This is a genomic window from Ekhidna sp., assembly GCF_965227465.1.
Classification (GTDB): domain Bacteria; phylum Bacteroidota; class Bacteroidia; order Cytophagales; family Cyclobacteriaceae; genus Ekhidna.
Genome location: NZ_OZ245746.1, coordinates 1,691,101 through 1,748,771, shown reverse-complemented (window position 1 = coordinate 1,748,771; position 57,671 = coordinate 1,691,101). Strand labels below are relative to the sequence as shown.

Genomic DNA, 57,671 nt, shown 5'->3' with positions numbered 1-57,671 from the left:
AATTCGAGCGCTTTATCAAAGGCTTTAATGGCCTCTTCCATAGCTCCAGGTTCACTATTTGCCGTATCAAGTGTTGCATATATCTGTCCTCTGTAAAACCAAGTCTTAGGGTCATCTTTGGTTTTTTCATGAACAATTGCTTCATCAATGATTGACTTTGCTTCAGCTAATTCGCCACTCTCCATGGCAGAAATTGCCTTGTTTATTTTCGGCTTTTTCTGCGCGTATCCTACTACACAAATAGCCGCTAACATAAGGGTCAAAAATGTTCTCATTATTCGTTTTTTAGTTTATTCGTTATCCTTTTGGTTTTCAGTATTTTCCGTTCCAGGTTCTTCTCCTCCCTCTATTTCCTCATCACCTCCAATATTAGAGATTTTTTCAACAGCGGAGATTTCATCGTCATCGTTAAGTTTTATCAGACGAACGCCTTGAGTTGCTCTTCCCATCACTCTTAGGTTGTCTACAGACATCCTAATAGCAATTCCGGATTTATTGATAATCATCAATTCATCCCCGTCAATCACATCTTTAATGGCGACAAGCTCTCCGGTTTTATCTGTTACATTGAGTGTTTTTACTCCCTTACCACCTCTTTTGGTGATACGGTAGTCTTCCAGGTCGGATCTTTTGCCGTATCCTTTTTCAGAAACGACTAAAAGATTAGGTGGATTTTTGTAGTCTACACAAACCATACCAACTACGAATTCCTTATCCGTAATATTCATTCCACGTACTCCGGAAGCCATTCTTCCCATGGATCTTACATCAGACTCACGAAAGTTAATCGCTCTCCCTGAATTACAAGCAATCACAATGTGATTATCACCATCGGTCAACGCCACATTAAGTAACTTATCATTTTCACGAATTGTGATGGCATTGATTCCGTTTCTTCTAGGTCTGCTATAAGCCTCAAGTGATGTTTTCTTGATCACCCCACGCTTGGTACACATTACCAGGAAGTTGTTGTTGATGTAGTCAGGGTCTTCCAGGGTTTTTACGTTGATTACCGATCGAACCTTGTCATCGGATTCAATATTAACCACGTTCTGTATCGGCCTGCCCTTTGATGTTTTGCTTCCTTCTGGTAGCTCCCAAACCTTAATCCAAAACACCTTACCAAACTCCGTGAAAATCAATAGATAATTGTGTGCAGAGGCAATAAACAGATGTTCGGTAAAATCATCGTCCTTGGATTTTGCTGCACGGCTTCCTACGCCACCTCTGCCTTGGGTTCTGTATTCAACAAGCGGTGTTCGTTTAATATATCCTTGATGAGAAATGGTGATCACCATGTCTTCATCCGGAATCATATCTTCAGCAGTAAATTCATCCGCACTGTGTTCGATATCAGATCTGCGCTCATCCCCATAACGCTCTTTCATCTCCAGTAGCTCATCTTTGATGATCTGCATTCGTCGACTTTCATCGCCTAAGATGTCTTTCAATTCTTTAATTAGCGCCTGAATCTCTTCGTATTCTTTCTGGATCTTATCTCTTTCAAGACCGGTAAGTCGCTGCAGACGCATGTCCAGGATGGCTTTTGCTTGAATTTCTGAAAGACTAAATTTTTCAATCAGACCAATGCGTGCTTCATCAGGATCTTTGGATGACCTGATCAAATTAATGACCTCATCTAAATTGTCAAGGGCGATTAAGTATCCCTCTAAAATGTGTGCTCTTCGCTCCGCTTCGTCTAATTCGTATTGCGTTCTCCGGACGACTACCTCATGACGGTGTTCAACGAAAAACTTTATTAAGTCTTTGAGGTTAAGGGTTTTAGGTCTCCCTTTTACAAGTGCTACATTATTCACACTAAATGAAGACTGTAGCGCTGTTTGTTTATATAGGTTATTTAAAACAATGTTAGGAATGGCATCTTTTTTCAGGTCATAAACCACTCGCATTCCGGCCTTATCCGATTCATCTCTGATATCAGCTATGCCTTCAATTTTTTTATCGTTTATTAAGGCAGCTGTCTTTTCGATCATGTTTGCCTTATTGACCTGATAAGGGATTTCTGTAACGATGATCTGCTCTCTTCCGGTGCTCGTTGTATCAAATTCGGCTTTAGCTCGAAGAACCACTCTTCCTCTACCTGTTTCAAAAGCTGCACGTACACCCTGGTAACCATAAATGGTAGCACCTGTAGGAAAATCAGGAGCAGTTACATGCTGCATCAGCTCCTCAATGGTGATGTCATTATTGTCGATGTAGGCGACAGTTCCATCAACAACCTCTGTTAGGTTGTGTGGTGCCATATTGGTTGCCATTCCCACGGCAATACCACTAGCTCCATTTACTAAGAGATTGGGGAACTTCGCTGGTAATACGCTTGGTTCCTCTGTACTGTCATCATAGTTGGGAACATAGTCAACAGTATTTTTTCGGATATCTGCCAGCAGCTCTTCGGAAATCCTCCTTAGACGTGCTTCTGTGTAACGCATTGCAGCAGGTGAATCACCGTCTACGGAACCAAAGTTTCCTTGTCCGTCTACCAGTGGATAACGCATCGACCAATCCTGAGCCATACGTACCATCGTATCGTAAACCGCAGTGTCTCCATGTGGGTGATACTTACCCAGCACATCCCCGACAATTCTCGCACACTTTTTATAGGACTTGTTGTAGTTTACACCTAGTTCGTCCATCCCATAAAGGATTCTCCGATGAACAGGTTTTAAACCATCCCTAACGTCTGGTAATGCTCTTGAAATGATGACGCTCATCGAGTAATCGATGTACGCTCCACGCATTTCTTCTTCAATATTTATAGGGATTATATTCTCTTCGGATGAGGATAGGTTATCGATATCTCCGTCTGCCATTTATGCTTATTAGGGTTAGCTCAAAATCAACCCGCAATTTAGCATAATTCTAGCTGAAATCATTGCGTTTGAGCGAATTGAATTTGGCTGTAAAATCTTTATGAATGTTAATTTTTTGTAGGGTTCAGTTTTCGCTTATTCTTTCGCTTATAACGCCATAATTTTCGATGATTCTCCCCTACTTTCGGGTTCTGACGCTTGTGAATAGGTTGCCCTCTAACTTCCATTCTTTTACCCGTTACAGGATTGGTATAGACATGCTTTAACTGGACATGATCGCTTTTCATTGGAGAGCGAGGAATTTCAGGGATGTTGATACTTATACCCGCCTGAATGAAGAAAGTAGGATACTTGTAGGAAACCGTGCTACCATCCGGGATACTGATGCTATAAGACTTGAAATCCACGCTCGGACGTATAATAACACGGAAGTATTCTGACCAGTTATTTTCAATGCTTATTCCAAAATTGGTATATAATCCTCTTGAGATCGCTCCAGAGTTAAACTGCTTGCCGGATCGAATCCGACCGACCTGCAATTCTGCTACAAAATCATAACTCCAAAATTGGTAAAACTTGTACCCCACCATTCCATAAAGCCTGGAATACCTTGTGCGTTTAATATTCGGCTGATAGTTTCGCACCTGATCTCCATAGGCAGTTGGAGCCATTTCTCGTAAGTAGTGAAGCTCATACGAGTAACCTGCCCCTATCCGGAAGTCTTCAAATTCATAGTGAACCATCAGATTGATGGGGACACCTCTTGAAACCCCTTTAAAGCCGAAATTGGTAGTGTCCGTATCAATTAAAAATGTCTGATCACCTAGCTGTGGATTGCCAACCGGATTACCCAGATAACCAAAAGGCACATCAAATGGATCCTCCAATGAGGTTTCAAATCCCAATTGGGGATCATTGAGCCAGTCCGTGTACCCTGAAAAAGAACTTCCCAGGTTTTCTATTGTATTGGAGAAAATAAACTGATTTTGTGCATTTTGATAAAAATAGACCCCTTCCAATTGATGAGAGTACTGAGTGAATGTCATTCCCGTAGTGGCTGTAATGCTGAATTTATTCAGAAGTACACGCAGAGGGTTACGATAGATATCGTATTTCTGATAGATATCCTGAGTTAGTCCTTGCATACTTATCAGTATCAAGGCAGCACAAATTCCATATCGTTTGATAGAGGCGAGCAATTCATCTCAAAATTAACGCATTAATCAACACGGGTGATTTCAAATAAAAGAGTTTGATACGGAGGCACACGGGTTACATAATCAGGGATGATTGCATCTTCGACCAAATCAGAGTCAATGAAGTCAGGAATTACCAGCGCACTTTCCCGATATCCTTCATTTGACGGGACCAGAAATAATGCTCGTTCACCTGTTTGCATTTGTGACACTCCAAATTCAAATCCAGACAGTAGTTCACGTGGTTCGTTTGAGCCAAATATCCATCGGAAGCCCTCAGAAGTATCAAAATTGGTATCATCAATGAATCTTCCGCTATAATCTACCTCGACCGTATCACCGGCAACTGGCACATTACCTGTTCCAATACTTCTTCGTTTATACGCTATGTTATTAGGGAAGAATACCGTAAAATCCGTAGGATTAAGATTTAAACTGTCTAGCAAATTATCATCTATGTATTGCTGAATATCCACAATCTCCTGAGCAAAGAGGTCTGCTTCATTATGAACTGCAACCAATTGAATTTGTAAAAGTGCAATTAGATCCTGATCAATTGCTCCTGAAGTAAGTTCTGCATACCCCTGGCTTGGAGGTAGAATGAAATTATAAATTTCTCCCACTCTCATTAGGCTGACTCCAAAATCAGCGCCCAACGGGTAAACTGCTGATGCACCAACTTTGAATAGCAGAGAATCACCATTCGTTCTTTGGTGAGAGGCAATCACATTCCCATCAAGGTCTGAAAGTGTGTAGTAAATAGCTGCTATACCTCCGGGGCTGGCTTGAGTTCCTGAAGCATTTACTGAGTCAGCATAATAATAAATGCCAGTAGCATCATCTCGTGTAGCGACTGTTCCTGTAGTATCCAGCCAAGCTTGAATTTCATTATCCGCCGTTGTTGCCACAAAATCATCATTGCTGCATGAGAGCAAAATTGCTCCAACGAGAAGTATCCCTGTATACTTTAACCGACTCATTACCACCAACAACGTATGTAGAGAAATAAGATTATTTAAATGTCTTACAAAACATTTGAAAAACAGGAATCCGATTTAATTCAAGCTTTTCTCCGATAAGTATCATCCGCTGATATTCTTCCTTACCGATTTTATGGTTTTGATTGATTATGTCCTCATCGTTTTCCAGGAAAAAGCTAGCAATGAAGCGAATCAACAGGTAAGGTGAGTGAAGAACTGCTTCCCTATACTCTTTATAATCGATATCTCCATCTGTTACTTTTGCATCCTGATCTACATTTTCAATATTACAGGTTGCTTTAATCGTTTCTTTCAGTACATCCATGAACTTGTCTGACCAATTGTAGTAGTTCTTAATCAGGTACTTCATTGCATATACAACCGGATCTTTTTTCATGAAATAGCCTCCTTTTGAAAGTTTTCTTGCCTTTTTATTCAATGCCATTTCTTCAAACAGGCTGATTTTTCCGTCAGCCATTGCAATACCAATTGTTGGAGACATCACTATCAATGAAAAGAAATCTTCATCGCTTATCTCTAAGTAAGGAGCTTCAGTTTTAAGGAAATCCTTTTTCAAAGCAACTGTAGCTTCTTTTACTTCAGGATATTCTATCATTGATTCTATTTCGTACTCGGTGAACATGGAGGTTTCGGTTATTTATTAGACCTCAAAATAAAGCCTTTTAACTAAATAGAGAAAAGTCCTGCGCTAATTATTCAAAGTTCTATTTTAGCGAAAAAAAGTAACATGACGGACAAAGACATTCAACTTGGGATACAGGTGGTGCCCCTCACAAGAGACGACAAGGTGTATGATAAAATTGATGCCGCTATAGAAGTCATTCAAAACTCAGGAGTAAAGCATGTTATCACTCCGATGGAGACCGTTATGCAAGGCCCTTATGAAGTACTTCAGCAGGTTGCGAAGGAAGCCCAGCAAGCCGTGGTTGATGCCGGTTGCAACGAGTTCCTTGTCAACATTAAGATGCATATCCGCTTGGATGGGGATGTCACCATGGAGGAGAAACGACTAGATCGTTAAAAAGCCACCGTACTTTCCAATGATTGATAGGTTTGAAATTGGGTCTTTCCCTTTTTGCCGACGTAATTAAAAGGTTTGGTGTTTTCACCTCTCGGTCCTTCGGTGTGTAGTATAATTTCGTTTTCACCTGCAGATAATGGAACCCTGGTATAGTGAATGCTATGAGGAATGGTTTGCCAGTTTCGTGTATCAGCTTGCTCTGAGGCAAAATTCATAACACCAACTAAAAAGCCGAGTGTTTCATCTTCTTTTCGAACTTGTTTTTCCACAGTTTTCTTAAGTGCTACCCGTAACAAGCCCTTTCCAAGTTCTTCTAACATCCTTTCGTTCAATGTTTTAAATGCTATTGCATTGATATCTTCCGCTTTTTCAAGCGGGTAGTAGTAGTTATTTATTTCTAAGCTGGCCTGTTTGAAGAAAGGCTCCCGTTCAACGTATTTTGGGAAAGCTACTCTGGTTCCTGTCAGATCCGTAATGCTGGCATTTCCATCATCGCCAGCATTGTAGTAAAAAGGAAAGTTTAATCCGTATTCGTCATTCTGGAAAAACACCTGGCCGCCCGCGCCTTTGATTGCAACAAAATTTATTGACCATTCGTCTTTGACAGGCGCTAATCCATTATGCCAAAAGAAAACGAGCTCTCCTCCTTCTGAAACTGGTAGCTCATTATACTCCATTCCAAACTCTTCACTGAACTTATCCCGTTCTTCAGGGAAGCCAGCAAGCGTTGCTGTTCTTAGCAGATCTTTTTTGAGCTGATCAGGTGCGGATAAAGCGAACATTTCGGCAAATTCATTCTTATAGATTTCGTAAGAATTTCTGTAAGCGATGAATGCATTGTTATAATCGCCCGAAGCATCATAGATAATCCCCATCAGGTTATGAACAAATGCATCTTTCTGGTACTTATTTTCAGATAAGTATTTATCCCCGAGTTCAAACAACCGTTGATTGAGTCTTCTACATTCTACTAATGCAGACTCATAATCCTCCATCTTAAGGAAATTAAGGGCTTTGTAATACAGGAGCATCAGGTGCTCGTGATCCTCGCCCGGATATACAATTAGGTTGGGGTTTAAGAAGTAGGAAGCAGCGAAATTCAAATAGTTTTTATGATAGTCCTCACCAAAAAGATACGCCTGCTCTAGCCAGTTATTACTTTCTTCATAATTGCCAAGTAGATGTTCTACAACGCCTTGGTTCGCATAGTACAAGAACCGAGTTTTACTCCTTGCTGCTTTTTTATTCTGATCCAGAATATTAGCTGCTTCCTCAATATTTCCTTCTTCGAAATTCTTATTGAATTCGTAATTAAGTTGATAGAAAGATGCGCAACCTGAAAGCAGAATCAGGATAGGAATAATACGTATGGTCTTGCTTGAAACCATTGGAAAGTGGTGATAAAGTTGAATGATAAAGAAAGGCTGCAAGTCCCGAATGGACCTGCAGTCCGTATAGACTAGTTCTTAATGTACTTCTTGATTTCTTTGTCTCCTAACCAAACTTTTTCGTTAGTTTCGACATCAACCAACTCAAGATTTACTTTATAGCTAACCACTTTTTCTTTCTTATACGAATCGGTTACAGCTGTAATGATTCCAAACATCATGAAATCGGCACCAAGCTCTCTACCCCATTTTGCCTGAGTTTCAGGTGAAGCAAATTCATTTTGATCTGCTCGTTCTTCACGTAGCTTTTCTCTAAACTCTGCATTTGAAACCACTCTGACGAACCCGGAATTGATAAATTCTTTTTCTATGTCCTTGATGAAAGTTTCGGATTCAATGTGCTCCGAACTCTTATTCTTGATGTAACCCACAATGATTACTGGCTTTCTATTATTTCCTTCTCTGAAATTATTATGCCATGGACGACCTGTGACGTCCTGAATCATTTCTTCAGCAACAAGTTTCGAATCTGTGTCATTCCATCTGCCACTGAGGTCTACCTGTTGATCAGGGTTGATTCGTGTTACTTGTCTATTGCATGATGCCAGTGCTATTACCGCTAGCACAATCATGGATAATTGAGTGATTTTTTTCATTTTCAATTGATATTATGGTGAAACAAAGATAGGTGAAACAATCACCTAAAAGTCCGCTGAGATTCTGAAATTCAAAAACCTTGCCGATAATGAATTAGGAATGGCCAATTGAGCCCCGGTTACATCCTGAATCCATGAATAAGAGAGGGTGTTATCGGCACCTAAGACGTTTAATACTTCTGCCCTTAACCAAAAGGTTTTCAGGTATTTATGATTCTTTAATTCAAATGATTTGGATAGTCCCATATCTACCCGATAATATTCATCACCGGAAAAAATATTTCTTGCATTTATTTCATTTGGAGGTCCGAGTGGATACCCTGAACCAAACACAGTATTCACATAAACTCTCATGGTGGGATCAGTTGCCAGGTGATCTTCGAAGTAAAATGCCAAATTAATTCGCTGATCTGTTGGTCTTCTGATATAATCTTTATCATCCTCAGCAATGTCTTCTTTGGTATTCAAAATCCCCAGGCTAAACCAGGATTGGGTGCCCGGTATAAACTCTCCATTGATTCTAAAATCAAATCCGTAGGCATAGGCTTCTGCGTCATTATTCGCAAAGTATCTCAGTCTTACATTGTCAATATCGTAAGGGATTACATTTTTCATTGACTTGTAATACGTTTCTGTCGTAAACAGGAATGGTCTATTCCACCAGGTGAAAATCCGTTCCATAGCTGCAATGATATGAATGGATTGTTGTGCTTTGACATTATCCTGAATATCTCCTGCCAAGTTTCTTAACTCCCGGTAAAAGGGTGGCTGGCTGTATTTTCCAATGGATATTCGAAATGAGGTCTCTTTTTCCCAGTCTGGTTTCAGTCGATAAATCAATCGCGGACTAAAAAGCGTTTCGTTGTTATAATCTAAATGATTAACTCTTGCTCCAATATTTAATGCGTGCATAGAGTCCTTTGAGAATATGGTTGCTTGAGCATATCCTGTCAATGTGGTAGTCTCAAGATCAAGCTGATTAAAAGTGCTTTCATTCAAATTGACAAAACCGGCTGAATCTAAAAATGCATATTCATTTAACTCATCATTGATAATGTTCTTATTATATCCCAAACCCGCTTCAAGTACAGACCAGTCCGATAAGAGATATTCATTTCTCCATTCCGCGTTATAAATCTGGGCCTCAAGCTTGTTTCTACCATAATCAAAGTTTCTGCCTACTCCCCTGACTACCACACATTCATTAAAACTGTTAGACCCGGGATTATTATCTACATCGCAAATTCGATAAGCACCTTCTACGTTATAGTTTTCTCGTTCAGAGGTGTATACACCAGAGACGATCCATCGACTCAAGAACTTATTTGACCACCTATGCGATAGATTAATACCGCTTTGATAGGTATCATAATCAAGCATTTCACGTCCTTCAAAAGCGGTTTGAATTCGTAGGTTTTGAGACACAGATCCAAACTCAGTCACTTGAGAGGCTGGAAGAGTTAAATATCTATTACGCCCATATGAGAGTAACCAATTGAGCTTGGTTCTATTATATTGTTCGCTATTTTTTCCAGTCAGATCAAAGGTGAAAAATCCCTGAACATCGGTATATGAAGGCAAGTATTGTCCGTCTGTTTCCAAGGTGTTTAACAGGTACCTGGAGTCTCTGTGTCTGGCTCCAAAAAGGTATTGCGTGTTGTTACTAAAACGGTCCCCGATGTAGGCAGAACCTCCCAATAGTCCAAAATTGATGCTGCCCTCCAATGATTCCGGTTCTTTGTAATCGATATTTAAGGATGAGGATAGCTTATCTCCATATCTTGCCTCCCAACCTCCTGCATAGAAGTTGATATCCCCGACCAGGTCAGAATTCACGAAACTCAACCCCTCCTGCCTTCCTGCATTGGCAAGAAAAGGTCTGTATACTGGAATATCGTTTACATAAACCAGATTTTCATCAAAATTTCCACCTCTGACATTGTATGCAGATGAGAGCTCATTATTTCCCGCGACACCTGGAAGTGTTAGGAGGACTTTATTAAAATCACCAAAAGCGGAAGGTAAGTTCTGTGCAGACTTTGCATCGATTTTGGCAGCAGGATCAATTGCATCACGTTCTCTTTGACCTTCAACCTCTACATCGTCAAGTTGAGTGGCTTCAGGTTTAAGTGTTACAATGAAATCACTAATTCCGGTGGGAATGTTTGGGAGTTCGTGCCTACCATATTGAACATGCGAGAAGATGATATCGTAAGTCCCGGAATCCAGTTCCAATAAAAAATAGCCATCTATGTTTGAAATAGTGCCTATGGATCTATCTGACTTAATGGAAATATTTACTGCTGGAATTGGCAGGTTATCCTGGTCAACAATCTGACCTTCAATGATTGCTTTTTGAGCAAAAACGAGATGAACTAATAAAATGAAACCTGAGAAGATTAGGGCTCTCAATGGATCAGGTTTTTTTAAGGTTTGAGATGGTTTGGGCAGGATCATCTGATTTAAAAACGAAACTTCCGGCCACAAGCATATCTGCACCAGCTTCAAAAAGTTTAGCGGCATTTTGATCGTTTACTCCTCCATCAATTTCAATAATGATTTCTGGATTTACCTGATCAACCATCTTTTTGAGTTTTTTTACTTTATCAAATGTAGTCTCAATGAATTTTTGGCCACCGAATCCGGGATTGACCGACATTAAAAGCACTAAATCTACATAGGGCAAAATCTCTTCCAATGAGCTGACTGGGGTATGAGGATTAATTACAACTCCAGCTTTAGCCCCAAGTCTTCTGATTTCTGTCACCGTTCTGTGTAGATGTCTACAGGCTTCCTGATGCACAGTGATAATCTCTGCTCCTGCTTTCATACAATCTTCCAAATACGGATCTGCATGTTCTATCATTAGGTGATAATCCATGGGTTTTTTTGCATGCTTATAAATAGCCTGACACACCGGAAAACCGAATGAGATATTTGGAACGAAAACACCATCCATGATATCAATGTGGATGTAATCTGCTTCTGAGTTGTTTAACATTTCTACCTCTTGCTGGACATTCGCAAAGTCAGCTGCAAGAAATGAGGGAGCGATTAGTTTTTGAGACATTAGAAATTGATGAGTTTGACGACCTTTTGATTATTTCCTATTTGCAAGAATAAGAAATAAACTCCTTGTTGGCTACTATCTAAATTCAATTCCATATTCTCCTTAATCTGTTTTCGCTTGAATTCTTTGTTGTAGATAAGACTTCCTTTTGGATCAAGTACACGTATTATCATTCCTTTTTCAAACTTACCTTCTGTTGTGAGGTATAAGGTATCTCCATTGAACGGATTAGGATAGATGGTCACTTTTTCTTCTAAAATATCAGTAACATTCAAGGCAGTTTCTCCGGAAACGGCATATGCATAATTAGGCACACCCCAACCTCGAAGTGAATCTGGCTGACTGTTTAGATGGCCGGAATTTTTGATTGCTGCAATAACTTCAGCACTTGTCCAATCCGGATTAGCCTGCCAAATACCAGCTGCAAATCCTGCAATTAATGGAGATGCAAAACTTGTCCCGCTCCCTCTTTGAATGTTTCCTGAACCCCTAACCACTGCAGAGGCACCACCAAAGGCAGCAACATCCGGCTTGATTCTACCGTCGGCTGTATTTCCTTTTGAACTAAATGATGAGTAGGAAAAATCAGCATCCACACTTCCGACAGTTAACACTCCTTTAGCGTCTGCTGGTGGTGTAATTCGTCCCCAGGTCTTGTTTCCTTCGTTACCGGCGCTTAGAGCTACAATCATGCCTTTAGTGGCTGCCAGTGTAGCCGCTTTTGATACAATGGTGGTTTCACCATCCATGTCTTCAAAATTGTAATTGTGTTCACCAATATCAAACAAACGGTAACCAAGCGATCCATTAATCACATCAGCCCCAAGGCTATCGGCAAACTCTGCTCCCAGAAGAAAGTTGTATTCTTCTACTCGATCTTCACTTCCCCCTTCCTCAGTTACGCAAAGAATAAAATGAGCCTCCGGAGCTGTTCCAATCAGATTTCCATTCTCAGATTCATAATTTGAAGCGATCAATGAAAAGACCGAAGTTCCATGATCTCCAAATTGAAAAACATTGCCCGAGTTTGATACAAAATCCTTAGTGGCGATTATTTTATCGTTCTCCCAAATGTGTTGAAAAGGGCTGTGTCTATCAACCCCGGTAAATCCATTGTCCAGAACAGCGATAATCATCCCCTGACCTTTAATATCATCTGCGTGCATATGATCTGCCCCCAACATGATTAATTGAATGTCAGAATCACCATTTACAGACCCTGGTTCTTCAAAAGTTGTAGGCTCTTCTGGAATGGTTTGATCAGAACTTAATCTCGTAGACTCAGCAATCCATGCCACACTATCCACGTACGTAAGCATCTGTAAATCATCGAGTAATGTTGTGTCAGCCTGTATCAACGCACCGTTCATCCATCTGGATGAAAAATAGACTTCAACGCCAACATCCTTCAGTCCCTGCATATATGAGGGATCAACAGGTAGATCGGATTCATCTATTTGAATATTTTGCTTTTCTCTTCTATCGATAGCTCTTTGCGTAAGAAAATCGGAAGGAGTGGCAATCGAAAACGGGTAGGTGTCACCTGCTTTATCGGAGAAGTAAACAAAATACCTGTTGACTGCTTCCTGACTATAAGTCTTCGTTTGAGTTAAGCCGATAATGAAGATAATGAGTAGCTTAATTTTCATTTCCTATTTCAATTAAGGTCTGTTTTAATGAACGTCCAGCAATAACTTCTCCCAAATCAGCTCCGCAATCACTTGAAGTACATTTCTTTTGTGTCAAATAATCTTTTTCAACCAATCCGACTCCTCTCGCATAGATTTCACTTCTCAAATCTATCCCGGTAATATTTTCTCCAATGTCTTCTATGATAACTTGTGTGTGATCCTCTGTTGCAATTGAATCTATGATAGCATTTTCGATGGGTTGATAGTAATACGTTAATTCGTTTCTACTATTTAAACTATTGCCATCCCATGCTCTACCTTGAATTACAGGAAAGGTCAATTTCATAAACGGAATGTTGTTTTCAGTGATGGCCAGATAGTTCGCTGTGCTGGTTACCGTCCAGACAGAATCACTTTCCCAGTCATCTAATTCAGAGGCGCGAATATCCCTCCTTAACAAATAGGTAATCTGGTCATTTGAGGGAATAGAATCGAATATGATTTCTCTGAGCTGATAAATTGTTGTATCAAATCCTGTAATCAGGTAATTGATTTCTTCTACATCATAGATTCGATATTCACCCAGATTTAAGGGATAGTAATCATACCCCAGGGTGGCAGGATCAACCTCTTTCGTTTCATTACATGAACTGAGAATGAAGATAGCAGGTATCAGAACCCATGCTATCCACTTTTTTATTAAGATAAATGCGCTAACGAAATGTGCTATTTTCAATTTTGTCTATTCTGGTGAAAACTTGAAGTTATCCATCCACCACCAATTACATCATCCCCTTCGTAAAAAACGGCAGCTTGGCCAGGAGCAATGGCGCTAACCCCATTGCCAAAATACACTTTCATGGTGTCTCCGACCTGCTCAATAACGGCAGGGTTACCCTTATCATTGTATCGTACTTTTGTGATGGTGTCTTTTCGCTCCCCTTCAATGCTGGCATATTTTTGCATATTGAGTTGCTTGACGTACATCCCATCTCTGCTTAACTCATCGAAAGTTCCTAGTACTACTCGGTTTGTATCTTTCTGAATTTCAGTTACATATACAGGGTAACCTAAAGCAATACCAAGTCCCTTACGCTGGCCAACCGTGTAAAATGGATATCCCTCATGTTTGCCGATCACTTCACCAGATTCAAGAACAAATTCACCTCCGGCTACCTGCTCTTCGATTCCCTCTACTCTCCTTTTAAGAAAGCCGCGGTAGTCGTTATCCGGAACAAAACAGATCTCGTAAGATTCTGATTTGGTGACCAGCTCGTAGAATTGACGATCTCTTGCCATGTCATAGATCTCTGATTTTTTCAGATGCCCTAACGGATACTTCGTTCTGCTTAAACTTTCCTGGGAGATACCCCACAATGCGTATGATTGATCTTTATATCCATCCACACCTCTCGATACTACGTGTCGATCATTTTCTTTACGAATATTGGCATAATGACCAGTAGCGATGTATTCGCAATCTAATTTATCTGCTCTGCGCAGTAAAGCGTCCCATTTGATATGTGTATTACACATCACACAAGGATTTGGCGTCCTTCCGGCCATATATTCATCGGTGAAATAGTCGATGACAGCATCTCCAAACTCATTTCGAATATCTATAATGTAATGTGGGAATCCGAGGCTTACGGCTATGTTTCGTGCATCATTGATTGAATCAAGACTACAACAACCTGTCTCTTTGCTACTTCCTCCTGAGGTCTGATAGTCCCATGTTTTCATGGTCATTCCTATTACCTCATATCCTTCTTCGTGTAGCATCACCGCAGCAAGTGAGCTATCAATGCCGCCACTCATGGCAACTAAAATTCGTCCTTTTTTACTCATTGTTTCGTACTTCTGCCGGGTTCACAGCCACGGTTTATACATTCAGGCGCAAAGGTAGAATTAAAAGGACTAAATCCACTAACTTTAATATCATGATGACAAGGATTCATAGAATATTTGTCCATCTGATGCTGGGTAGCGCAATCTGCTACTCAGTTGAAACTGTAGGGCAAGATTTTGAGATTTCTGCGGGGATAGGTTTTCCGGACGTACCAAATGTGGGTCTCAAGATCCTTAATGAAACGGTAAGCTTTGGTTTTGCTTATGGTTTTGTTCCTAATAACGATATACGGACAATCAACCTGGATTTAGGGTTTTTCTATGGCAAGCAGGCTAAAAATGCGGAAGCCAGAAAAAGTGTTTTCAGGACCGTATTTACTCACTACCGAGAAGAGACCGAAAGGCGCATTTTTAATCACTCCTATTTGACATTTCGTGCAGGTAGGAATTATTTTTTTACCAGTCAAGTTGGGTTGAACCTGGAAGGTGGGATTGCAGTAGAAGTAGGAGAAAACATCATCAGTAAAGATGGAACTGTTCCAACCAATTTTAATTTCGTTTATGACAATGTTTTCCCCAGTCTTTCAATTCGATTTTTTTATCGCATCTAGCAACATCCTCCTCCATCATAGAAGAAGGTACTTTCACTCACATAGATATCGTTGCTGTTAGTAGCCGCTAGATTACCTGCAGTTTTATCACACACGGATAAGGGCTGATTATACATCAATACGTGTCCAGCATGATCATCGAAGTACTCTTTATCTCCTGTGTAGATCGCTGTTTTACCTGTAAAAACACAGGGTCCATCACTGGGCATAGGATCTTTGATGGCGCAAACCTCCACACTTTCAATGTGAATGGGTTGATTGGTGTCGTAGTGCTTTGTGTCAAGTATTCTGTAAGGCCTCTTTGCCCTAATCTCAACTGTCCCAAAGCCTACATCAGTAATCATCTTGATATAATCTTTTAATGGTAATGCACCGCTTAAACACAACCCTCTTAGTTCCGGATCATTTTTTAGATTCTCAGGCATCAGGTCCTCACTTATCGGATCAGAAAGCACTAATCGTCCATGAGGTTTCAGCACCCGGTACATTTCCTGTAACGCTTTCTTTAAATCCTCTTCATGAAAAATATTGAATAAGCAATTCTGTGCTGCTACATCGATAGTTTCATCCTCTACCGGCAAGTTTAGGGCATCCCCTTTTCTCAGACTTACGAAATCGGAATGAAACCAATCGTTTGAAGCTTCTGCTTCTTTAAAGTTCTTTTCACAGGCCTCCAGCATCTCATCCACGACATCTACACCTACAACTCCCTCTTTTTGCCTGCTGAAATAAGAAAACTGAAGCAGTTCCATTCCACCTCCAACTCCTACATAAAGGATTTTAGGATCATTGATTAAATCTCTAGGATGAACCGTGCTCCCACAACCATAATTCATCTGCTGCATGATTTTAGGGATATCCAATCCAGGGAAGGCCCATATGGGAGTGGTCGTACAACATAGCCCGACATCCGGTGTTTCTGCTGCTCTTTTGTAAATGTCTTTTGTTGTATCTAAGTAAGTTTCCATTTGAAATAATTGAAGTTGTGAATCTATGCTATTTTTCGATGAATCAACCAAGTAATAATCCATCAGGAGCGTGCCAAACAGAGCTAACTGACTGAAAGTTTATTGGTTGGTTAAATTACGTTGTTAACCTTACGTAAAAACCAACATTAAGGGATTTTGAAAACTAAATTTTATTGAATGTCGCGCGCTCGTCAATTCATTCAATTTTTATCTTAAAGGCCGTACTCCCTTTCTTACCGTCAAGGTGAAGCATGTAAAACCCATTTATTAGTCCTGATACATCAATGATTGGAATACTTTGTTGCGTGCCGCTTTTTATCTTTCTTCCATTTAGATCTACCAATTGATAATCAAAAGGGATGTCCACGTTTCTAAGCTGAAGGTAATCTGAGGATGGATTGGGGAACACCCCTATCTCATCAATAGAATCGATTCCTAATGTAAGATTTCCGGGCCGGAATATGCGCACTTGGTTAGGAGCAAGTCTCACTTCAAAGCTGGAAATACCTGAAACATCTATTCGAGTAGTCGCATCCATGTAATCAACCCATGCCAGTCCTTCGTCCAGACCTACCAGATCTGATGTAAGGACGGTTTCTATTGCTTCTGTTTCTCCATAGTTAATCAGGATCAAAAGCTGTTCACCTTCATGTATTCTTTGGAAACCAAAAACTGATTCATTTTGAGTACTAAATTCCTGATAGTCTCCTTTTTGTAACGCTATCTCTTCACTTCTTAGTTGGATCAAACGACGATACCAATTAAAAAGTGAATTATCATCTACCCTGCCAACTTCAACGTTATGAGTGGAATAGTTGCTTGATGCCGAATTCCATGGAGTGCTTGCAGAAAAGCCAGCGTGTGATGAGTTACTCCATGCCATTGGTCTTCTGATATTTTCATCTGGTTTTTGGCCCATCATTCCCACTTCTTCCCCATAGTAGATAAAGGGAATACCTGGTAAGGTTAAGTAAGTAGCTGCTATAAGCTTTACTTTTTCCTCGTCCGAGTTGAGTTCATCCATGATCCTGTTTTGATCATGATTAGTGGCAAATGTTCCAAACTGATAGTAAGGATAGCTGTTGATCACCTTATTGATTTGATTTCGTATGTGAATTGCATCACCGGTTTTGACACTGCTAAGCATTGCCGAACCAAGGTCAAACTCGAAACAAAAATCCAGTCCCTCATTTACTACATACGGTACCACTTTTTCAGTGCTGGTCCATGCCTCTCCTACTGATAATGCTTCGGGGTTTGAGGCTTTTGTGACGGCTACCCATTCTCTCCAAAAATCATGAGTTGACGGTAAATCCTCAAGTTCACTCCCATCCTCATAAATGTATTTTACAGCATCCAGCCTGAATCCATCTATCCCTATGTCTTCCAGCCAGAACCTGGTAACATCAAACATCTCACTTTTTAATTCCGGTTCTTCATAATTGAGGTCCGGCATTCCTCCCCAAAAAAGACCATAGTAATAGGGACTATTGCCATGCCATACGGATTGTCCCCATGGCCCGGAATATGAAGGTTTAGTGTCGCTCCAACGATACCAGTTTCTCTTACTCGAGTTTGTGGATGATTGAGCTTCCTTGAACCAGCTAATCTCAGTAGAGCTGTGATTTAGTACCAGGTCGATAATGACTTTGATTCCTCTATTGTGTGCTTCTTGCAGGAAGTTTTTAAAGTCATCCATTGTACCATAATCAGGGTTAATGGATCGATAATCATTTACATCATAGCCGTGATAGCTTGGGGAATCATGGATAGGCATCAGCCAAATTCCTTCAATCCCGAGATCGGAAGTCGTGTTTGGATCGCCATCATTCAGGTAATCAAGTTTTTCAGTAATACCGTTAAAATCTCCTATCCCATCACCGTCACTGTCATAAAAGCTTCTGACGAATATTTCATAAAAGGTCGATTCATTCCACCATGCAAGATCTTCTGTTGTCCGCTCTTCTACAGTGATATAGTCTTTTAGTATCTGTTCATCCTGAGAAAAGCTATTAGAGACTCTAAGTGTGACATCATATGTGCCAGGATTTTCATAGGTTACTGAAACACTAGCATCAGATGAAGTTGCAGGATCTCCTCCTTCAAAAACCCACTCAATATTTTCAATCAGACCACTGGAGTTATCTGTAAAGACAATCGAACCTAATGTATAAGTGAAATTCGAAGACGATTTGATCTTAGCTACTGCAGGTCCGGTTGGAGGTTCTTCGTCGTTGTACCAGAAAGCAAGTGTCTCCTCTCCTGAACTTACCGTATGGGTTCTGTTATTACCAGCTCCCGGGAATTCCTCTCTATCATCCCACTCTCCATTATATCTGAATTTAAATTCAATATTTTGGCCACTAGTGAATACATTAAGTGTTGTGGACCAGATACTATCTCCGTCAGCATCCGTAAGTTTGTTTAAGGTGGATCCCCAGCTATTAAATGTCCCCGCTATATCAACAAATTCGTTTTCCGGATCAAACTTTCCTTGTTGGATTTGATACGACATATTCACTTCAAAAGTGATGGGAATGCCTTGGGCAAACACTGAGACCGTAAATAAAAGAGATACGACTAAAAGGGGTATACGCATCTTTCAAAGTTAATTAAGTGAGCTTTTGATATACTCCAATCGATAGATTTTCAACGCAAACGATTCCGATCAGGAAATCGAATTTCGAACTCGCCCGGTATACTCTCTTAATGCAGTTTTGAAGTCAACGCTATTGTCTTCCATGGATTGAATCACTTGAATGGCAGCATACGCGTGAGTCAGCTGTTCTCCTTCATCATCCCCGGGAATATCAATCGCAGGCTTTTGCTCTTCAGCGATCGCGGCTTCAGCAGCTTCTAATTCTTCTTTTGAATACTTTTCAACAAGTTGTTTTATAACTGGTATTTTCATAACTCATTTATCATTTCTACTACGGCATCTTCTTTACTGGTTGCGACACCATTAACTAATTCTCCGCTTTTAAAGGTTGCGAAAAATGGTAGGTTTGTTACCCCTGCCAACTTTCTGGCTTCTGGGCTTTTTTCTGCATTTACGTCTAGAAAAGTGACATTACTAAATCGTTCGTCATTAGAAAGTCTTCTGAACTTTGGTGCGAACAGTCGGCAGCTTCCGCACCAATCAGCGTAATACTTTACAACTACTTTTTCGTTTTCAGTTATTGTCGTTTTGAAGTCTTCGTCAGTCTTTAATTCTACGGCCATTTTTGAATGTTTTTTGAGCAAAACAGCAAATTAATTCAAAATGTTTCGTTCTCTTGACTTTCTTTGTCAGATAAATTTTTAATTGATGGCACTTAAAACTTTTGTAAAAATCAGTAACATTAATAACCTGTCAGACGCGAGGTATTGCGCCGGGATGATGGTCGATGTTTTAGGCTTTAATATTGACTCTTCATCTGACACTTTCGTTAGCGAGAGTGACTTTGCAGAGATTACGAATTGGGTAGCAGGGGTGAAATTTGCAGGTGAGTTTCATGGTGCAAGCTTAGGTGACATAAAAAGTGCCATAAAGCAATATCAGGTTAACTACATAGAGATTGATGATTTAAGTATTGTTGAGCAAGTTGGTCTGCTGGGAAAACCCTTGATCATTCGTTTAGCGATTAACTCGGAAGAGGACTTATCCAAGTTGAAATCAAACCTGAGTTACCTTGATGAACTAGCCAAGATTGTAATCATAAAGTCTTCTAATGAATCGTTATTCAGTCAAATTGACGCGGAGCTTGGCTATTACAATGGCAATCTGCGTTTGCTGAAAGGATACGGCATTGTAAAAGATACCAACCTGGGTAACTATCCAGGCATAGAGCTTGAAGCCACAGAAGAGGACCGTCCCGGATTTAAAGACTATGGTCAGATTATGGATATCCTAGAGCTAATTGAGGAGGACTGATAATTTAATTGCTATGAAACTTATTCCATTCCCGATATTTCTCTCGATTGTTTTCTTAACCGCGTGTGGTAGTGATAATGCGGATCCATTACCCCTGGATGAATCTGATGATGAGACACCTTTTGAAGGGAATTTTGTTGATTCGTTCGACGGGTCCGGTGACTTAATTGATTATGTAACAAACAATGCTGAGGCTTTGCCAACTGTTGGTAGGGCGAATGGTAGATATCGAGCCGAGTTAACTGATAACACGGACAATGTCACGCTTCATTTTAATGATCAACAAGGACGTCTTGATGCCAAATTAGTTTCGTTTCCTTTTGAATTTATCGCAAGAAATATTGGCATTGGAACGCTTACTGATTCTCAGACCGCTCCTCAACACCAAAATGACTCATACAATTTTGCAGGGGTTCAGGTACATGCACTAGACTTGAACTCACCCAACTCTTCCCATGTAGTTGTTGGCCATAGAGGACCAACAGGATTCACCATTGAAGGCAAGAATACACTGGATGGAAACTCTTCAGTCAATGATGCTGGGGCAAATATTGTTCCGGAGGGAAGAGCTGATATTCGAATTGTAGGTAATATGGAAAACACCATTACCGTTTACTGGCAAACGCCCAATTTGACTGGTGAAGATTCTCAGGATGATTGGGTTCTTTATAATGGAAGTGGAGAACTTCCGGGGCAAGCCCCAACTTTTGAGAGTGAGGTGTATGTGGGTTTGATCACTTATGCCTTTTACAGCACTGGCGTACCATTTGTTGGGACATGTGATGAAATTGAAATAAAATAAGATCAGGCTTTTCTTAAATGAATATGAAAGGTAGTTCCTTTACCTAATTCAGTATCATAGGATACCTTCCCTCCCATTCTTTCAGTGAAATTTTTTACTATGGATAACCCCAACCCGATGGATGCTTCACCTTTCGTTGGCTTTGCGCTTAATTGCTGATACTTTTTGAACAGTTTTTTCTCATCCCCCTTTGTGAGTCCAGGCCCTTCATCCTGAACGGATATCTGTACCATTCCATCTGCTTCTTTAACACGAATCTCAACTTCTGTTCCTACTTCACTATACTTAATGGCATTTGAAACAAGATTATCAATCACCTGAGCAGTATAAATATTGTCAGCGAGTACAGCTTTGCTTCTTTTTGAATTGAACTTTAATGTGATAGATTTTTGTTTCGCCTTTTCTTCATTGTCCTTAACAACCTGCCTGATTACATCATTTATTTTAAAACGCTCTAAGTTGATATTGTGCTGGCCAGCTTCAATGGAATCTGCGTCAAGTATTTTATCAATGAGCGAACTCATTTTCTCGGATGACTGAAGAATGAATCCTAAAATGGTTTTTCCCTGATCACTCAACTTTTCTCCTGACTCTATAATCTGAGCTCCGTTCAAAATATTTGATAGTGGTGAACGCAAGTCATGCGCTAACACTTTAATCAGGTTATTTTTGTCCTCATTCAGAGCTCTTAATCGAATATTCGCATCTTCTACGAGCCGCTGCTGCTCTAATAACCTATCGTTATTCTTTGACTTAAAGAAATACAACGCATAGAGCAATGAAAGAATGACAAGTACCACAACGATAATAGAAATGAGCATGATGGTTAAGCGTTCTGAATCCTGATCTCTTCTGGCTGCTTCAAGCAACCGCTCATATTGGGCCTCTTTTTCTCTATTGGAAATGACAATCTCCTCAAGCGGACCTATTTCTGCTGATTTCGATATCCTACCAATAATTTCATAAGCATCTGACCCTAAATATTTAGTGATGATTCTAAACTTATCAAATTCAAATTGTTGACTATTAAAGTACTCATCCACCGGGATTTCCCAATCACTGTTTTTGGGATAAACCATAGCGAGTCCTTCAAGTTTTACCGGATAAAAGAATTGTCTTCTAACGTCTATGTTTTGATCAATTGCATCCAGAAAATTTGCTATATCAACATACCCGAAGCTTCTGGTTTTTTGTGATATTCGATCAATGATCTGGCCACTATTGGACACGTATTCGATATCGAAATCTATGTTTAATTTTTCTTGTATAAGCTCTAAAGATTGGTCCAATGTGGTATTCTCAATAGAAATAGCTGTGTTACCTGTTAAAATGCGTTTTAACTCATCTTCCGTAAGGGCGACTGGTAAATAGTTATTGGAAACGAGAACGGCAATATCTGCCATGTAAGGCGCTGTGAAGTTTAGATATCGACTTCTTTCAGGAGTAACGGAAATGGATGAGGCTCCAAAAATACCTCCCCTTGACTCTTTCACTATCTGCAGAACATCCTGGAATCCTTCGGTTTCAAGCCACTGAAGTTCGATCGAAACCTCGTATTTTCTATTCAGATAATCAACGAAGGCAATGGCCAAGTCGCGTTCAATTCCATCAATGATGTCTAATGAGTTCTCAATTACGGTATTGCTTGGATACCAGTAGAACTTAACGGTTCCTTTTTTTTCTTTAAGAATTTGACTCCAGCTGTCTCCATTGGCAAATAGGGTTCCAACTAGCATGAAACAAATGATATAGAAAATTTGTCTAATTCTTATCAAACGACTTATATATGGTGCAAAATTAGCGGTGTTGACTTTCTAATTGTCGATTATAAATCTAATAAACTACGAACTAGTTCATTAACTGGATGAATAAATATGATTTTAGATGTGATCTTCGAAGCTAGAAGCCTATTTATACATACTGTTTATTTACCTTATTTCTTTAATAGGGCTATTTTCACCAACCCCAGCTGTTGGGTACGCCCTTGAAGGGACCAACTACATTTTTAGTAATCCATCCTCCATAAAACCCTCCCGGCTGTGGTGTCACTCGCTCATGGTTGATAAAACAAGCTTCCATCAACTTTGCGTAGACACAAATATGATTTTTAATAGCACCGTAACGATGATTTGGGCTGTCGTATCCCCAAGCAGCATCTTTTACTATTTGATTATCCAACACTATGTTATAGTAATGTGCCCGACCCTTGAACTCACAAAAAGACGTCTTTGCTGTTTTAATTAGAACACCTTTTTTGAATGATGATTTGGGTAGGTAATATGATGGTGGATGACTTGTTTCAAGAATCCTGAATGAATGATTTGTATCCAAAATAATGGTTTCATTGAATACAATTCGAATATGCTTTGAGTATTGCTCAATAGCTGGCGGTCTGGGATAATCCCACACTGACTCTTGCCCAGGATCTGGTTTTACTTTTCTGATCATTTTCAATAGCTTTAATTTCTAAATTTGAAAGAGTCTACAAATTATCGGGTGTAGATTTCGGATTGCTCAAGTTTCTCACCTATTCGGATCAAATCATTTTTTATTAAACCCCAAATACTGTAATGATCCATTTCTGCCTCCATATTATATCTAACATTTCTCAAAGAAGAAAGAACTCCAATATCAAAATTGGTAGAAATCGGCTCATTTTTTTGTGATTCAATTTCGTATGCGGCCTGGCCCACTTCCTGAAGTTGTGCATATGCCGTTTCTTTTATTTGCTTATTTTGTTCGAAATCACGGAACTCCATCTGATCAGTAAGCTTTCTTATAGCCGTGCTATTGTCTAATATCCTATTTAAGTGAAGTTGTATGTTTTCGTCTTGAATAATCTTCATATTTATTATTAAATCAACACGATAACTACTCGATGGTTTTGAATAAATCACAATTCTATGTATAGCGAATATTAACTTAGCCTTCGCTTATGGAATTAGAATCATTCTCAGCTTTAGATTTTGAAACTGCGACCTGGAGTCCTTCAAGTGTTTGCCAGGTTGGCATTGTCCGGGTGGAAAATGGTGCAATCGTTGAAAAGATCAACAGACTTATTCAACCGCCTAAAAATGAATATTTCTACAAGAATATTGAAGTGCATGGCATAAAACCTGAAGATACAGTTGATGCTCCGCTATTCGAAGAAGTTTGGTTTGATTTTAGACACCTAATCGAAGATCAAGTCGTGGTGGCTCACAATGCTAGTTTTGATGTCAATTGTCTCAGAAATAGTCTGGCCTACTATGACATTGCCCAACCAGAATTTGAGGTCAGATGTACCAGGATCATTTACCGTCGAGGCTTGGCGTATTTAAGCAAGAAATATAAAATACCATTGAATCATCATGACGCACTTAGTGACGCACATGCCTGTGCGCAGCTATACCTTAAGCATTTGAAAAGACAGGCATTACCTAAGACTGGTTCACTTTTCTGATCACCAATTGGTTGGTATTGCCGGATCTACTACTTCTTTGTTTCCTCTATTGCGCATGGGAGAAGGAATGTTTTGCTTGATACTTTCAGTCAGAATTTTAATTAAGTGCTCCTTACCCGTGAGCTTTCTGGTAATAAACCCTACCTCTCTCACTTTGTCTTCGATTGGCGCAAGATGCTGTTCCTGATTGGCATCTAAACTCAGTGTTGTGAGCTCTGGAAGAATGGTTGAGCCACCCTGTGAATCCACCATCCTAATCAATGAATCAATGGAACTACATCGATAATTTAACCTGGCAGACTTCATCTCTTTAAGGGAACAAATGTCATTAATCTGATCCCGAAAGCAATTGCCTTCCTCAAGTAACCACAGGTCTGATAAATCAATATTGGAAACTTTTAATGTCTCATTTGATTTGTAGGTCTTATCATGTCGGTAGAAGTAAAATGATTCATAAAACAAAGGAATGGTCATTATGCCCTGACGATGGACCGGTGTGGAAATGATTCCACCATCCAGCTCACCAAGTCGTATTTGTTGGAGGATTTGCTCTGTAAGCATTTCATTTATCTCAATGTGAAGATTGGGATATTTATTCAAAAAGGATTCAGCAAATAGTGGTACAAGAAATGGTGAGAGCGTTGGAATAATGCCCAACCTGAGAACTCCCTGATGAACCTCTCCAAGTGAATACGCATACTCCTTTAATTGCTTACCAGCCATTACAATTTCTCCAGCTTTTAGTAGAAACTTTAACCCCAGATCTGTAGGTTCGATTTTTCCTTTTGACCGATCAAAAAGGGCTATTCCTATTTCATTTTCCAGATTTTTGATTTGAAGACTCAAGGCAGGCTGAGTCATATTCAGAGATTGAGCGGCCTTCGTGAAAGACCCCAGTTTTTCAAGCATCAGCGCATACTCTAGCTGCTGTAAATTCATAAGTACAATTTATACTTTATAAGTCATCATAAAATTATGATATAATAGATTTTTCTGATTATGTGTTGAGACCATTCTTGTCAGTCATCAACACTTTCCTGCGGATCGTCAATAATATTTCGACTCATTAGTTAAAGCAAGCACCTTCGGACTCATAAAACACGACAATTATGGAACGAAGACACGACATAGACTGGCTCAGGGTGATTGCGATCATCCTGGTATTGTACTTCCACACAGCGATGATATTCACAGCGGAGTGGGATTGGCACATTAAAAATGATGAGTTGAGTTATTTATGGTTAGAATTTAATTTTTGGCTGAGTCGTTTTAGAATGCCCCTTCTATTCTTTATATCAGGATATGGGACCTACCTGGCTTTAAGAAAACGATCCCCATGGCGATACCTCAAAGAACGGCATAATCGACTATTGGTACCGCTGTTGTTCGCCATGCTTTTTATTGTTCCACCTCAGGTCTACTTCGAGCGATTATTTAATGGTGCAACGATGAGTTACATTTCATTCTGGCCCACCATCTTCGAAATGAAGCCTTACCCGGAGGGCAATCTATCCTGGCATCACATGTGGTTTGTGCTGTATTTGTTTATCTATGCTGCTGTTTTACTTCCTCTGTTTTTGTGGTTTAGGAAGGATAAGGTAAAAAGCTACCTTAATAAGCTCATAGAAAAGCATTCTTGGATTTCATATGTATTACTAATAGTACCAACGGTCCTTATTTATGTGACTTTCACTGTATATACCAACCGCACCAATGCATTGGTTGGAGATTGGGGTTGGATGACCTATTGGGGTAGCTTTTTCTTAGCCGGGTATTTTGCAGGGATTATTCCAGCAATGTGGAAACGCATTGAAACAGATACTCGAAACCTGGTTGGGTTGGCTTTTCTGAGTACCATCATTCTGAATTACTTTCGCTGGAATAGAATCGAATTGGAAGGAATCAGTGAAACTGGCTATCTGATCCTTCTTGCAGTATCGGGATGGCTATGGTTATTATCCATGTTGTCACTGGGTAAAAGGTATCTGAATAAGCCACATCCGCTTCTGGCATATGCCAATCGTGCGATCTATCCATTTTATATTCTTCATCAGACCATTATTATCATCATAGGCTATTACATCGTTACATTGGTAGATGAAGGCATTCTTGCGAAATACCTTTTCGTAAGCACAGCTAGTTTTATTTTATCAGTTGCTGGTTACGAATATCTGATTCGTCCATTCCGGATAATGAGATTCCTTTTTGGTGTAAAAGAATTACCGAGAAACGTAAAGCAAAAAGACTTTCGTAAATTGGAAGAACGAGCAGAGTTTAAAGCTGCCTAGATTATTTAATTCAAAAAAACTAAAACCTGTCATATCGAATGAAATGAGATATCTATGTTCAATGTAGGACGACCTACTCACAAAGGATTTTTTTATAAATACAAAGATTTCTCCTATCGTCGAAAAGACAGGTTTTAGTTTATTGAATACAAGAAATTAATTTCATTATCACACAAATGAAAAACCTGTGGACTAAGATATTTCCTGCCTTTTATGGCTTCATCATTTATGGCACCTTGCGTGTGGTAAATGATACCATGGGCAAGGGTTTTAAGTTTTGGGAACGTCCACTCTATATCAATATCATTGAGTTTGCAACGGTTATCTTAGTTGGCTACATTTTCACCTACATCATTCGGGTTCAGGAGAGAAAGTACTTCAGTGATGACGCAAGCGAACTAACACTAAAGCGTGCAGGAAAAGAGCTGTTGAATGTGATTGGTATTGCTCTACTTGTGGTTTATTGTACCATCATTCCCATGGCTGCAGTCACAGACGATGGGTTATCCCTAAGTGACCTGGTACAAATTACAATCATCCCAACGCTATACATTGTACTCTACTTCGCGATCCGTAGAGGTAATTTCTATATACAGGCTTTTGTTCAAAGCAAGATCAAATTGCAACAGATTGAAAATGATCGGCTGAATACGGAATTAAACTTTCTACGTGAGCAGTTTAGCCCCCACTTTCTTTTCAATGGACTAAACAATATTTACTTCCAAATGGATCAAAGCATACCTGAGGCAAAGAAAAGCGTTGAAAAGCTATCGGAATTGCTGAGGTATAGCCTTTATCAGGAACAAAATCAGTTAGTGGAAATCGAGAAGGAAGTGGAGTTCATTCGGCTCTATGCGGAGGTTCATCGTAATCGGCGAGATAAAAAGCTAATTCTTGATTTAAATATTGAGTCAATAAAAGGTAAAATTTATCCTCATTTACTGATCACGTTGGTGGAGAATGCTTTTAAATATATAGAGGGTGAAAATCCGAAGATTAAGATTGCAGCTAATGAAGTAAATGATCAATTGCGTTTTGTTGTCGAGAATACGTACCGGCCTGTTGAATCGAATCCCAGTAATGCCGGTATAGGCATAAATAACTTGAACAGACGTTTAGAACTGCTGTACCCTAATGAGCACAAACTGAAATTAAAATCCGATGACAAAGTTTTTATTGCTTCGCTTAATTTACCCGTTAGATGAAAATCGAATGCTGTATCATAGATGATGAACCATTGGCCCGATCCGGGATAGAAGGTTATGTAGAGAAAATTCCCTATCTGAAGTGTATTGGTATGTTCAGTTCGGCGATTGATATGTTAAGCCAACTGGACGAACTTAATCCTGATTTACTCTTTCTTGACATCCAAATGCCTAACCTAACAGGATTGGAATTCCTTAAGAGTCTTAAGAGCCCTCCAAAGGTGATTATCACTACAGCTTACGATCAATATGCGTTGGAGGGGTTTGAATTGGACGTGCTTGATTATCTAATGAAACCCATTCCGTTTGATCGATTTTTGAAGGCAGCAGAAAAGGCCAAAGGACATTTTCAGAATTCTCAAGACTCCTTTTTTGTAAAAACTGATAAGCGAACTGAAAAGGTCCGTTTTGATGATCTGATGTACATAGAATCGATGCAAAACTATGTAATACTGAATAGCAGGTCTGGAAAGCACATTGTCCATACGACTTTAAAAACGATGCTTAACCAGTTGCCGGAAAGTAAATTCACACAGATCCATAAGCAATACATCATCAACAATCAAAGTGTAGATGCCATAGAAGGAAATCAGGTGGTAATTGGTCCTGTAAAACTTCCAATAAGCAGAACGTATAGCGAAGATGCGAAGCAGGCTATTTTTAAAAATCAATAGATTTTAAAGAAACCTTCACCTCATCGCCCACTTCATACCTACCAACCTCAGATTTAACTACTATTTCTTCTTTTATAGTTTTGATAACCAACTCTTCATTATTCCCTACGAAATGAATGCTAACAACCTCTCCTTTGACCCCATGATCGTTTAACTGAAACTGTTCAGGTCGGACAATAGTCTTATTCATGTCTCCCCATTGGCTATTATCTAATTTTTGAAATGATCCAAAAAGCCCAGCGATGTGCTCATTTCTGGGTTGAAAATAGATTTGCCTAGGTGTTCCCTCTTGAAGAATCTTACCGTCTTTAAGGACCATGATTTTATCTGCCCAGGGCAACAAATCTGTGGGTTCATGAGAAACCATCATGATGGTAGTTTCAATCTCCTTTTCAATTTGATTGATTACCTGTTTTATGATTCGCTTATGATGCGGGTCAAGGTTGGAAAAGGGCTCATCCAGTAGCAGAATGGTTGGTTTTCGGAGCAGGACTTTTGCCAATGCGACTCTTTGTCTTTCCCCTCCTGATAATGCTTTTGTATTCTTTTCAAGCAGGTTAGCTATTTGGCAGAGCTTAGCAATTTGATTCACATCCTCAACCGTGTATGGATGCACGGAAAGGTATTCGTTAACACTAATGAATTTAGGCAGCTCAAATGACTGTGACAGATAGGCAATTTCAGGGTGACCAGCTATCAGTCGATCTAGTTTCGGATAGATTTCTTCACCATTCAATAAAGCATCCCCGCTATCCGGTTTTTCAAGTCCAGCTATTATTTTTAAAAGCGTAGACTTACCACTTCCCGTTTCTCCTGCTATGCCGATTCTGGAGCCTTCGTCTAATTCAAAATCGTCGCATCTAAATGCAATCCGATTATCAGCGTAGGTCTTTTGAATATTATGTAATTTTAGTATCGACACAATCTATATTATAGTCTTTAAACACTAATTGATCCAATCGGTTTTAATTATCTAAAGGTGCAAAGATGCAGTAACCTTCAACATATTAATTATGAGTAAACCTGACTTTTCAAATTTATCTGCCCTCTTCATCAATTGTACGCTGAAGAAATCTCCACGACAAAGCCATACACAAGGCTTGATGCAAGTATCAATTGATATCATGGAGAAGGAAAATGTGTCCGTTGAATACATGCGATTTGTTGATCATGATGTGCCTTACGGTGTGTATCCTGATATGACTGAACATGGATATGATTCGGATGAATGGCCGGATATTTATGAGAAAGTCAGGGCGGCCGACATCTTAATTATCGGTACTCCCATCTGGTTGGGTGAGAAGTCTTCCGTTGCGACAAAACTGATTGAGCGCCTGTATGGCATGAGCGGAAATCAAAACGATAAAGGCCAGTATATCTATTATGGTAAAGTAGGCGGATGTGTGATTACCGGTAACGAAGACGGAATTAAACACTGCGCAATGAGTATGCTTTATGCACTTCAGCATTTAGGATATTCAATACCCCCGCAAGCTGACTGTGGTTGGATTGGAGAAGCAGGCCCTGGTCCCAGTTACATGGATAAGGAAGCAAATGCGTTTGACAATGCTTTTACTAACAGAAATACCACATTCATGACTTATAACTTACTGCATCTAGCCAAGATGCTGAAAGAGAATAGTGGATATCCGAAGTATGGCAACTCTAGAAAAGACTGGGATGATGGGACAAGGTGGAATTTTGAAAATCCGGAGTATAGATAGCTAATTATAAACTGAACTCGCGATCTTCAATAGCTTGCCGTGATTATTAATTCGAATAATCTTATTGTCAACTTCAATTAGTTTTTCTTCTTTAAATTCTTTGAGCAGTCTTCCAAGACTTTCACGTGCAGTTCCAATAATATTAGCCATGTCTTCACGTGGAAGCATTATGTCCCCGCCCTGCTCGACATATTTTTTATTCAAAATAAGCAGGTAAAGTGCTAATCGTTCTCTTAACGGTTTTTGTGCAAGTATGGTGATTGTATTGACCAATACCCCAAATTCATGACTCATATTTTGAATGAGTAACTGGCTCAAGTGAGGTATCTTTTTAATGAGACTGTTAAAATTTAGTTTACTGATAAAAAGGATTTTGCAATCCTCCAGAGCTTCACAAGAGTCTTCGTAATGTTCATTACAAAGAAGCGCATGATAACCTAACAGATCGCCAGTCTTGTAGATATAAAAAATCTGATCTTTTCCATCCAAACCTGTTTTATAGATTTTAGCTCTACCGTTTTCGATTAAAAAAACTCCTGTTGGAATTCCTCCCTCATAAAAAACTAGCTTATTCCGCTTAAATATCAAAGTATCACCATGAGCAATGAAAAGCTCCTGCTCGCTTTTTGACAGTGATGAGAGAATTCTATTACTCTCAAAATCAAACTTCTTAATGTCTACTTTCATTCAATCGGGTGATTTAAGTTTTTGTAAAATGTAACATTTATCACATTTTGACAATTCTCATGTCCTATTTTTTAAATCTAATCTCTTGTTCTTTTGCTCCGTGATTCGTAGCAAATCCATTATACTCATAACGTCACTGCTTCTCCTTGGAGCAATGACGCTTATTGATACCAGGGACTTTTATTTTGAAAAGGAAGAGCTCGTTGAGAGTCGGGAAGTTGATCGTGAAGAACTCAAAGAAAGTGCCGAAAAAAGCGATTGGATTCAATTTTCAGCAGGTGGCAATGACTTCATCCCCAATGAGATTTGCTATCAGTTACGTCATTTTACAAGCTTTAAATATCAAGGAATTACCGGACACTATTCCTTAATAAGAAGAAGTAACGTTCCATTATTCCTCAAACACTGTTGTCTTAAAATCCACCTAGGATAATCTTATTCTTAAGTCTGAGTCTATCAAGGCTCAATTAGACCTGATTTTTCAGGCAAAATCCCAATTTATTAATTCAGGTTGAGCAATGTATTTAACTCAACTTCAAACTAAAATAAGATGATCAAGCAACGTCTAATCGAATCTTTAAAGCATATAAAAAGAGACGCACTTGCAGGAACTGTAGCAGGTGTCATGGCAGTCCCACTAACAGTTGGCATTTGTTTAATGTCCGAATACCCAATTATGACAGGTTTATATACCGTCATTTTTGCAGGGATAATAAGCTTTATAACCTATTTATTTAAGCCTGGTAACTATACAGGTATGCCAGGAGTGGCAGCCGGATTAGCACCCGCATTGGCGCTGGGTGTACACACATTTGGAATGGAAAATATGCCATTTGTGATCCTACTTACAGCTTTGTTTCAAGCAGTAGTCTGGAAATATCGACTGGAACGATACATTTTAAGAATAGTACCTCACTATCTGGTCGAAGGTTTATTGGCTGGGGTAGGTTTAAAAATAGCTCTCAAGTTTGTTCCATTTCTCTACGACATTGAACATGAAACAGCGACCTGGCTCAATTTCGAGAGAGAAGTGATTATCCTGCTTAGCCTGGTATCATTTGTGTCTTTCGTACTTCTATACAAGTACTACAAAAAGAAGATGCCGGCGCTACCTTATTTTGTTATCATGGCAACAAGCTTTGTATTAAGCTTTTTCATGCCACTACCAATGATCTCGATTGATTCTGTTCCCTTCCATCTTGCATTACCTGTGCCGCATTTTACAGGGTTTAATGAGCAGGAGATCTTTTTCCTGATCTTGAAAATGATCGGTTTCGCAATGATGCTTGGAACCATCGATGTAATTGAGCAAGTGATGAGCAATGTGGCAATTGAGAAAATAGATCCCTTCAATAGAAAGGCTAACTCTAATAATAGCTTGCTCGCAATCTGGATTGCCAATATGGGAGCTACTTTCTTTGGTGGCATGACCAATCTGGACGGCTTAGCAAAGAGTACCACCAACACAGTAGCTGGTGCTGTAACCAAACTATCCAATGTTTTTACATCACTGGTAATTCTATTGGTTGTACTATTTCCAATCATTCTTGAGCATACACCAGAATATGCATTAGGTATCATTATGGTATATTCAGGGTGGAAAATGATTGCCAATATCGCAAATGTCCGATCGGAAGGCAGATATGCATTAATTATGGCGGGTATTTGTGGCTTTCTGGTTTTTGAATTGGGAATCTTCGAAGGCCTTTTGCTACTTCTTTTTGCCCATGCTTTTATTCAATATATTTTCATGAGAAGAACAGGAAAATCCACTCAGGAAGTCATCGAGCTTCTCAAAGATACCTTCAAGCCAGACGCTGATAAAGCCAGAATTGAAAGAGAAGATATGATTGCAGAAGCAAGCGTTCCTACCCTCGATAAATGGGTGAAGGCAATTAACAGTCATGATATAAATGCACTAATGAAGGTTTATAGCGACGATGCGATGATGATCCCTGCCTTTTCTACCAGGATAAGAAGAAACAAAGATCAAATCAAAGACTTATATCGAGACCTTTTTGAAAAACATGATCTCATGGTCGCACCTTATCAGGTTATATCTCAAAAGATTGACGGTTTTAAGGTAGACAGTGGACAGTATAAGATCAAATGGAAATCCGAAGGGTTTGAAGAAACCAATGATCTGAGGTTTTCATTCGTTATCAAAGACGGTCAGATTGTAAGTCACCATTCAAGCATTGAACCTGGAGATGATGTTTCCATTTCACATCCGGAAGCATACGATGATACGTTTGTTGAGTAGAAATAGGGGCATAAGCCCCTATTTTATTTGAATCGAAACTTCATGTACTTGATCTTCTCCCCTTTTTCCGTCCAGATTCGCTCATATTTGGTTTTGATGTCATAGTGATCAGCCAACAGCGGAGAGTTGTAAAGATCGAAAGTGAATTCGTGATCTTTGATGTCAAAATCTGCCAAAACCTGAAGCGTATATTCGAAAAGAGCTGTGTTGTCGGTTTTGAATTTGAACCAACCATCGGGTTTAAGGATCGATCTGTATTTTTCCAGAAAAGATTTATTTGATAATCGATGTTTTTCATCCCGATCCTTAGGTCTGGGGTCAGGGAATGTGAGCCAGATTTCATCCACCTCTTTTTCATCAAACAGGTTATGGATTTCAATAATGTGGGTCCGTAAAAAAGCTACATTATCTAGGCTATTCTTCTGAGCATACTGACTTCCTTTCCAGACACGATCTCCTTTGATGTCTATGCCTATGAAATTTTGGTTGGGACAAATCTCTGCCAGTGAGATGGTATATTCCCCCCATCCGCACGCCAATTCCACTACGATTTCATTATCATTACCAAAGAATTCACTCCACTTTCCGTGAATGGATTCATACAGATCTTTTCCTGGCTCTATGACATTTTTACTTGCCATATTTTCGGAAAACTTCGTTAACTTATTTTTTTTAGCCAATGTACTATCAGTTCAACCAAATACTCACAACAATGAAATCTACTATCCTCCTGCTATTTTGCCTTTTTTCTTTCGCTTCTTTCGCACAGGAAGATGAAGCTGAAGTCGTTAAAGCCATTGATGATTTAACCCTCCGATGGGACAATGAAGCCGAGAAGCTGCAAACTTATGAAGGCTTGGGGAGTTTTTGTGGCCAATCGGTCTATAGAAAACAAATCATTGGTATGCTGGATGAAATTCATCACTACGATACACTTCTTTACGGAATTGTGACCAGAAAATTCTCAAAAAATGGAGACAAGGAAGCCAAAGCTACACTTGATGATATTGAGAGATTGGAGAGTGAGTATACAACTAAGTCATTCAGGAGATTTATTCATCAGGAATGCAATACTTACAACGACATTGAGAAAAACCTGGGAGCTGAAAAAGGTTCTGAATACAAGGAAGAAGTAAAAGTGCTGGAAAGTGAGTTAAAGAAGTATGTTAAGGAGATTACCAAGCAGATCGACTTGATTGATGAGCATGTGCATCACCTGCATTTAGGGGAGGATTAGTTTGTAAAAAAAATGATGCTACCGCTGTGAGTGCAGCATCATTTATTACTTTAATCTAACCTTTCATAGCGGTAATTGATCGTTTCCTGTTCACGATATTCGGTAGCTATAAAGCTATTTTCCGTTAGTTCATTTATATCTACTACGGTAGCACCATCATCGTAAACCAAACCCATATAGTGCTCGCCAACTCCCCACCAACTTGCTTCGAAAAAATCATCGATGGAGTCACAGTCATTGGCCTGATCCATCATTTCATATGCTCCTGCTTTAGTGAAGTTAACAATGTTGTCAGTCATGATTGTTTGAAGACACCCAACATTAATTATACATCATTTGCTACCAATTAGTTAATGCAAAATGGCTATCTGCGATAAATAACTCCTATGGAATATACCCATGGATTTAATGAAGCATCTACTTTGGCGGGTGCCCCTCCCGCATCTCCTGTAATCTCCGTATCAATAAATAGTCTATTTACAGAAAGCGAAGCTCCCCAGGAGTTATTAACCATATAATCAAATCCCCCTCGAATGATAAACCCAAACGCATTATCTGCTTCAATGTCAGAAACATCTCCGTCTTCTGCATCAAGGATGACAGCATACGCAAATCCTCCGCCCAGAAATGGTTGAAAGTCGCCCAATCGATAATGATAAAGACCTGAGATTGCAAACGGAGCATAGGTAACCTCCCCTGCTGTTTGACCTTCCAAATTGTTTTTGCCTTCGGCAGTAGTAGATGGAGGGTATGCAATGACTGTATGAATAGAAATATTAGTATTTACAAAATATCCAATACCAACACCTGGAACTGTCGAATTAGAAAATGAGATATTTTCTCCTGGTAGGTCGCTCCCCCCAATGTTAGTTTCAGTGGATGCCTTACTTAAATCGAAAAAGAATGCGCTTGGTTGAAGGTACCATTTCTGATCAATTGACTCCTGAGCTTCTAAGCTAATACCTATCAGTAGGACAATAGTAAATAACAAAGAATGTTTTTTCATAATATTTTGTATTTAGCGTTTTTAGTTATATATTATTATTCTCTTATAAGATTAATAATTCACTACAATATTTTTTTGATTTTTAGTTATATATTTTCACGTAATATACTTTATTATTAATAACGTATTCAAGTAATTAAAATAAAATGCCTCAACATTCTTGATAAAAGGTTATTAAGTATTTAGATACGATGTAAGGAACACTTAAGCATCTGATAGAGTATTTACATAACGCCAATAAAATATTGTTTAAATTCTGCATATTATACGTTATCAATTATGTATATATACTCCCATTAAGTGCATTTAAATGATTTAAAATGCATAATGTTAAAACATATATTAAATAACGGCGTTATTTGATATAATAATGAACATATAATTGATATAGCTATGAACTACTCACACTTACTAAGTCTTACCAGGTATTTATTTTGTAAAATGTTGCGTCCTTTTTATATATAGGATTTTCAATAATTTAAACAAAATACTTATTAATTCACTTTAGATATCTACTCACTTTCTTATTTAAATTAATAATTGTACTTATTAGCATTCATCTAATAAAACAATTATTTGTCAATATCATTAAAAACCAGTTAAAAATATGGAAAAATCTAAGATCGCAATCGTCGGAATTGGATGTCACGCACCAGGTAACATTAATAGTTCAGATTCTTTTTGGTCACAACTTCTAAATGAAGTGAACGGGGTGATGGAGGTTCCAGGGGATCGATGGAACGTAGAAGAATATTACGACCCGAACCCTAACAAAGCAGGAAAAATTAAAAACAACAAAGGTGGATTTATTGAAAATATTGATGAGTTCGATAATGAATTCTTCAGAATCTTTCCCAAAGAAGCAGAGCGGATTGATCCACAGCAAAGATTGCTACTACAAACCACCTTTGAATCTATGGAAGATGCCGGCGACAAGCTCAATCAATTGAGAAATACAGATACTGCCGTATTCATGAGCACCTTCACTAATGATTATTGGGACATTCAGGTAAGTCAGGAAAGCAGATACGATATTTCTCCCCACACGCCAATGGGCTCTTCGCTCACAGCTATAGCCAATCGGATCTCTTACTTCTACAATCTCAAAGGGCCTAGCGTATCTATTGATACCGCCTGTTCTGGATCGTTGGTGGCTGTTCATCTCGCATGTCAAAGCATATGGAGTGGTAACGCTGAAGCTGCATTTGCAGGTGGTGCTAACCTCATCATCAATCCTGAATCCACAATTATGATGTCCAAAGGCAATTTCCTAAGTCCGGATGGATATTGTAAAGCTTTTGACGAGAAAGCGAATGGCTATGTCAGAAGTGAAGGTATTGGTGTCGTTTATCTCAAGAAACTCGATCAGGCATTGAAGGACAACAATAAGATCTATGGAATTATCAAAGCCACAGTCTGCAACTCTGATGGGCACACCTCCGAAGGTTTCACTGTTCCTAGCGAAAGCTCACAAACGAAAATGCTAAAAGATGCCTATTTACAGGCTGGAATACATCCGGATCGACTTCAGTATATCGAAGCTCATGGTACTGGTACTCCTATCGGTGACCCAATCGAAACCAAATCATTTTCAAATGTTTTTGCAACTGATAAGCGAAAAAATCCTGTCATGATTGGGTCAGTAAAAAGTAATATTGGCCATTTGGAAGGTGCAGCAGGTGTGGCCGGATTGATCAAGCTGGCCCTTTCTATGAAACACAAGAAAATTCCAGGCAATCTTCATTTTAATAAGGTAAATCCAAAGATTGATCTTGAGGGATGGAAGCTCAAAGTCATTAATGAAAATACTGACTGGCCAGAGCAATCAGATACCAGTCCCAGAATTGGTGGAGTCAATTCATTTGGCGCAGGCGGAACGAATGCTCATCTGGTTTTGGAAGAATACATACCTAATGAAAGAGAGCTCAATAGGCCAGTGAAAGAAAACCTCTACCTCTTTCATACAAGTGCCATGACTCAGGAAGCGTTGAAAACCCTGCTTCTTGAGTATAAATCTTACATCAATGAATCAGAGCACGTCCTTCGAGATATTTGTTACAACGCTGGAAAACACCGATCCGATTTAAGATACAGGATAGCAATTGCAGGGAATGATAAAAAAGACATTACCCATAAGATTGATGCTTACCTGGAAGGTAATGTCCTGGCAGGCGTGGAAGTCAATGAGGTAGACAGCCCCCCAAATAAGTTGGCTTTTATATTCACTGGCCAGGGACCTCAATGGTATGCCATGGGTCAGGAACTTATTGCTAAAGAACCTTTATTCCGATCAATCATTCAGGAAATAGAAGGTCATTTTAAACAGATAGCAGGATGGTCTTTGTTGGAGGAGATGAATAAAGACGAGAAAAATACCAGTGTCAATGACACCCGGATTGCTCAACCTGCGATCATGGCGATACAAATAGCCCTAGTAGAATTATGGAAAAAACATGGTGTCGAACCGCAAGGTGTAATTGGTCATTCCATCGGTGAAGTGGCTGCCGCTTACACCGCAGGAGCTCTCACACTCGAACAGGCTGTCCATGTTATTTTTCATAGGAGCCGGGGACAACATGCGGCGACCGGAAAAGGGAAAATGCTAGCCGTAAGCGTCTCTCTTGATGAAGCTAGAGAGCTCATCAAGGATGTGGACGATGTAGTTTCAATTGGAGCAGTCAACGGTTCCAATATGGTGGTGCTCTCAGGAGATGAAGAGCCATTAGCAGATATTTCAGCTGAGCTCGAAGCAAAGGATATCTTCAATAAATTTTTGAGAGTTACTGTCCCCTTTCACTCACATCATATGGAGCCCCTTAAAGATGAGCTAATTGGATCGCTTGAAGGACTCATACCTGATAAAGCTAAAATTGATCTCTATTCAACGGTAACAGGAAGAAAAGAAGATGGTTCTCATTTAGTGAGCGAATACTGGTACGATAATGTACGTGAAACGGTTTACTTCGCTAATGCATTGGAGGAAATGTTAAATGATGGATATGACTTGTTTATAGAGATTGGGCCCCATCCTGCCCTTTCTGCTGGAGCTGAAGAACTATTCGAGAAACGAAATGCCAGTGCAAACATCTTCCCTTCCATCAAAAGAAAAGAGCCTGAGAAACTTCGGTTCCTACAAACATTGGGAGCCATGTATACACTAGGATTGGACCTTAGCTGGGAGTCCATTTATCCGGAGAGCAATCACCTATTTGATTTACCCAGGTATACCTGGGATCGTAAGTCATTCTGGTTCGAGCCAAAAGTCCATAGAGAAAGACGATTGGAAAAGAAACCCCATCCATTGGTTACAGGGTACGATCGATCAGGATTGCATGATACGTCCTATAATTTTAACGTCCTACTGGACAGACGTACTGACCCGTATATAGAAGATCATAAAGTCAACGACGGGATCATATTCCCTGCCACGGGACATCTGGAAATTGCAACAGCGGCGGCAAAACATGCTTTCGGAAAAGATTTTGGTTTTCTTGAAGATGTAAACTTTGAATCGGCGCTGTTTCTACCCGAGGATGGAGAACGGTATGAGGTTAAATTAGAAGTTTATTCAGATGAAGAAAGCTATTGGATCTTAAGTCGTGACACAAATAATCCTGATGCCGAATGGGTCAAACACTCAAACGGGAAAATGAACACACTCGGAGACACATTTACATCTCGGTCTGTCGATTTAAATGAAATCAAAGAACGAGTCAACGACCGACTACCTGTACAGCCTATGTACCTGGAATTGAAAAAAGGCGGGTTACAATATGGTGCCACTTTCAGAGCAATTAAAAACTTATGGGTTGTAAAGGATGAGATTCTGAGTAAAATAGAGGTGCACGAATCATTGAAGTATGAAATCAATGATTACAACCTGCATCCTTGCATTTTAGACGCCTGTCTGCATACCATTTTCGCTGCTAAAATGAATACTGAAGATGAAGAACGAGGTATTTACCTCCCAATCCATATTGATAGATACAAATTCCATAATAAACCAAAATCTGAAACGGTATACAGCTATGTAAAAGTAGCCGAAGCGAGCTCAGACTATTTGAAAGGAGACTTTTGGATCATTGATAAAGATGGTAACACAGTAGCTGAAATTCAAGGATTGAACTGCAAGTACATTAAAGGATCAAGAGCATCGGACGAGGACATGACATACGCAGGAACTTATGAATACCAGTGGGTTGAATCTGAAGAAATGGTACATAAACCAGCTAATTCAAAGATCCTTGTGCTTGAAGAAAAAGGCGCCAACTTTAGTGCGCTTGATGAAAAGTTGCAGGAGCTTGGGAGCTCAGTGGTTCGTGCCGACATACCTGATTATTCAGATCGTGAAGAAGTCAGGCAAACACTTCAAAAAGTCGTGAATAAGCATGAAACACTTCAAAATGTCGTCATTAACCTTCCGCTTCAATACACTGATGAATCAGGCATAGCTGATGAAACTCAGGAGCTATCCTGGAAACTCTTGAATGTATTTAACGCAATCATAGAACTGGAAATACAGTCAACTATTTGGGTCATCAATGAACAAGCAGACCTGATAACCCCACAAGATTCAGTGGTAAATATGATGGCTTCTGTCACCTACGGCCTGAGCAGAGTCACCGTCAATGAGTTTCCAATAGCCAAGATAAAACTCGTTGATTTGGGAGATAGAACGAGTGAGTCCGAAATCCATTCATTAGCCCAACTTATTTCCTCTATCTCTAATGGAGGGGATGAAAGTGATATTGCATTGAGAGGTGAAAAAATCTATGTGAAAAGACTTGATTCGGTATCAAGGGAATCTGCGCAGGAGGAAGCAGCCATCTCTCTACCCGCCAGCGGTAGTTACTATCAGACAATTCTAAAAGAGGAAGGCATCCTAGACTCGATAGGGTTTAGACAAATAGTCCCTTTTGAGATTGGTGATAAAGAGGTAGAAATTGATGTAAAAGCTGCAGGACTTAACTTCAAAGATGTTCTTAACCTGAATGGGCTACTGTCAGAAGAGAGTGTAATTGGTGGACTTGTAGGATCTCAATTAGGTTTGGAGAGCAGTGGGGTTGTTTCAAGAGTTGGTAAATCTGTGAAACATGTACAAAAAGGGGATCGGGTTTTAGCCTTTTCACCAAACTCCTTTGCCGGGAAAGTTGTGACTCCAAGCCATTGTGTAGCCAAACTTCCGGATCATATCTCTTTTGAAGAAGCAGCCACGATCACTCTGGTTTACCTTACAGTTTATCACTGCCTGCTGAATTTAGGGCAAATGGAGCGAGGCGAATCAGTCCTCATTCATTCAGCTACAGGTGGTGTAGGTCTTGCAGCAATTGCTATAGCCAAACATTATGGTGCGAAAATTTATGCTACAGCGGGTACCAAGGAAAAGCGGGATTTTCTAAGGGAACTGGGGGTAAAACACACATATGATAGTCGCTCTTTGAGCTTTTATGATGAGGTCATGAAAGATACCAATGGAAAGGGTGTAGATCTCGTACTAAACTCTCTAAGTGGTAAAGCAATCATCCAAAGTATCAAATGCTTAAAGCCATTTGGTCGCTTCCTGGAAATTGGGAAAGCAGACATTTATGAGGACATGAGTCTTCATCTGAAACGATTTGGGGATAACCTCTCCTACTTCGCTGTGGACATTGACAGGTTGATGGCTCAGCGCCCGGATAAGGCCACCAGGTTACTCCAAAATGTGATGGAGTTGTTTTATGAAAAGAAAGTACAACCACATCCTTATACGTCGTTCAAAATCAATGATATTGGTGATGCTATCGATCATTTTGCCAAAGGCAAACACATTGGCAAAGTAGTGCTTTCGATGGAGGATCAGGAAGTCAAAGCGCTTTCGCCAGAAAAGCTTCGATTCTCCTCAGAAGGTAGCTATATCATCACAGGGGGCGCCAGCGGATTAGGAATTGAGCTGGCCAAATGGATGGTAGATAATGGTGCCAAGCATCTTGCGCTGGTTAGCAGAAGCGGTCCTAAGTCAGCTTATGATAAAGGGTGGATTGAGCAAATGCATAAGCATGGCGCCAATATCATGATAGAAAAGCTAGATCTTTCTTCAGAAAAAGAAGTTAATGATATGGTCAATAGAGTGAATAAAATTGCTCCTCTAGCCGGCATCATCCATGGTGCAGCGGTGCTCGAAGATGCGACCATTCAGAGAATGAGTCGTGAGCTTTTCTCAAAGGTGTTTAAACCCAAAGCGATTGGTGCCTGGAACTTGCATAAGGCAACAGATCAAATAGATTTAGATTTCTTTTTATCGCTTTCATCTATTTCCGCGGTTTTCGGTTTGCCAGGGCAAGCAAATTATTCAGCTGCCAATAACTTTCTGGACAAGCTGGTAGCTTATCGTAAGAGCAAAGGATTGCACGCTCAGAGCATCAATCTAGGCGTATTGGGACAGTTTGCAGGCATGTCTAAAGAAGGAGGTAATGTCTTAAACGTATTGGAAAATCAAGGCTGGATTCCAATGACCATCAATCAGGTAACCAGCAAAATTGAGCGAATTCTCTTGGAAGGCGATCGGGTTCGAATGGCAGCTAACATTGATTGGGGACGTTTTGGGGAGTTCTTTAGCCACCTTAAAAACGATGCTCGTTTTAGGCACTTGCTTACGGATAAAAGCCTGTCAGCAAATATATCGAGAGCCGGCGCAGAATCTCTAAAGGACAAACTGCTTGCAGCCAATGGAGAAGGTAAGGGGATGCTGGCGCTAAATCTGAAGGAAGCCCTGGCCCGGATTTTAGGAACAACTCCGGATAAGTTAGACGAAAACAAATCCATTTCTGCTATAGGTTTAGATTCTCTCATGATGAACCAGTTGCGGAACTGGATTCTACAAAAGCTTGAGTTCAACTATCCTTTGATGAGACTTTCTAAAGGTCCGAGCATCAGAGAGATTGCTGAGCACATCATGGAAAGCTTCCTTTCTTCTGCAAGTGATGAAAAGAGCAATCAGGATGAATCAGGTATTTCTACCGAAGAAGACATTGAGGTGATCAATAACTGGTTCGTGCATAGAAAAGCTGAAAATGATGTATCAGGTAAACTGAAGCTATTCATGTTTCACAGCATGGGAGCTGGAGCATCCATGTTTAACGACTTTATGTACGAAGCACCCAAAGGAACGGATGTCTACGCGGTACAACTTCCTGGTCGTGAAAACAGAAAAGATGAAAAGCTATATACTGATTTTCAAAAACTACTTGATGATCTTGAGGCAGCCATACTTCCTTTATTGGATGGTGATTTTGCCATATACGGACACAGTTTTGGTGGTATTATTGCTTTTGAATTGGCGAGACGGCTTAGAAAGAATCATGGAAAGCGACCTGTTCATTTCTGGAGCTCTGCTACCATGGCACCTCAAATGACTGTGACCTGGAAAAATAGAGACGTTCTGAAACAATCTGCGATCTCTTCTAATTCGGAGCAGAAACTCATTGGTCTTATGACTTACATCGATGATCTGGAGTACGTTAAAAAGATCCTTCCGATCCTGCGACTGGATATGGCTTTATTAATGGATTACGATTATGAGGATGATCATAAATTCGAATTTCCAATCACGGTATTTTCTGCTATTGAGGACGAGGTAACACTCCCCGAAGAAATGGAGCCATGGAAGGACCTCACCGCATCGGCGTTTAGGCAAGAGCTAGTTCACGGTGATCATTGGTTTGTAAGTCGAAACAACTGCTGAACAAGCTGCTACTGGATCTGAAGAAATTTCCTCATCTGCTAATGAGCTATCCGCAGGAATGGAAAACTATATGAAAAAGTTTAATTGGCTTAATTCGACTTCCAAGGAATTAAAAGATGGAGTTTCTAAATTTTCACTTAGAAAAATAGAAGATGATATAGGAGTAGTAAATTAATAGCAGCCCTATAACCCATCAACCTCTGCCACAACAAACGTACTACCGGTTACAAGTATTAAATCATCCGGATGGGCTTGCACTTTTGCCTCTTGAATGGCTTCATTCACATTCTTAAAGCATTTAGCTTCAATGCCATTCATAACTCCCTGAATCGCTAATTCTTCAACTGGAAGCGTTCTTGGCACATTAGATTGTGTCCAGTAGATTTTGGCATCTTTAGGAATGATCGAGAAGATTGATTTTAGATCTTTGTCTTTGACGGTTCCAAAGATCAAATGAAGGTTATTTTGACAAATGTCAGCAACTTGTTTAAGTAGAATATTTAAACCATCTGCATTGTGACTGACGTCAGCTATCAGTAGTGGGTCTTTCTCTATAATCTGAAGTCTGCCTTTCAACCCCGTTAGTTCATTTATATTCTCAATTCCTGCTGATATATGGTTTGAAGATACATCCCAGCCCAATCTTATAAGTTCGTTAATGACTGATTCGATCCCGCCTAGATTTTTCAAAAAGTAATCAGGCACCATTCCCTGAGGTTTGATGTTTGACTTACCTGCTTTTATCAGAACAGCCTCGTTGTTTTCTGAGATTTGTTTAAATATGGGTTCCGTTTCAGGTAGTGTCTCTCCAATAACTACCGGCACATGTTTTTTTATAATTCCAGCTTTCTCAGCAGCTATTTTTTCAAGCGTATCTCCCAATATATCCATGTGATCATAACCAATATTGGTTATCAGACAGACCTCTGGAGTGATTACATTGGTACTGTCAAGTCGACCCCCTAACCCGGTTTCAATTACTGCTATATCCACTTGCTCTCTTTGAAAATAATCAAAGGCCATAGCAACTGTTATCTCAAAAAATGATGGTTGAATATCCTCAATTGTAGATTTGATTCGGCCAACAAAATCAATCACAAATTCCTCAGAAACCTCAATTCCGCTTATTTTGATTCTCTCTGTGAACTTCTTTAAGTGAGGTGAAGTATAAAGCCCCACTTTGTATCCAGCAGTTTGTAAAATAGCAGCTATCCCATGAGCACTTGTTCCTTTTCCGTTGGTACCCGCGATATGTACACTTTTAAATTTTTTATGTGGGTTATCCAGGTGTTCCATCAGTTTGATGGTATTTGTAAGGTCTGCTTTATAGGCCTTTTTTCCCACTCGTTGATACATAGGCAATCGAGTATAGAGGTACTCGAGTGTCTCTTTGTACGTCATATAGATTTAATGATAAACGTGATGGTTCCTGTTGAAACAGGAGCAGTTTTATAATCCGCTGTTTTACTGAAGGTAAGCTTCTCCACTGCCTGTCTGTATTTTCTTTCCACGGATGGTGAAACAGTAGACGTGACCGTTTCAATTTTAATGAGGTAGCCATCCTGATCTACGACAATCTTATAAACGATTTTGCCCGACTCATCTGAAGTGTCATTTGGTTTAGGCTTAAAATCCCAAACCCAGCCTGATAGCGCAAGGTTGGCCCCCTCCGCATCTCCGGTATTGGTTCCCTGACTGCCATAGATTGCACGCTGATCAAGCTCTTTTTCTTCTTCCTTACCCTCAGAAGGATTTTCACTGGTTTCTTCAGCGTCAGTTTCAGAGGGAGTCATAACAGCCCGGCTATCGACGACTTCTTCCACTACCTCTTCCGTGGGAGTAATTTCTTCAGTTTTAGTTTCTTCTACTTGTACCGGGCTTTCGACTTTCGACTTAGGAATCGGTTGTTCGGTCACTTCCTGAGCCTCCGCTTCTGTTTGTTCTTCAGTGGCTTCATTCTCAGAATCATCTATCTCTTCTTCCGTGATTTCTTCCACTTCAGGAGCTTCCTCAGCTGGAGCAGCAGTTGCCGGTGCTCCGGCGGACGTTGTGAAGCCTAACTCAATACCATATTCCGGAATAGGTGGAAATGGTTCTCTCCAAGCTACAATGAAGTAGAACAGAATTAATAGCACCAATTGAACACCCAGAGATGTCAACCATCCTATTCGTTTATTCTTCTCTTCTTTTTTTTCTCGTTCGTCCATCACTCTGGTTTTGTAGCGATCGAAACCTTGGCTTTCATCGAAGTAGCTATACCAGCCACCTCAACTAACCTTTCAACCGGAACCGTAGCATCACAGTGAAGCACTACAATGCCTTCTTTGCCAGCCAGACTAGTTCTTAGTTCACTTTCAAGTGAGTTCCTGGTTACCCTCTTGTTATTAACGAAATAGCTCAACTCTTTGGTAATGGTAACGCTGATCTTTTGCATTACAATCTCTGAAGATTTAGAGGAAGGCAAATTAACCGGAAGTCCTGAAGGTGTAATGAATGAAGCAGTTAGCATAAAGAATATCAAGAGCAGAAAGATGATATCCGTCATGGATGACATGCTAAAACTTGCATTCACCTTATGTTTTGACTTTAAATCCATTACTTCTTAGGTTCTTGTAAAAGATCAATAAAGTCTATAACGTTAGACTCCATGGTATGGATAACCTTCCCAACCTTTGAAACAAGGTAATTGTATCCCAGATATGCAAGAATACCCACAAAAAGGCCTGCAGCTGTCGTGATCATGGCTTCATAGATCCCCGAGGAAAGCAATTTAGGACTTACAGCCCCCTCTTCCTGCGCAATGGCTATAAAAGCCTGGATCATACCTGTAACAGTCCCTAAAAACCCAATCATAGGGGCTGCACCGGAAATGGTGGCGAGTAAATTCAGGTTTTTCTCGAGGCGGTAGATTTCAAGCTTACCTACATTCTCGATGCTTACCTCGATATTCTTAAGGGGATTGCCAATTCTGTTTACCCCCTTTTCAATCATTCTTGCAACCGGGGTGTCTGTTTTCCCGCACAGCATCAAGGCGCCACTGATATCACCTGATATCACCAAAGAACGTATTTGATCTTTGAAAGACTCTGGTGTTTTGGAAGCTGCACTTAATGTTCGGGTGCGCTCTACGAATATATAAATGGCTACCATCCACAGAAGCAGGATGGGTAACATCATATACCCTCCGTTTGTGACTAATTCTAATAAGGAGATTGTCTCCTCCGATTCCAGACCCTCAATTACAGGGTCTTGCATAACACTAGCAAGCATAAGTTCTTCTTAATGAGTTTAAACGAATGGTAAATCCATTCAGAAAGACTGAACGTACTAATTAAAGGATTAGTGCTTTTAGTATTTCAGAATCCAAATATCCTGACCATAATCAGCCTTTAATCCATTCACAGATCGTTGTGCTTCTGCCAGAGATGCATATCCAGAGATAGCTACCCGATGCGTAATAGCATTTCCAAATGGAGGAATTATGGACGGACTTTTTCCTTGGCCTGCTAATTCATTTGCATAATCCACAGCCATATCACCGTCCAGGAAGCTTCCTATCACAATATAGAAGTTTCCGGTTCTTGCGCTCAAAGCATTTACTGTACCAGGATTTGACTGAGGTGCTGGCTTAGGTTGCGTTGCTGCCGGACGTGTATCAGCCGGTGTAGATTTAGGTTGAGTTTCAGCAGGTTTTGTTTCCGGTTGGTTTTCCGAAGCTGTATTATTTTCAGTTGTGGCTTCTTCAGCAGGCTTCTCAACAGGTTTGTTCTCAACAGGCCTTTCCACTTTTTCTGCTACCGGTTGCTCCTCTTCCCCTCCATTAGATTGATACCATAATAAGAATACTGTACCTAAAGACGCAAAAATCAGTATTCCGAACACTACCACTTTAACAAATTTAGATTTGCTTTCAGTGCTCGATGAAGATGCTTGGCTTGACTCAAATTTCGGAACATCAGCTGTCTGTTCTTCTTCGGAATCCATTAGCTCTTTTTCAAACTGAGCAAATTCATCCTCATCCAAAACATCACTATCAAAAACTGAATCAGGGATTTCTTCTCCATCATCGCTATCATCGGAAGCTTCAAAATCATCAAAAGATTCTTCTTCATAAAAATCCTCCACGGTTTCTTCCTCTTTCTTTTCCTCTATATCAGAGTCATCAGGTTCAGGCATATCATCCATATCCATATCCCCAAGGTCTTCATCATCAAGATCTTCCATATCACCTAAATCCGCCATATCACCAAGGTCACCTAAATCTTCTCCCTCTAATGATGCCTCTAACTCCTCATCGCTAATCTGGTCAGGAATTTCTTCCTCATCCATGTCCATAGACTCACCTTCAAAGACAGCATCCATTTCACTCTCGTCATCAGTTGCTTCAGCTTTAGGAGATTCTTCCTCTACTTTCTCAGCTTCGGCTTCTTTTTTTGGTTCATCGACCTGATCGGAATCATCATCGTCATCCAAAGCTTCATAGTCTAACTCTGGAAGGCCGAAATCCTCGTCATCACCAAAAAAATCGTCCTGTTCTTTGTCGTTGTTCTTATCGTCTGTAGCCATAGGTATATTTTATTGACCGAACCAAGATAAAATAAAATTCAATATTAGGAAATATTAGTGTCAGAAACGGTACTGAGCACCAATTTTAAAAGCGAGTCCTCGGGTCGGGTACCCCAAATATCGTTCGTATTCATTATTAAGCAAATTATTTACGTCAATGAATGCCGAAGCACGTTGAGATATTAAATATTTAATACCCACTCCCAAGTCAACAAAAGCTTTAAGGTTTACATAACCGAAATCAACATTAGCAGGAGCGCGAATGCCTCCCATGCTTGTTAAATGGGATGATAAAATCAGTTTTTCCTGAATATTGTGGCTCGTAAACGCTTTGAATACGAATGTGGGTTGATGCCATGCCCTATCCAGTGATTCAACTGAATATGCATTAAGCTCAATACTTGCGCGATATAGGCTTGTGGTCCCGGGCATGTACGAGGCGCTGGCTTTCAGCTTAGTCAGGTTGATATTGTCAGTATCATAACTCAAAGTGTATTTAGTGGAATCGCCTGGTGAGGGTGTGAAAAAGGGTAATCCATTCAGACTTGAACAGGTAATGGAAGATTCCAATAGCACTGTACTCAATGGCTTTCCTTTTATTCCGCCACCAAAACTGAAATTTGTTTCGATATTTAAGATTGCCAGAGAGTCATCCAGGAATTCATTCCCCTCAAGTATATTTCCAAGCGAATTCCACTTTTGACCACCTGATAAAACGCCAAATAATGTCCAATTTTCTGAGAGGCTAAGGTCTGCGTTTACATTCGGATAGAACCCTGTTTGGGTGTTTGAATCCACTGAATTAGTAGAGATGGTGAAACCAGCTTTCACATTTAGGTTATTAAGCTCATAGCTTATCCAGGGTTTAAGGTTTAATAAGGATCGTGAGTAAGTTATTCCTCCATCGTATTTTCCGCTGTAAAAATCAATTCCTAAACCAGCACTTAATTCATCCTTTAGCAAATAGTTTAACCCCGAAATCACAGCAATTGACGTTTCTTTATTTTGCTCATTACCGGGATCAATTGCATGGGTAACTTGAGAAAGTGATGGTTTAAACGTCCATTTAAGGTCATTTTTATCAAATGAAGTACCTATACCTACTTTAAATTCATTCATTACTCCTTCATCGACCGCATTTGGATTGAATCCTGTATTTATCCGATCAGTGTTTCCATAATAATTGAATCTGCTTCTGTTATATTCAATGTGTGGATTAATCGTCAATGACTTTGCATGATATTTAGAGGATATTTGAATACTTCCTGTTGAATTACCACTATTTTCGTTATTAACAGGACCAGTCTTAAACGTTTCATAGTTTATTGTAGCACCCGTTTTCCAAGCGCCGAATGAATGGAATATACCACTCTCTAAAAGCCAGGATTTATAGTTTCCATACCCGAATCTGACATAATTCTGATACTCACCTAAGGGATATTGTTCATTAAACTTCTGAAAAGGAACATCAGATTTGTATTCCGGCCAAACCATCGATGGCTCAAAGACCTTGAATATTTGATTTAAAGGATCATTTGATAAAGAGGTCGGATTGCTTCTTAAATAGATTTTATCTGCTTGAGGCAGTGTAATCTTTTTATCCTTCTCGATGACAATTTCCCCAGATAGCACCTCTCCTTGTGTCTTAGTAGTATCACTTTGACCCCACAACTGCATGGTCATAAGGCAGAAGACAAAAAACCATATGAACTTTGTATTAGTCATCATTTTTGGTCGAGTCTTGAATAGTAATGCTAGTTTCTATTTGTTTCAAAATGTTTTGAGATTCAATCACAACTTCTTGATTATTAGAATGTTGTATAATAGATCTTAAAGTGGCCTTAGCTTGAAATGTTTCTTCTTTTGCCAGGTAATTCTTAGCAATAAGCAGATAAGATTTATCCACCCACTCTGCATAGCTCCCATATTTCTCATTTAAGTCAAATAGTATATCTAGTGACTTATCATAATTGCCATTTATGTATGCATACTTACCTATCTGATAATTGGCTTCAGCTCCATATACATCTTTGTTAGCAGAGAGGTTTTCAAAGATCTTAATGGCAATCTCGTCATTACCTAGATTTTGCTGACTTCTTGCCTTAATTAGGTTAGCCTCCTGATCGCCATTTATTGGCTTCCAGTCTGCGGAAAGGATTTGATCAGCAGCCACTATGGCTTTATTATTTAATTGATTTTGAAAATAAAGCTGCATAAGTCCTTGACTTGCATTGTAATTATCCTTGGGAGTTAGATTTAAATCTGCTAAAAGCAAATACGCCTCTTCAGATTTTTTGGTGTTACCTAATGCGCTGTTTATTTCGCCTAATCGATTAAGCACACGACCAGAATAGATGTTTTTTACAAATTTGAGTTCTTCAAAAGCAGTGTTAGCCTTTTCCAGTTCGCCTAATCGATAGTAGGAATCGCCTAAATAATACTTTGCCTCAATACGACTGCTACTATTTGGATAATCATTCAGGAATTTGTCAAAAGCCTCTGAGGCTTGCCTATACGAGAAACTAAAGTATAGTCGCTTCGCAGCTTCGAACTCTATTAGTTCCAAACTCCCATTTTCCGGATGCGTTCGTTTATAATCCGCAATGTATTTATCCAGATTACTTACCTGAATGCCTGCCTGCTGAAGTTCTTGCAGGCCTAGAATGGCATTTAGTGCCGCATCTGACTGGATGTGGTTTTGAAGGATGAATTCATAATCCTCCCTTGATTTTTCAAACTTTTGCAAGTTCTTTCTTGATATTCCCCGATTCAATCGTGATTCGATTGCACTTGGATGATTTGAAAACTTACTAATTACTCGCGTAAATAATGGCTCAGCTTCAGTAAAATTTGCCGCTTCAAAGTGAATCATTCCGGATTGATAGAGTGCTTGTGCCCCATATCGGTCAGATTCGAAAATTTGACTGAAGATTCGAAGCGCCTCGCCCGCCTTGTTTAGATTCTTTAACGTGAGTGCTTTCTGATAATTGATATATGGAGAGCTAAGTTGTCTGGAGACTTGATTGTAATTATCCAAAGCCTCTTCATATGATTTTGTTGCAAAAAGACAATCTGCCAGCCTAACCTTTGCATCTAGCCGGACTTTGTTGTCATTGGCTGACGTGGCACTTCTAAAATGAATAACCGCAGACTTATACTCCTGCTTATTGAAATAGGCGTACCCCAGACCGTAGTGAGAAAGTGCATTGATTTGTGATTGCTTTTTATAAAGCCCGATTGCGTTTTCAAATTCATTATTTCTTATGGCTATTTCTGCCAGGTGATAATTTGAGTGATCAACCAGGTCAGCGTCAAGCGCATATTTCAAACTTTCCTGAAACCACCTCTTCGACTCCATGAATTCACCATCATTAAAAACCAGCATCGCTTTTTGAAAAGTTACTTTTTGATACACAGATTGTTGAGTTGCATTTTTAACACCTATCTTATTCAAATGATCGATGGCTAAATCATAGTTTGATGTCCGTAAATAAGATTGCGCAATTAGGTTTTGCATTTCTTCAGCCCATTGACCATAAGGATAAATCCGGGTATAATCATTTGCATAATTGATTGATTCAGAATAATTACCCAACTCAGCATTGATTTTAGCCGCCTGATAGATGGATTCTTCTTTTATTTCTCGTTCTCTCGAAATGGATGCTTCTATATAGGCAGAAAGCGCCTTTTCAAAATCCTTTTTCTTCACATACAATCTTCCAAGTTGAAATGCGCTCAGCTGAGCATATGCTCCGCCCTGAATACCTGACTTGGTCAAAAGGTCAATTGCTTTGGCCTCATTCCCAACCCTAAATTTTGCTACTCCAGCTTGATAGTACAATGCCGCTGAAGGACGAGATGGATGAAGTTCAAGGGCTTTTTGGAAGTATGCATCTGCTTTCGGCACGTCACTTTTTGATGCATAAGCCTCTCCTATTAGTTGATAAAATCCTGAGTTAGTGATGGATGCTTCATCTGAAATTTCATTACGACTTAATTCGATCACCTGATCTATCTCACCCTCATCTAGTAAAATCTTTGCGATAAAGAAATTAGCAGATGTCTTATTGTCTCCTTCTACTTTTTTGAATCCTTCAAGTGCATCTTGAGTATGGCCTAAATGATAGTCGGCATAAGCTTCATAATAGTTAAGCTTTATCTGATTGTTAAACCCAAGCCTTCCGGAGGATGCAAATAAACTTTTGGCTTTAGTGTAGTTTTTTTCTTCAAGTTGAATTAGGCCATAAATGAAGTTGTAGTTTGCTTGATCCCTCAGTGTCAAGTCAGATGCTGAGGTGGTCTTGAGGTATTTTTTGGCCTTCAATGAATCCTTCTCATAAAAGAAGTATTCGCCTATGTGAAATGTTGCTAATTGTTTAATTGGATGTTTAGGGTTAGAACTAATCCAGCGTTCTATGTCTACTGAGTTATTTGTACCGATCTTTAATTGGCTCAATAAAAAAAGTATTTCTTCGTCACTTGAGCGTGTTGGCTCGCTTTGAAGATCACTGATTACCAATTGATATTGTTGTTGCTGGAATTTTTCAAATGCACTTAATGCATGGTAATCTGATATAGACAATGCATTTTGGGCGGAAGTGAAAAGAATAGCAAATACACAAGCAAAAAAAATCGGTAGTCTCAATACTGTCTTGTTTTTAACCATCAGGTTGAACGAACTTTCTTGTGGAAATTGTATCAATTCATCAATTTATAAACCAACTCTGTTAAAACAGGTCCTTCTTTTTTAGTAGCAAAACCAATCCCTTTTGATTGCATGTCGGCTTCATGAAGAAATTTGATGTTTTGAACGACTTTACCTAGAGGATAATTCCTGGCAGCTTGCAAATATTCTTTAACGAAAAAAGGATTTACCCCGATAACTGAAGCAATGGCTTTTTCATTTTTATTGTCTGAATGATGTATCAGCAGGAGCTTACTGAAATAAGAAAAAAGACTGTAAATGGTCAGAACCATTGGGTTATTGCTTGGATTTGAAGCGAAGTAATCAGCTATTTTATGTGCCTTCAATTTATTCATTGAGCCTAAGGCTTTTTGCATTTCAAAAATGTTGTAATCCTTACTGATGCCAACATACTTTTGAACCATTGCCGCATCGATCTGCTGCCCCTCTTTCACATTCAGCAGCAGCTTTTCAATTTCATTTGCTAGTCGCTGGAGATTATTACCGATATTCTCTGACAACATCATAATCGCTCCATCATGCATGTTGACACCCTTTGACGCTACATAGTTTCTTATCCAATCTGGAACCTGGTTATCGTATAGTTTTTTCGCATTGAGGAAAACAGAGTTCTTCTCTATAGCCTTACCAAACTTTGTCCTTTTGTCAACCGTTTTGTATTTGTAACCAAAAACGAGAATCGTACTTGATAAAGGATTTTGTAGGTAGTTGATAACAAGACTTTGTTTATCCTCTTTGGTCCACTCACGAATCTCCTGTGCCTCTTTTACAATCACAACCTGACGTTCACCCATCATTGGGTATTTCCTGGCTATTCCAATTACATCCGCAAGAGAGGTATCTTTGCCATAGAGTACCACCTGATTGAAGCTTTTTTGGCTTTCATCTAAAGCGTTATTTTCAATTTTATCAATTATATTATCAATAAAAAATGCTTCTTCGCCTTGCAAAAAGTATACAGGAGCATATGAGTTATTGCTAATGTCCTTTATAATTTGGGAATATTCAGCTGCCATATGTTTTCAAAGGTAAAGGGTACCTTAGATAATTGAAATGAAGAAAATTGGATTTCTTTTTTTGTTTTTAAGTTTCGGTATTAGTGGCCTGTCACAAAGTGTCCAAATTGACAGTCTTGAAATAGTAGCAAACTCATTTGAGGAAAATGACAGTGCCTACGTGGATGCTATTAATGAACTCGCATTTCGATTGAGTCAGACCAATCAACAGCGCTCTATTCACTACATCAATCAGGCTATTTCTATATCAAAAGAAATAGAATACGAAAGAGGACTACTAAGGGCCACTATGATCAAAGGAAATAGCTTTCTTATAGTAGGATTGCCAGATCAAGCCCTTTCGTATTATTTGGAAGCCCTAACATATAACCCTGCCAAATACCCACTCGAAGAGGTTCGTTTACATAATAACATAGGAGAGCTTTATCGAAGGAAAGGAGTATTTGATTCCAGCCTTGCGTATTTCAATAAAGCGCTTCAACTGGCAAAAACTAATGTACCTGAATTCAAGCCTGTTATTATCTTATCTAATCTAGGAGAGGTAAGCCTGATGAAAGGGGCAATTGATAATGCCAGAGGTTACTTCCAATTATGCCTTAAAAACGCTCTCGAAACAGATCATTTAAGAGGATTAGGTTACGGTTATTATGGATTAGCAGAGTGTGAGTACCATTCTGGAAATATTCTTGAAGGCATTAAGCTGATGAGGAAATCAATAGCTGTCAGGGAGAAGTCTGATCATAAAAGAGGACTTATTCAATCCTACATGAAGATCGGTGAGTATTTCAAAAATGATAGTGTTAATGATCCAGATAGTATTTTTTATTACTGGAAGAAAAGTGAAGAAATTGCCAAATCTCAAGAAGCGAATGATCTACTTAATCAGGTTTATAATAACCTCTACGCATTATATCTGAGCAGAAAAGAAATAGATCAGGCTGTTTTATACTTGAATAGACATAAACATCTGGATGATAGTATTAGAAATGCAGAATTTATTTCCAATGTGGAACGCATGCAGGTGGCTCTTCAATCTGATTTGATAGCAGCAGAAAACAGGCTATTAATACAAAAACAGGAACAGCACGCTTCAGAGGAGGAGGCAACACTTATTGTTATCTTTTTGGCGGTAATCATTGTTGGAGGATTGGGATTCTCCACATACAGGTATCAGCGAAGACAAAAAACAATTGCAGAGGCTAAAGCAGAAAGCAGATTCACCCTCACTCTATTACAATTGACCAAGGAACTAAACAGTCCGGACTTACAATTGGATGTGTTTATTAAGGACCTGCTAATTAAGTCGAGAAGTTCTTTAAAATGTGATCGAGCAACATTTTGGTCTTTTATAAAAGATAGCAATGAGATAAGGCTTCATTCATTGGATACAAAAAGCGGTGCGCCAATAATCCCACAAGAAAAATTTTCAATTGAGGAGTTTCCTGATTTTTTTGAAGAATTTCTTAAGAACCGAACTGTTGCTGTTGAGCAGCTAAGTAAAGACTCAAGGCTTACTGATATCTATGAAAAATACTTCAAGCCTTCAGGGATTGAATCAATTCTGAATGCACCTGTAATGATCGATGGACAATTAGTGGGATTACTTTCTTATTCGATGATTCATGGAAAATCTCGAGAATGGAAGATAGATGAGGAAAGGTATGTGGGCTCATTAACTGACTTATTCATTGCCGCGATAGCTAAACACAAGAGCAATATCTTAGAAGTTGAAAAGGAAGAGTTAATTAAGAAGCTGAAAAGCAGAAATAAAAGCCTGAAAGAATTTAATAGCGTAATCAGTCACAACCTAAGAGAACCATTGACCCAAATAATCGGATTTTCGGAATTACTAAGAACCGAGAAAGAACTCGAAATTTCCGATGATATTATAGACCGTATTGGGATCGCATCTAATAAAGTAGATAAGGTGATTAAGGAGCTTAGTACGGTTTTAAATGTTAGTGATCCCTTGCCAGCTGATTTTCGAAATTTATCGGTTGAAAAATTAACTAAAGAGGTTTTAGACCTATTAAAATCTGAAATAGCGACCCAAAACATTACCATAGAGCAAGACTTGAAAGTCGGTAAAATCCGCTCATATAAACCATTTTTATCTGATGCGTTGTATCATGTATTGAGCAACTGCTTAAAATTTTCTGATCCATCTCGAAGGTTACATATTAAGATAAGTAGCTACGAGGATGAGTTGCATCAATATATAACTGTTGCTGACAATGGAAGAGGCATGAACCTAAATAAGGTTAGTGATAAGCTCTTCAAAATGTACCAGCGATTTCATATGGATGTAGAGGGTAGAGGTATGGGACTTTTTATAGTTAAGTCAAGAGTTAATGCCCTAAATGGTTGGGTAAGAATACAAAGTGAAGAAGGGATAGGGAGCGAAGTAATTTTTGAATTCCCCAATGAAGAGCAGACGCTTACTACAAATGATTAGCAACAAGCTCTCCAACCATATCGATCGATAGCGGTTTTGCTTTATAATCTGTTATAACAGGTTTATCTTCTGCCATTTGTTTGTCAGTAGGATTTATAGAGGATGTTAGTATAACAATCTTATTGCTGTCATTTCCATTCTTTATGGCTTGGTATTGATCCAAAAATTGCCACCCATTCATAATCGGCATATTTATATCCAAAAGCACCAATGCCTTATCGGTTTGCGACCCTTGGTGACTGAAAAAATCCAAGGCTTTTTCAGCTGTATCAAAAGACAAAACTTCATCCACAAGCTGAGAACGTTCGATAATTAATTTGTTCAGATAATTTGTAGTATCATCATCGTCTATCAGCACAATTCTTTTCATCCGTCCTTCCATTTGATGTGTGAAATTGGATTTCAATATTAGTGAATTTTATAATTAAAATATATAGCTATCTCCACTTCAAAAATCAAAACTAAAAAATTCAATTCCATTATTTATAATATAAAGTCAATTAGTTTTTTAAAAACAGGATCTCGAAAAGTGCCATTATCGGTAATCATTGAAAATTCTACCTCGCATGCTAATTTAGGTTCAAGCCATATTGTCTTTTTCTCCTCGTGGACATCTCCTAATACTGGTTTTTCATTCGAAACTAAATCAACGAATTGTTTGGTGAGGGACTTGAGAAGTGCATCATCAAATCCAGTTCCGACTCTACCGCGATAAATCAATTCATCTCCATCCTGCTCTGCTAGTTGAAGTGATCCAAATGTTCGTTCTCGTTCTCCTTCCCCTTGAGTAAATCCAATAATCAGGCAATCTTTGGTTTCCTTCACCTTTACCTTGATCCAAGCATCACTACGTTTTCCAACTATATATTTTGCCGCTATTCTCTTCGCCACAATTCCTTCTATCCCATGAGCTTTAGCTGCAGTGAAGAGCGCTCTGCCATCGGCTTCAGATTGGCTCACGCGATAGTTGGTCTCTCCCACTCTCAGCGAGTCAATCATCCACCACCTTCGACGATCCTGCGGATCGTTCATCAATGATCGTCCATCCAGGTAAAGGCAATCAAACAAGTAACAATAGGCAGGCGATCGCTTGGACTCATGATCAAAGTTCTTCTTGCTCATTAAGCGCTTAATTACCTTCTTAAAATTGGCTTTTCCTTCCTGATCCAGACAAACAATTTCTCCATCAAAAATGGCATTGTTAATTCTGAAGGCCTGCTCTGGAACATTTAGTTCTGGAAACTGCTCCGTGATATCATTTCCATTCCGGCTATAAATCTTTAACTGACCTTCATTGAGATAAATTAAAGCTCTAATTCCGTCCCATTTTAATTCATAGTAATAATCTCCTATCGGAACACGTTTCGATGCGTCGGCGAGCATAGGTTTCAGGATTTGCTCAAGTAAGTTTTGTTGTGGTACATCCACACGCTCTAGTAACCATTCCTTATCCTTCATTAAGTGCATCCGATATTCTGCGCTTAGCTGCTTCCCGGAAAGACGAAAGTAGAATCCTTGCTTTTTTTCCTTCGTAATTTCATAGCGTCCGGTTGCATAGACCCACATCATACCACCTCCATATTCTCCCTTTGGAATCTCTCCCTCAAAGGTCAGGTACTTAAGGGGGTGATCTTCAGTCTGGACTGCCAGCCGTTTAACTCCGGGAACTGGTGGCATACCACGCGGAATCGCCCATGATTTCAATACTCCATCTTGTTCCAATCGTAAATCGTAATGTAAATGGGAT

General features: G+C 39.5%; 49 protein-coding genes (2 of these 49 only partly in view). 14 read left to right on the top strand and 35 right to left on the bottom strand.

What is annotated here, in order from left to right; translation table 11 throughout:
- The 5 genes from ACO05G_RS07760 to ACO05G_RS07740 form a co-directional block, all read right to left on the bottom strand.
- Positions 1-275: the 5' portion of a tetratricopeptide repeat protein gene (locus tag ACO05G_RS07760; protein ID WP_421765443.1), read on the bottom strand. Its footprint begins 871 nt before the window's first position; only the first 275 of its 1,146 coding nucleotides appear in the window; its start codon is at positions 273-275; the stop codon falls past the left edge of the window.
- Between the two features lie 15 nt (positions 276-290).
- Positions 291-2,831 carry a DNA gyrase subunit A gene (gene gyrA, locus ACO05G_RS07755; protein ID WP_421765442.1) on the bottom strand — a complete coding sequence of 847 codons (2,541 nt, stop codon included), beginning with the start codon at positions 2,829-2,831 and terminating at the stop codon, positions 291-293.
- Positions 2,832-2,938: 107 nt separating this feature from the next.
- Positions 2,939-3,976 carry a hypothetical protein gene (locus tag ACO05G_RS07750; RefSeq protein ID WP_421765441.1) on the bottom strand — a complete coding sequence of 346 codons (1,038 nt, stop codon included), beginning with the start codon at positions 3,974-3,976 and terminating at the stop codon, positions 2,939-2,941.
- Positions 3,977-4,050: 74 nt separating this feature from the next.
- A complete protein-coding gene (locus tag ACO05G_RS07745) occupies positions 4,051-5,007 on the bottom strand; it encodes an FKBP-type peptidyl-prolyl cis-trans isomerase (RefSeq protein ID WP_421765440.1) in 957 nt (318 codons plus the stop codon).
- A gap of 31 nt (positions 5,008-5,038) precedes the next feature.
- A complete protein-coding gene (locus ACO05G_RS07740; RefSeq protein ID WP_421765439.1) occupies positions 5,039-5,650 on the bottom strand; it encodes a hypothetical protein in 612 nt (203 codons plus the stop codon).
- 105 nt (positions 5,651-5,755) lie between these two features.
- On the opposite strand from ACO05G_RS07740, the gene ACO05G_RS07735 reads away from it, so the two are divergent.
- Positions 5,756-6,049, top strand: coding sequence for a thiamine-binding protein (locus tag ACO05G_RS07735; protein WP_421765438.1), 294 nt, complete (start codon positions 5,756-5,758; stop codon positions 6,047-6,049).
- On the opposite strand, the gene ACO05G_RS07730 is transcribed toward ACO05G_RS07735, so the two are convergent.
- From ACO05G_RS07730 to mnmA, 7 genes are all read right to left on the bottom strand, one after another.
- Positions 6,046-7,437 (bottom strand): COG3014 family protein, encoded by a 1,392-nt coding sequence (locus ACO05G_RS07730; RefSeq protein ID WP_421765437.1) that lies wholly within the window; start codon positions 7,435-7,437, stop codon positions 6,046-6,048. The genes ACO05G_RS07735 and ACO05G_RS07730 overlap by 4 nt on opposite strands.
- A gap of 71 nt (positions 7,438-7,508) precedes the next feature.
- Complete coding sequence (locus ACO05G_RS07725; RefSeq protein WP_348282321.1) at positions 7,509-8,093, bottom strand: penicillin-binding protein activator LpoB; 585 nt, start codon at positions 8,091-8,093, stop codon at positions 7,509-7,511.
- Between the two features lie 45 nt (positions 8,094-8,138).
- Entirely contained in the window at positions 8,139-10,505 is a 2,367-nt protein-coding gene (locus tag ACO05G_RS07720) for a TonB-dependent receptor (RefSeq protein ID WP_421765436.1), read from the bottom strand.
- A gap of 4 nt (positions 10,506-10,509) precedes the next feature.
- Positions 10,510-11,163, bottom strand: a complete 654-nt coding sequence (gene rpe / locus ACO05G_RS07715; protein WP_421765435.1) for a ribulose-phosphate 3-epimerase — start codon at positions 11,161-11,163, stop codon at positions 10,510-10,512.
- Positions 11,163-12,812 (bottom strand): S8 family serine peptidase, encoded by a 1,650-nt coding sequence (locus tag ACO05G_RS07710; RefSeq protein ID WP_421765434.1) that lies wholly within the window; start codon positions 12,810-12,812, stop codon positions 11,163-11,165. Before ACO05G_RS07710 ends, rpe begins: the two co-directional genes overlap by 1 nt.
- Positions 12,802-13,530, bottom strand: a complete 729-nt coding sequence (locus ACO05G_RS07705; RefSeq protein WP_421765433.1) for a hypothetical protein — start codon at positions 13,528-13,530, stop codon at positions 12,802-12,804. Before ACO05G_RS07705 ends, ACO05G_RS07710 begins: the two co-directional genes overlap by 11 nt.
- The gene (gene mnmA, locus ACO05G_RS07700; RefSeq protein ID WP_421765432.1) at positions 13,527-14,642 is read right to left on the bottom strand and encodes a tRNA 2-thiouridine(34) synthase MnmA; all 1,116 of its coding nucleotides are present in this window, start codon (positions 14,640-14,642) and stop codon (positions 13,527-13,529) included. The genes ACO05G_RS07705 and mnmA overlap by 4 nt, the downstream gene beginning before the upstream one ends.
- Positions 14,643-14,734: 92 nt before the next feature.
- Between mnmA and ACO05G_RS07695 the strand changes: the two genes are divergently transcribed.
- Complete coding sequence (locus tag ACO05G_RS07695) at positions 14,735-15,253, top strand: hypothetical protein (protein WP_421765431.1); 519 nt, start codon at positions 14,735-14,737, stop codon at positions 15,251-15,253.
- Here ACO05G_RS07695 and arsM read toward each other — a convergent pair.
- The 4 genes from arsM to ACO05G_RS07675 form a co-directional block, all read right to left on the bottom strand.
- Positions 15,250-16,221, bottom strand: coding sequence for an arsenosugar biosynthesis arsenite methyltransferase ArsM (arsM, locus tag ACO05G_RS07690; protein ID WP_421765430.1), 972 nt, complete (start codon positions 16,219-16,221; stop codon positions 15,250-15,252). The two genes, ACO05G_RS07695 and arsM, sit on opposite strands and share 4 nt — an antisense overlap.
- 196 nt (positions 16,222-16,417) lie before the next feature.
- On the bottom strand, positions 16,418-18,820 hold the full coding sequence (locus ACO05G_RS07685; RefSeq protein WP_421765429.1) for an alpha-amylase family glycosyl hydrolase: 2,403 nt from the start codon (positions 18,818-18,820) through the stop codon (positions 16,418-16,420).
- A 69-nt stretch (positions 18,821-18,889) separates the two neighbouring features.
- Positions 18,890-19,132, bottom strand: coding sequence for a DUF6952 family protein (locus tag ACO05G_RS07680; RefSeq protein WP_348282330.1), 243 nt, complete (start codon positions 19,130-19,132; stop codon positions 18,890-18,892).
- The gene (locus ACO05G_RS07675) at positions 19,129-19,443 is read right to left on the bottom strand and encodes a thioredoxin family protein (protein ID WP_421765428.1); all 315 of its coding nucleotides are present in this window, start codon (positions 19,441-19,443) and stop codon (positions 19,129-19,131) included. The genes ACO05G_RS07680 and ACO05G_RS07675 overlap by 4 nt, the downstream gene beginning before the upstream one ends.
- Positions 19,444-19,528: 85 nt before the next feature.
- On the opposite strand from ACO05G_RS07675, the gene ACO05G_RS07670 reads away from it, so the two are divergent.
- Positions 19,529-20,134 carry a hypothetical protein gene (locus tag ACO05G_RS07670; protein WP_421765427.1) on the top strand — a complete coding sequence of 202 codons (606 nt, stop codon included), beginning with the start codon at positions 19,529-19,531 and terminating at the stop codon, positions 20,132-20,134.
- 13 nt (positions 20,135-20,147) lie between these two features.
- Complete coding sequence (locus ACO05G_RS07665; protein WP_421765426.1) at positions 20,148-20,936, top strand: hypothetical protein; 789 nt, start codon at positions 20,148-20,150, stop codon at positions 20,934-20,936.
- 2 nt (positions 20,937-20,938) lie between these two features.
- Here ACO05G_RS07665 and ACO05G_RS07660 read toward each other — a convergent pair whose 3' ends face one another.
- The 3 genes from ACO05G_RS07660 to ACO05G_RS07650 form a co-directional block, all read right to left on the bottom strand.
- Positions 20,939-22,672: an ATP-binding protein gene (locus tag ACO05G_RS07660; protein ID WP_421765425.1), complete on the bottom strand. Its 1,734-nt coding sequence runs from the start codon at positions 22,670-22,672 to the stop codon at positions 20,939-20,941.
- 220 nt (positions 22,673-22,892) lie between these two features.
- Positions 22,893-23,384 carry a DUF427 domain-containing protein gene (locus ACO05G_RS07655; RefSeq protein WP_421765424.1) on the bottom strand — a complete coding sequence of 164 codons (492 nt, stop codon included), beginning with the start codon at positions 23,382-23,384 and terminating at the stop codon, positions 22,893-22,895.
- 41 nt (positions 23,385-23,425) lie between these two features.
- Entirely contained in the window at positions 23,426-23,782 is a 357-nt protein-coding gene (locus ACO05G_RS07650) for a hypothetical protein (RefSeq protein ID WP_421765423.1), read from the bottom strand.
- Positions 23,783-23,871: 89 nt separating this feature from the next.
- Here ACO05G_RS07650 and ACO05G_RS07645 point away from each other — a divergent pair, with 89 nt between their 5' ends.
- Positions 23,872-24,378 (top strand): 3'-5' exonuclease, encoded by a 507-nt coding sequence (locus ACO05G_RS07645; RefSeq protein ID WP_421765422.1) that lies wholly within the window; start codon positions 23,872-23,874, stop codon positions 24,376-24,378.
- Here ACO05G_RS07645 and ACO05G_RS07640 read toward each other — a convergent pair whose 3' ends face one another.
- A complete protein-coding gene (locus ACO05G_RS07640) occupies positions 24,379-25,317 on the bottom strand; it encodes a LysR substrate-binding domain-containing protein (RefSeq protein ID WP_421765421.1) in 939 nt (312 codons plus the stop codon).
- A gap of 170 nt (positions 25,318-25,487) precedes the next feature.
- Between ACO05G_RS07640 and ACO05G_RS07635 the strand changes: the two genes are divergently transcribed.
- The 3 genes from ACO05G_RS07635 (at position 25,488) to ACO05G_RS07625 (ending at position 28,545) form a co-directional block, all read left to right on the top strand.
- A complete protein-coding gene (locus ACO05G_RS07635) occupies positions 25,488-26,666 on the top strand; it encodes an acyltransferase family protein (RefSeq protein WP_421765420.1) in 1,179 nt (392 codons plus the stop codon).
- A gap of 176 nt (positions 26,667-26,842) precedes the next feature.
- A complete protein-coding gene (locus ACO05G_RS07630) occupies positions 26,843-27,871 on the top strand; it encodes a sensor histidine kinase (RefSeq protein ID WP_421765419.1) in 1,029 nt (342 codons plus the stop codon).
- Entirely contained in the window at positions 27,868-28,545 is a 678-nt protein-coding gene (locus ACO05G_RS07625; RefSeq protein ID WP_421765418.1) for a LytR/AlgR family response regulator transcription factor, read from the top strand. Before ACO05G_RS07630 ends, ACO05G_RS07625 begins: the two co-directional genes overlap by 4 nt.
- Here ACO05G_RS07625 and ACO05G_RS07620 read toward each other — a convergent pair.
- On the bottom strand, positions 28,532-29,467 hold the full coding sequence (locus ACO05G_RS07620) for an ATP-binding cassette domain-containing protein (protein WP_421765417.1): 936 nt from the start codon (positions 29,465-29,467) through the stop codon (positions 28,532-28,534). The two genes, ACO05G_RS07625 and ACO05G_RS07620, sit on opposite strands and share 14 nt — an antisense overlap.
- A gap of 91 nt (positions 29,468-29,558) precedes the next feature.
- Between ACO05G_RS07620 and ACO05G_RS07615 the strand changes: the two genes are divergently transcribed.
- The gene (locus ACO05G_RS07615) at positions 29,559-30,269 is read left to right on the top strand and encodes a flavodoxin family protein (RefSeq protein WP_421765416.1); all 711 of its coding nucleotides are present in this window, start codon (positions 29,559-29,561) and stop codon (positions 30,267-30,269) included.
- On the opposite strand, the gene ACO05G_RS07610 is transcribed toward ACO05G_RS07615, so the two are convergent.
- Complete coding sequence (locus ACO05G_RS07610) at positions 30,270-30,956, bottom strand: Crp/Fnr family transcriptional regulator (protein WP_421765415.1); 687 nt, start codon at positions 30,954-30,956, stop codon at positions 30,270-30,272.
- A gap of 100 nt (positions 30,957-31,056) precedes the next feature.
- Here ACO05G_RS07610 and ACO05G_RS07605 point away from each other — a divergent pair, with 100 nt between their 5' ends.
- Both ACO05G_RS07605 and ACO05G_RS07600 read left to right on the top strand, forming a co-directional pair.
- Complete coding sequence (locus ACO05G_RS07605; protein ID WP_421765414.1) at positions 31,057-31,389, top strand: hypothetical protein; 333 nt, start codon at positions 31,057-31,059, stop codon at positions 31,387-31,389.
- 117 nt (positions 31,390-31,506) lie between these two features.
- The gene (locus ACO05G_RS07600; RefSeq protein ID WP_421765413.1) at positions 31,507-33,219 is read left to right on the top strand and encodes a SulP family inorganic anion transporter; all 1,713 of its coding nucleotides are present in this window, start codon (positions 31,507-31,509) and stop codon (positions 33,217-33,219) included.
- A gap of 23 nt (positions 33,220-33,242) precedes the next feature.
- Here ACO05G_RS07600 and trmB read toward each other — a convergent pair whose 3' ends face one another.
- A complete protein-coding gene (trmB, locus tag ACO05G_RS07595) occupies positions 33,243-33,899 on the bottom strand; it encodes a tRNA (guanosine(46)-N7)-methyltransferase TrmB (RefSeq protein ID WP_421765412.1) in 657 nt (218 codons plus the stop codon).
- A gap of 32 nt (positions 33,900-33,931) precedes the next feature.
- Here trmB and ACO05G_RS07590 point away from each other — a divergent pair, with 32 nt between their 5' ends.
- Positions 33,932-34,456, top strand: a complete 525-nt coding sequence (locus ACO05G_RS07590) for a hypothetical protein (protein WP_421765411.1) — start codon at positions 33,932-33,934, stop codon at positions 34,454-34,456.
- A gap of 50 nt (positions 34,457-34,506) precedes the next feature.
- Here the strand turns inward: ACO05G_RS07590 and ACO05G_RS07585 are convergent, their stop codons facing one another.
- Both ACO05G_RS07585 and ACO05G_RS07580 read right to left on the bottom strand, forming a co-directional pair.
- On the bottom strand, positions 34,507-34,755 hold the full coding sequence (locus tag ACO05G_RS07585) for a hypothetical protein (RefSeq protein ID WP_421765410.1): 249 nt from the start codon (positions 34,753-34,755) through the stop codon (positions 34,507-34,509).
- A 65-nt stretch (positions 34,756-34,820) separates the two neighbouring features.
- Positions 34,821-35,462, bottom strand: coding sequence for an OmpW/AlkL family protein (locus tag ACO05G_RS07580; RefSeq protein ID WP_421765409.1), 642 nt, complete (start codon positions 35,460-35,462; stop codon positions 34,821-34,823).
- Positions 35,463-36,069: 607 nt separating this feature from the next.
- On the opposite strand from ACO05G_RS07580, the gene ACO05G_RS07575 reads away from it, so the two are divergent.
- Entirely contained in the window at positions 36,070-43,182 is a 7,113-nt protein-coding gene (locus tag ACO05G_RS07575; RefSeq protein WP_421765408.1) for an SDR family NAD(P)-dependent oxidoreductase, read from the top strand.
- A 183-nt stretch (positions 43,183-43,365) separates the two neighbouring features.
- Here ACO05G_RS07575 and ACO05G_RS07570 read toward each other — a convergent pair whose 3' ends face one another.
- From ACO05G_RS07570 to holA, 8 genes are all read right to left on the bottom strand, one after another.
- Positions 43,366-44,583, bottom strand: a complete 1,218-nt coding sequence (locus tag ACO05G_RS07570; RefSeq protein WP_421765407.1) for a bifunctional folylpolyglutamate synthase/dihydrofolate synthase — start codon at positions 44,581-44,583, stop codon at positions 43,366-43,368.
- A complete protein-coding gene (locus tag ACO05G_RS07565; protein ID WP_421765406.1) occupies positions 44,580-45,389 on the bottom strand; it encodes a hypothetical protein in 810 nt (269 codons plus the stop codon). Before ACO05G_RS07565 ends, ACO05G_RS07570 begins: the two co-directional genes overlap by 4 nt.
- On the bottom strand, positions 45,389-45,778 hold the full coding sequence (locus tag ACO05G_RS07560) for an ExbD/TolR family protein (protein ID WP_421765405.1): 390 nt from the start codon (positions 45,776-45,778) through the stop codon (positions 45,389-45,391). The genes ACO05G_RS07565 and ACO05G_RS07560 overlap by 1 nt, the downstream gene beginning before the upstream one ends.
- The gene (locus ACO05G_RS07555; RefSeq protein WP_348282358.1) at positions 45,778-46,452 is read right to left on the bottom strand and encodes a MotA/TolQ/ExbB proton channel family protein; all 675 of its coding nucleotides are present in this window, start codon (positions 46,450-46,452) and stop codon (positions 45,778-45,780) included. The genes ACO05G_RS07560 and ACO05G_RS07555 overlap by 1 nt, the downstream gene beginning before the upstream one ends.
- 78 nt (positions 46,453-46,530) lie before the next feature.
- Positions 46,531-47,748 (bottom strand): SPOR domain-containing protein, encoded by a 1,218-nt coding sequence (locus ACO05G_RS07550; RefSeq protein WP_421765404.1) that lies wholly within the window; start codon positions 47,746-47,748, stop codon positions 46,531-46,533.
- Between the two features lie 60 nt (positions 47,749-47,808).
- Positions 47,809-49,476 (bottom strand): hypothetical protein, encoded by a 1,668-nt coding sequence (locus tag ACO05G_RS07545; protein ID WP_421765403.1) that lies wholly within the window; start codon positions 49,474-49,476, stop codon positions 47,809-47,811.
- Positions 49,466-52,393: a tetratricopeptide repeat protein gene (locus tag ACO05G_RS07540; protein ID WP_421765402.1), complete on the bottom strand. Its 2,928-nt coding sequence runs from the start codon at positions 52,391-52,393 to the stop codon at positions 49,466-49,468. Before ACO05G_RS07540 ends, ACO05G_RS07545 begins: the two co-directional genes overlap by 11 nt.
- Positions 52,394-52,446: 53 nt before the next feature.
- Positions 52,447-53,469 carry a DNA polymerase III subunit delta gene (gene holA / locus ACO05G_RS07535; RefSeq protein ID WP_421765401.1) on the bottom strand — a complete coding sequence of 341 codons (1,023 nt, stop codon included), beginning with the start codon at positions 53,467-53,469 and terminating at the stop codon, positions 52,447-52,449.
- A gap of 37 nt (positions 53,470-53,506) precedes the next feature.
- On the opposite strand from holA, the gene ACO05G_RS07530 reads away from it, so the two are divergent.
- Positions 53,507-55,924, top strand: a complete 2,418-nt coding sequence (locus ACO05G_RS07530; RefSeq protein WP_421765400.1) for an ATP-binding protein — start codon at positions 53,507-53,509, stop codon at positions 55,922-55,924.
- Here the strand turns inward: ACO05G_RS07530 and ACO05G_RS07525 are convergent.
- Together ACO05G_RS07525 and ligD are read right to left on the bottom strand one after the other, a co-directional pair.
- The gene (locus ACO05G_RS07525; protein ID WP_348282364.1) at positions 55,911-56,294 is read right to left on the bottom strand and encodes a response regulator; all 384 of its coding nucleotides are present in this window, start codon (positions 56,292-56,294) and stop codon (positions 55,911-55,913) included. The genes ACO05G_RS07530 and ACO05G_RS07525 overlap by 14 nt on opposite strands.
- A 113-nt stretch (positions 56,295-56,407) precedes the next feature.
- Positions 56,408-57,671 carry the 3' portion of a non-homologous end-joining DNA ligase gene (gene ligD / locus ACO05G_RS07520; RefSeq protein ID WP_421765399.1) on the bottom strand. It continues 1,052 nt past the right edge of the window, so the window shows 1,264 of its 2,316 coding nt (coding positions 1,053-2,316); its start codon lies beyond the right edge, outside the window; the stop codon is at positions 56,408-56,410.

Bases quoted from the DNA above. Each gene is read 5' to 3' on its own strand.
- gyrA (WP_421765442.1), bottom strand. From the start codon at position 2,831: ATGGCAGACGGAGATATCGATAACCTATCCTCATCCGAAGAGAATATA.
- ACO05G_RS07750 (WP_421765441.1), bottom strand. From the start codon at position 3,976: ATGCAAGGACTAACTCAGGATATCTATCAGAAATACGATATCTATCGT.
- ACO05G_RS07745 (WP_421765440.1), bottom strand. From the start codon at position 5,007: ATGAGTCGGTTAAAGTATACAGGGATACTTCTCGTTGGAGCAATTTTG.
- ACO05G_RS07740 (WP_421765439.1), bottom strand. From the start codon at position 5,650: ATGTTCACCGAGTACGAAATAGAATCAATGATAGAATATCCTGAAGTA.
- ACO05G_RS07735 (WP_421765438.1), top strand. From the start codon at position 5,756: ATGACGGACAAAGACATTCAACTTGGGATACAGGTGGTGCCCCTCACA.
- ACO05G_RS07730 (WP_421765437.1), bottom strand. From the start codon at position 7,437: ATGGTTTCAAGCAAGACCATACGTATTATTCCTATCCTGATTCTGCTT.
- ACO05G_RS07725 (WP_348282321.1), bottom strand. From the start codon at position 8,093: ATGAAAAAAATCACTCAATTATCCATGATTGTGCTAGCGGTAATAGCA.
- rpe (WP_421765435.1), bottom strand. From the start codon at position 11,163: ATGTCTCAAAAACTAATCGCTCCCTCATTTCTTGCAGCTGACTTTGCG.
- ACO05G_RS07710 (WP_421765434.1), bottom strand. From the start codon at position 12,812: ATGAAAATTAAGCTACTCATTATCTTCATTATCGGCTTAACTCAAACG.
- mnmA (WP_421765432.1), bottom strand. From the start codon at position 14,642: ATGAGTAAAAAAGGACGAATTTTAGTTGCCATGAGTGGCGGCATTGAT.
- ACO05G_RS07695 (WP_421765431.1), top strand. From the start codon at position 14,735: ATGATGACAAGGATTCATAGAATATTTGTCCATCTGATGCTGGGTAGC.
- arsM (WP_421765430.1), bottom strand. From the start codon at position 16,221: ATGGAAACTTACTTAGATACAACAAAAGACATTTACAAAAGAGCAGCA.
- ACO05G_RS07685 (WP_421765429.1), bottom strand. From the start codon at position 18,820: ATGCGTATACCCCTTTTAGTCGTATCTCTTTTATTTACGGTCTCAGTG.
- ACO05G_RS07680 (WP_348282330.1), bottom strand. From the start codon at position 19,132: ATGAAAATACCAGTTATAAAACAACTTGTTGAAAAGTATTCAAAAGAA.
- ACO05G_RS07675 (WP_421765428.1), bottom strand. From the start codon at position 19,443: ATGGCCGTAGAATTAAAGACTGACGAAGACTTCAAAACGACAATAACT.
- ACO05G_RS07670 (WP_421765427.1), top strand. From the start codon at position 19,529: ATGGCACTTAAAACTTTTGTAAAAATCAGTAACATTAATAACCTGTCA.
- ACO05G_RS07665 (WP_421765426.1), top strand. From the start codon at position 20,148: ATGAAACTTATTCCATTCCCGATATTTCTCTCGATTGTTTTCTTAACC.
- ACO05G_RS07660 (WP_421765425.1), bottom strand. From the start codon at position 22,672: ATGCTAGTTGGAACCCTATTTGCCAATGGAGACAGCTGGAGTCAAATT.
- ACO05G_RS07655 (WP_421765424.1), bottom strand. From the start codon at position 23,384: ATGATCAGAAAAGTAAAACCAGATCCTGGGCAAGAGTCAGTGTGGGAT.
- ACO05G_RS07650 (WP_421765423.1), bottom strand. From the start codon at position 23,782: ATGAAGATTATTCAAGACGAAAACATACAACTTCACTTAAATAGGATA.
- ACO05G_RS07645 (WP_421765422.1), top strand. From the start codon at position 23,872: ATGGAATTAGAATCATTCTCAGCTTTAGATTTTGAAACTGCGACCTGG.
- ACO05G_RS07640 (WP_421765421.1), bottom strand. From the start codon at position 25,317: ATGAATTTACAGCAGCTAGAGTATGCGCTGATGCTTGAAAAACTGGGG.
- ACO05G_RS07635 (WP_421765420.1), top strand. From the start codon at position 25,488: ATGGAACGAAGACACGACATAGACTGGCTCAGGGTGATTGCGATCATC.
- ACO05G_RS07630 (WP_421765419.1), top strand. From the start codon at position 26,843: ATGAAAAACCTGTGGACTAAGATATTTCCTGCCTTTTATGGCTTCATC.
- ACO05G_RS07625 (WP_421765418.1), top strand. From the start codon at position 27,868: ATGAAAATCGAATGCTGTATCATAGATGATGAACCATTGGCCCGATCC.
- ACO05G_RS07615 (WP_421765416.1), top strand. From the start codon at position 29,559: ATGAGTAAACCTGACTTTTCAAATTTATCTGCCCTCTTCATCAATTGT.
- ACO05G_RS07610 (WP_421765415.1), bottom strand. From the start codon at position 30,956: ATGAAAGTAGACATTAAGAAGTTTGATTTTGAGAGTAATAGAATTCTC.
- ACO05G_RS07600 (WP_421765413.1), top strand. From the start codon at position 31,507: ATGATCAAGCAACGTCTAATCGAATCTTTAAAGCATATAAAAAGAGAC.
- ACO05G_RS07590 (WP_421765411.1), top strand. From the start codon at position 33,932: ATGAAATCTACTATCCTCCTGCTATTTTGCCTTTTTTCTTTCGCTTCT.
- ACO05G_RS07585 (WP_421765410.1), bottom strand. From the start codon at position 34,755: ATGACTGACAACATTGTTAACTTCACTAAAGCAGGAGCATATGAAATG.
- ACO05G_RS07580 (WP_421765409.1), bottom strand. From the start codon at position 35,462: ATGAAAAAACATTCTTTGTTATTTACTATTGTCCTACTGATAGGTATT.
- ACO05G_RS07575 (WP_421765408.1), top strand. From the start codon at position 36,070: ATGGAAAAATCTAAGATCGCAATCGTCGGAATTGGATGTCACGCACCA.
- ACO05G_RS07570 (WP_421765407.1), bottom strand. From the start codon at position 44,583: ATGACGTACAAAGAGACACTCGAGTACCTCTATACTCGATTGCCTATG.
- ACO05G_RS07565 (WP_421765406.1), bottom strand. From the start codon at position 45,389: ATGGACGAACGAGAAAAAAAAGAAGAGAAGAATAAACGAATAGGATGG.
- ACO05G_RS07560 (WP_421765405.1), bottom strand. From the start codon at position 45,778: ATGGATTTAAAGTCAAAACATAAGGTGAATGCAAGTTTTAGCATGTCA.
- ACO05G_RS07555 (WP_348282358.1), bottom strand. From the start codon at position 46,452: ATGCTTGCTAGTGTTATGCAAGACCCTGTAATTGAGGGTCTGGAATCG.
- ACO05G_RS07550 (WP_421765404.1), bottom strand. From the start codon at position 47,748: ATGGCTACAGACGATAAGAACAACGACAAAGAACAGGACGATTTTTTT.
- ACO05G_RS07545 (WP_421765403.1), bottom strand. From the start codon at position 49,476: ATGATGACTAATACAAAGTTCATATGGTTTTTTGTCTTCTGCCTTATG.
- holA (WP_421765401.1), bottom strand. From the start codon at position 53,469: ATGGCAGCTGAATATTCCCAAATTATAAAGGACATTAGCAATAACTCA.
- ACO05G_RS07530 (WP_421765400.1), top strand. From the start codon at position 53,507: ATGAAGAAAATTGGATTTCTTTTTTTGTTTTTAAGTTTCGGTATTAGT.
- ACO05G_RS07525 (WP_348282364.1), bottom strand. From the start codon at position 56,294: ATGAAAAGAATTGTGCTGATAGACGATGATGATACTACAAATTATCTG.